At 67.6% G+C, this 55,172-nt stretch carries 60 protein-coding genes; 35 read left to right on the top strand and 25 right to left on the bottom strand.

Annotated features, from left to right (window positions below; translation table 11 throughout):
• Positions 1-153 precede the first annotated feature (153 nt).
• The 15 genes from AC0IXR_RS07525 (at position 154) to folK (ending at position 14,243) form a co-directional block, all read left to right on the top strand.
• Entirely contained in the window at positions 154-1,059 is a 906-nt protein-coding gene (locus tag AC0IXR_RS07525; RefSeq protein ID WP_471760305.1) for a cytochrome b/b6 domain-containing protein, read from the top strand.
• Positions 1,056-1,889 carry a molybdopterin-binding protein gene (locus AC0IXR_RS07520; protein ID WP_471760304.1) on the top strand — a complete coding sequence of 278 codons (834 nt, stop codon included), beginning with the start codon at positions 1,056-1,058 and terminating at the stop codon, positions 1,887-1,889. Before AC0IXR_RS07525 ends, AC0IXR_RS07520 begins: the two co-directional genes overlap by 4 nt.
• 210 nt (positions 1,890-2,099) lie before the next feature.
• On the top strand, positions 2,100-4,868 hold the full coding sequence (gene topA, locus AC0IXR_RS07515) for a type I DNA topoisomerase (protein ID WP_471760303.1): 2,769 nt from the start codon (positions 2,100-2,102) through the stop codon (positions 4,866-4,868).
• Between the two features lie 48 nt (positions 4,869-4,916).
• The gene (locus AC0IXR_RS07510; RefSeq protein ID WP_471760302.1) at positions 4,917-5,291 is read left to right on the top strand and encodes a hypothetical protein; all 375 of its coding nucleotides are present in this window, start codon (positions 4,917-4,919) and stop codon (positions 5,289-5,291) included.
• 92 nt (positions 5,292-5,383) lie between these two features.
• The gene (locus AC0IXR_RS07505) at positions 5,384-6,997 is read left to right on the top strand and encodes a sensor histidine kinase (protein ID WP_311275150.1); all 1,614 of its coding nucleotides are present in this window, start codon (positions 5,384-5,386) and stop codon (positions 6,995-6,997) included.
• Positions 6,994-7,698: a response regulator transcription factor gene (locus tag AC0IXR_RS07500; RefSeq protein ID WP_056424399.1), complete on the top strand. Its 705-nt coding sequence runs from the start codon at positions 6,994-6,996 to the stop codon at positions 7,696-7,698. The genes AC0IXR_RS07505 and AC0IXR_RS07500 overlap by 4 nt, the downstream gene beginning before the upstream one ends.
• Positions 7,699-7,877: 179 nt before the next feature.
• Positions 7,878-7,967, top strand: coding sequence for a pyrroloquinoline quinone precursor peptide PqqA (gene pqqA / locus AC0IXR_RS07495; RefSeq protein WP_018043604.1), 90 nt, complete (start codon positions 7,878-7,880; stop codon positions 7,965-7,967).
• Positions 7,968-8,011: 44 nt separating this feature from the next.
• The gene (gene pqqB / locus AC0IXR_RS07490; protein ID WP_056424402.1) at positions 8,012-8,911 is read left to right on the top strand and encodes a pyrroloquinoline quinone biosynthesis protein PqqB; all 900 of its coding nucleotides are present in this window, start codon (positions 8,012-8,014) and stop codon (positions 8,909-8,911) included.
• A gap of 148 nt (positions 8,912-9,059) precedes the next feature.
• The gene (gene pqqC, locus AC0IXR_RS07485; RefSeq protein ID WP_471760300.1) at positions 9,060-10,136 is read left to right on the top strand and encodes a pyrroloquinoline-quinone synthase PqqC; all 1,077 of its coding nucleotides are present in this window, start codon (positions 9,060-9,062) and stop codon (positions 10,134-10,136) included.
• A complete protein-coding gene (pqqE, locus tag AC0IXR_RS07480) occupies positions 10,133-11,290 on the top strand; it encodes a pyrroloquinoline quinone biosynthesis protein PqqE (RefSeq protein ID WP_056256323.1) in 1,158 nt (385 codons plus the stop codon). The genes pqqC and pqqE overlap by 4 nt, the downstream gene beginning before the upstream one ends.
• Positions 11,287-12,000 carry a hypothetical protein gene (locus AC0IXR_RS07475; RefSeq protein ID WP_471760299.1) on the top strand — a complete coding sequence of 238 codons (714 nt, stop codon included), beginning with the start codon at positions 11,287-11,289 and terminating at the stop codon, positions 11,998-12,000. Before pqqE ends, AC0IXR_RS07475 begins: the two co-directional genes overlap by 4 nt.
• Positions 11,981-12,349 (top strand): hypothetical protein, encoded by a 369-nt coding sequence (locus tag AC0IXR_RS07470; RefSeq protein ID WP_056424410.1) that lies wholly within the window; start codon positions 11,981-11,983, stop codon positions 12,347-12,349. The genes AC0IXR_RS07475 and AC0IXR_RS07470 overlap by 20 nt, the downstream gene beginning before the upstream one ends.
• Positions 12,350-12,562: 213 nt before the next feature.
• Positions 12,563-13,399 carry a dihydropteroate synthase gene (gene folP / locus AC0IXR_RS07465; RefSeq protein ID WP_471760296.1) on the top strand — a complete coding sequence of 279 codons (837 nt, stop codon included), beginning with the start codon at positions 12,563-12,565 and terminating at the stop codon, positions 13,397-13,399.
• Positions 13,396-13,773: a dihydroneopterin aldolase gene (gene folB, locus AC0IXR_RS07460; protein ID WP_056256306.1), complete on the top strand. Its 378-nt coding sequence runs from the start codon at positions 13,396-13,398 to the stop codon at positions 13,771-13,773. Before folP ends, folB begins: the two co-directional genes overlap by 4 nt.
• A complete protein-coding gene (folK, locus tag AC0IXR_RS07455) occupies positions 13,770-14,243 on the top strand; it encodes a 2-amino-4-hydroxy-6-hydroxymethyldihydropteridine diphosphokinase (RefSeq protein ID WP_311275146.1) in 474 nt (157 codons plus the stop codon). Before folB ends, folK begins: the two co-directional genes overlap by 4 nt.
• 11 nt (positions 14,244-14,254) lie before the next feature.
• On the opposite strand, the gene AC0IXR_RS07450 is transcribed toward folK, so the two are convergent.
• From AC0IXR_RS07450 to AC0IXR_RS07420, 7 genes are all read right to left on the bottom strand, one after another.
• Positions 14,255-14,800, bottom strand: a complete 546-nt coding sequence (locus AC0IXR_RS07450) for a L,D-transpeptidase family protein (RefSeq protein ID WP_207413129.1) — start codon at positions 14,798-14,800, stop codon at positions 14,255-14,257.
• A gap of 62 nt (positions 14,801-14,862) precedes the next feature.
• Complete coding sequence (xoxJ, locus tag AC0IXR_RS07445) at positions 14,863-15,717, bottom strand: rare earth element methanol dehydrogenase accessory protein XoxJ (RefSeq protein ID WP_056424422.1); 855 nt, start codon at positions 15,715-15,717, stop codon at positions 14,863-14,865.
• Entirely contained in the window at positions 15,717-16,325 is a 609-nt protein-coding gene (locus tag AC0IXR_RS07440; RefSeq protein ID WP_056424425.1) for a c-type cytochrome, methanol metabolism-related, read from the bottom strand. Before AC0IXR_RS07440 ends, xoxJ begins: the two co-directional genes overlap by 1 nt.
• Positions 16,326-16,459: 134 nt before the next feature.
• Positions 16,460-18,262, bottom strand: coding sequence for a lanthanide-dependent methanol dehydrogenase XoxF1 (xoxF1, locus tag AC0IXR_RS07435; protein WP_419952660.1), 1,803 nt, complete (start codon positions 18,260-18,262; stop codon positions 16,460-16,462).
• A gap of 704 nt (positions 18,263-18,966) precedes the next feature.
• Positions 18,967-19,716 carry an ABC transporter ATP-binding protein gene (locus AC0IXR_RS07430; protein WP_471760294.1) on the bottom strand — a complete coding sequence of 250 codons (750 nt, stop codon included), beginning with the start codon at positions 19,714-19,716 and terminating at the stop codon, positions 18,967-18,969.
• On the bottom strand, positions 19,697-20,434 hold the full coding sequence (locus tag AC0IXR_RS07425) for an ABC transporter permease (RefSeq protein ID WP_419952672.1): 738 nt from the start codon (positions 20,432-20,434) through the stop codon (positions 19,697-19,699). The genes AC0IXR_RS07430 and AC0IXR_RS07425 overlap by 20 nt, the downstream gene beginning before the upstream one ends.
• Before the next feature lie 58 nt (positions 20,435-20,492).
• Positions 20,493-21,473 carry an ABC transporter substrate-binding protein gene (locus AC0IXR_RS07420; RefSeq protein WP_471760293.1) on the bottom strand — a complete coding sequence of 327 codons (981 nt, stop codon included), beginning with the start codon at positions 21,471-21,473 and terminating at the stop codon, positions 20,493-20,495.
• Between the two features lie 343 nt (positions 21,474-21,816).
• Between AC0IXR_RS07420 and AC0IXR_RS07415 the strand changes: the two genes are divergently transcribed.
• On the top strand, positions 21,817-22,194 hold the full coding sequence (locus AC0IXR_RS07415; protein WP_207411184.1) for a 4a-hydroxytetrahydrobiopterin dehydratase: 378 nt from the start codon (positions 21,817-21,819) through the stop codon (positions 22,192-22,194).
• A gap of 3 nt (positions 22,195-22,197) precedes the next feature.
• On the opposite strand, the gene AC0IXR_RS07410 is transcribed toward AC0IXR_RS07415, so the two are convergent.
• The 3 genes from AC0IXR_RS07410 to AC0IXR_RS07400 all read right to left on the bottom strand — a co-directional run bounded on the left by AC0IXR_RS07410 (position 22,198) and on the right by AC0IXR_RS07400 (position 24,065).
• Positions 22,198-22,419, bottom strand: coding sequence for a hypothetical protein (locus tag AC0IXR_RS07410; protein WP_056425532.1), 222 nt, complete (start codon positions 22,417-22,419; stop codon positions 22,198-22,200).
• Positions 22,420-22,537: 118 nt separating this feature from the next.
• A complete protein-coding gene (locus AC0IXR_RS07405; protein ID WP_311274601.1) occupies positions 22,538-23,389 on the bottom strand; it encodes a metallophosphoesterase in 852 nt (283 codons plus the stop codon).
• Positions 23,390-23,453: 64 nt separating this feature from the next.
• On the bottom strand, positions 23,454-24,065 hold the full coding sequence (locus AC0IXR_RS07400; RefSeq protein ID WP_207411186.1) for a cation efflux transmembrane domain-containing protein: 612 nt from the start codon (positions 24,063-24,065) through the stop codon (positions 23,454-23,456).
• Positions 24,066-24,244: 179 nt separating this feature from the next.
• Here AC0IXR_RS07400 and croR point away from each other — a divergent pair, with 179 nt between their 5' ends.
• The 13 genes from croR to AC0IXR_RS07335 all read left to right on the top strand — a co-directional run bounded on the left by croR (position 24,245) and on the right by AC0IXR_RS07335 (position 36,410).
• Positions 24,245-24,724, top strand: a complete 480-nt coding sequence (croR, locus tag AC0IXR_RS07395; RefSeq protein ID WP_056425543.1) for a 3-hydroxybutyryl-CoA dehydratase — start codon at positions 24,245-24,247, stop codon at positions 24,722-24,724.
• Positions 24,725-24,800: 76 nt separating this feature from the next.
• Positions 24,801-25,637 (top strand): TrmH family RNA methyltransferase, encoded by an 837-nt coding sequence (locus AC0IXR_RS07390; RefSeq protein WP_471760291.1) that lies wholly within the window; start codon positions 24,801-24,803, stop codon positions 25,635-25,637.
• 143 nt (positions 25,638-25,780) lie between these two features.
• Positions 25,781-27,388: a phytoene desaturase family protein gene (gene crtI / locus AC0IXR_RS07385; protein WP_056425549.1), complete on the top strand. Its 1,608-nt coding sequence runs from the start codon at positions 25,781-25,783 to the stop codon at positions 27,386-27,388.
• Between the two features lie 38 nt (positions 27,389-27,426).
• Positions 27,427-27,813 (top strand): DUF2141 domain-containing protein, encoded by a 387-nt coding sequence (locus AC0IXR_RS07380; RefSeq protein ID WP_461235750.1) that lies wholly within the window; start codon positions 27,427-27,429, stop codon positions 27,811-27,813.
• A gap of 11 nt (positions 27,814-27,824) precedes the next feature.
• Complete coding sequence (locus tag AC0IXR_RS07375) at positions 27,825-28,802, top strand: ABC transporter ATP-binding protein (RefSeq protein WP_471760290.1); 978 nt, start codon at positions 27,825-27,827, stop codon at positions 28,800-28,802.
• Positions 28,799-30,004: an ABC transporter permease gene (locus AC0IXR_RS07370; protein WP_471760289.1), complete on the top strand. Its 1,206-nt coding sequence runs from the start codon at positions 28,799-28,801 to the stop codon at positions 30,002-30,004. The genes AC0IXR_RS07375 and AC0IXR_RS07370 overlap by 4 nt, the downstream gene beginning before the upstream one ends.
• 180 nt (positions 30,005-30,184) lie before the next feature.
• A complete protein-coding gene (locus AC0IXR_RS07365; RefSeq protein WP_471760288.1) occupies positions 30,185-31,729 on the top strand; it encodes a phytoene desaturase family protein in 1,545 nt (514 codons plus the stop codon).
• Positions 31,730-31,788: 59 nt separating this feature from the next.
• Positions 31,789-32,541 carry a lysophospholipid acyltransferase family protein gene (locus AC0IXR_RS07360; RefSeq protein WP_471760287.1) on the top strand — a complete coding sequence of 251 codons (753 nt, stop codon included), beginning with the start codon at positions 31,789-31,791 and terminating at the stop codon, positions 32,539-32,541.
• Positions 32,538-33,692 carry a glycosyltransferase family 2 protein gene (locus AC0IXR_RS07355; protein ID WP_471760285.1) on the top strand — a complete coding sequence of 385 codons (1,155 nt, stop codon included), beginning with the start codon at positions 32,538-32,540 and terminating at the stop codon, positions 33,690-33,692. The genes AC0IXR_RS07360 and AC0IXR_RS07355 overlap by 4 nt, the downstream gene beginning before the upstream one ends.
• Before the next feature lie 312 nt (positions 33,693-34,004).
• On the top strand, positions 34,005-34,181 hold the full coding sequence (locus AC0IXR_RS07350) for a hypothetical protein (protein ID WP_471760284.1): 177 nt from the start codon (positions 34,005-34,007) through the stop codon (positions 34,179-34,181).
• A gap of 135 nt (positions 34,182-34,316) precedes the next feature.
• Positions 34,317-35,612, top strand: a complete 1,296-nt coding sequence (gene oxlT, locus AC0IXR_RS07345; protein WP_056425573.1) for an oxalate/formate MFS antiporter — start codon at positions 34,317-34,319, stop codon at positions 35,610-35,612.
• 210 nt (positions 35,613-35,822) lie between these two features.
• The gene (locus tag AC0IXR_RS07340) at positions 35,823-36,020 is read left to right on the top strand and encodes a hypothetical protein (RefSeq protein WP_056425576.1); all 198 of its coding nucleotides are present in this window, start codon (positions 35,823-35,825) and stop codon (positions 36,018-36,020) included.
• Between the two features lie 222 nt (positions 36,021-36,242).
• The gene (locus AC0IXR_RS07335) at positions 36,243-36,410 is read left to right on the top strand and encodes a hypothetical protein (protein WP_156467719.1); all 168 of its coding nucleotides are present in this window, start codon (positions 36,243-36,245) and stop codon (positions 36,408-36,410) included.
• Positions 36,411-36,512: 102 nt separating this feature from the next.
• Here the strand turns inward: AC0IXR_RS07335 and cutA are convergent, their stop codons facing one another.
• Entirely contained in the window at positions 36,513-36,833 is a 321-nt protein-coding gene (cutA, locus tag AC0IXR_RS07330; RefSeq protein ID WP_419952651.1) for a divalent-cation tolerance protein CutA, read from the bottom strand.
• An 86-nt stretch (positions 36,834-36,919) separates the two neighbouring features.
• Here cutA and AC0IXR_RS07325 point away from each other — a divergent pair, with 86 nt between their 5' ends.
• Positions 36,920-37,690, top strand: a complete 771-nt coding sequence (locus AC0IXR_RS07325) for an NAD kinase (protein WP_207411194.1) — start codon at positions 36,920-36,922, stop codon at positions 37,688-37,690.
• Positions 37,691-37,887: 197 nt separating this feature from the next.
• On the opposite strand, the gene AC0IXR_RS07320 is transcribed toward AC0IXR_RS07325, so the two are convergent.
• The 4 genes from AC0IXR_RS07320 to AC0IXR_RS07305 all read right to left on the bottom strand — a co-directional run bounded on the left by AC0IXR_RS07320 (position 37,888) and on the right by AC0IXR_RS07305 (position 42,881).
• Complete coding sequence (locus AC0IXR_RS07320) at positions 37,888-38,781, bottom strand: EamA family transporter (protein WP_471760282.1); 894 nt, start codon at positions 38,779-38,781, stop codon at positions 37,888-37,890.
• A gap of 67 nt (positions 38,782-38,848) precedes the next feature.
• Positions 38,849-40,459: a DUF2336 domain-containing protein gene (locus AC0IXR_RS07315; RefSeq protein WP_471760281.1), complete on the bottom strand. Its 1,611-nt coding sequence runs from the start codon at positions 40,457-40,459 to the stop codon at positions 38,849-38,851.
• The gene (locus AC0IXR_RS07310) at positions 40,456-41,595 is read right to left on the bottom strand and encodes a lytic transglycosylase domain-containing protein (protein WP_471760279.1); all 1,140 of its coding nucleotides are present in this window, start codon (positions 41,593-41,595) and stop codon (positions 40,456-40,458) included. Before AC0IXR_RS07310 ends, AC0IXR_RS07315 begins: the two co-directional genes overlap by 4 nt.
• 116 nt (positions 41,596-41,711) lie before the next feature.
• Positions 41,712-42,881, bottom strand: coding sequence for an MFS transporter (locus tag AC0IXR_RS07305; RefSeq protein WP_471760277.1), 1,170 nt, complete (start codon positions 42,879-42,881; stop codon positions 41,712-41,714).
• A 99-nt stretch (positions 42,882-42,980) separates the two neighbouring features.
• On the opposite strand from AC0IXR_RS07305, the gene AC0IXR_RS07300 reads away from it, so the two are divergent.
• Both AC0IXR_RS07300 and AC0IXR_RS07295 read left to right on the top strand, forming a co-directional pair.
• Entirely contained in the window at positions 42,981-43,898 is a 918-nt protein-coding gene (locus AC0IXR_RS07300) for a LysR family transcriptional regulator (RefSeq protein WP_461223434.1), read from the top strand.
• A gap of 52 nt (positions 43,899-43,950) precedes the next feature.
• Positions 43,951-44,631 (top strand): aldolase/citrate lyase family protein, encoded by a 681-nt coding sequence (locus AC0IXR_RS07295; protein ID WP_471760276.1) that lies wholly within the window; start codon positions 43,951-43,953, stop codon positions 44,629-44,631.
• A gap of 48 nt (positions 44,632-44,679) precedes the next feature.
• On the opposite strand, the gene AC0IXR_RS07290 is transcribed toward AC0IXR_RS07295, so the two are convergent.
• The 3 genes from AC0IXR_RS07290 to AC0IXR_RS07280 all read right to left on the bottom strand — a co-directional run bounded on the left by AC0IXR_RS07290 (position 44,680) and on the right by AC0IXR_RS07280 (position 46,526).
• Entirely contained in the window at positions 44,680-45,138 is a 459-nt protein-coding gene (locus AC0IXR_RS07290; RefSeq protein WP_207411200.1) for a hypothetical protein, read from the bottom strand.
• Positions 45,139-45,318: 180 nt separating this feature from the next.
• Complete coding sequence (locus AC0IXR_RS07285; protein WP_461227488.1) at positions 45,319-45,930, bottom strand: flavin reductase family protein; 612 nt, start codon at positions 45,928-45,930, stop codon at positions 45,319-45,321.
• A gap of 8 nt (positions 45,931-45,938) precedes the next feature.
• Complete coding sequence (locus AC0IXR_RS07280; protein WP_056425610.1) at positions 45,939-46,526, bottom strand: nitroreductase family protein; 588 nt, start codon at positions 46,524-46,526, stop codon at positions 45,939-45,941.
• Positions 46,527-46,770: 244 nt separating this feature from the next.
• On the opposite strand from AC0IXR_RS07280, the gene AC0IXR_RS07275 reads away from it, so the two are divergent.
• Together AC0IXR_RS07275 and AC0IXR_RS07270 are read left to right on the top strand one after the other, a co-directional pair.
• Complete coding sequence (locus tag AC0IXR_RS07275; RefSeq protein WP_056453735.1) at positions 46,771-47,688, top strand: hypothetical protein; 918 nt, start codon at positions 46,771-46,773, stop codon at positions 47,686-47,688.
• Positions 47,685-48,068: a hypothetical protein gene (locus AC0IXR_RS07270; RefSeq protein ID WP_056425620.1), complete on the top strand. Its 384-nt coding sequence runs from the start codon at positions 47,685-47,687 to the stop codon at positions 48,066-48,068. Before AC0IXR_RS07275 ends, AC0IXR_RS07270 begins: the two co-directional genes overlap by 4 nt.
• 61 nt (positions 48,069-48,129) lie before the next feature.
• Here AC0IXR_RS07270 and chrA read toward each other — a convergent pair whose 3' ends face one another.
• The 7 genes from chrA to AC0IXR_RS07235 all read right to left on the bottom strand — a co-directional run bounded on the left by chrA (position 48,130) and on the right by AC0IXR_RS07235 (position 54,408).
• Positions 48,130-49,344, bottom strand: coding sequence for a chromate efflux transporter (chrA, locus tag AC0IXR_RS07265; RefSeq protein WP_471760275.1), 1,215 nt, complete (start codon positions 49,342-49,344; stop codon positions 48,130-48,132).
• Between the two features lie 198 nt (positions 49,345-49,542).
• Complete coding sequence (gene ureG, locus AC0IXR_RS07260; protein ID WP_471760274.1) at positions 49,543-50,187, bottom strand: urease accessory protein UreG; 645 nt, start codon at positions 50,185-50,187, stop codon at positions 49,543-49,545.
• A gap of 11 nt (positions 50,188-50,198) precedes the next feature.
• Positions 50,199-50,873 (bottom strand): urease accessory protein UreF, encoded by a 675-nt coding sequence (locus AC0IXR_RS07255; protein WP_471760273.1) that lies wholly within the window; start codon positions 50,871-50,873, stop codon positions 50,199-50,201.
• A 94-nt stretch (positions 50,874-50,967) separates the two neighbouring features.
• The gene (locus AC0IXR_RS07250) at positions 50,968-51,495 is read right to left on the bottom strand and encodes an urease accessory protein UreE (protein WP_461229826.1); all 528 of its coding nucleotides are present in this window, start codon (positions 51,493-51,495) and stop codon (positions 50,968-50,970) included.
• A gap of 8 nt (positions 51,496-51,503) precedes the next feature.
• Positions 51,504-53,231, bottom strand: a complete 1,728-nt coding sequence (gene ureC / locus AC0IXR_RS07245; protein ID WP_471760271.1) for an urease subunit alpha — start codon at positions 53,229-53,231, stop codon at positions 51,504-51,506.
• Complete coding sequence (locus tag AC0IXR_RS07240) at positions 53,231-53,791, bottom strand: HD domain-containing protein (protein ID WP_311274589.1); 561 nt, start codon at positions 53,789-53,791, stop codon at positions 53,231-53,233. The genes ureC and AC0IXR_RS07240 overlap by 1 nt, the downstream gene beginning before the upstream one ends.
• Positions 53,788-54,408: an urease subunit gamma gene (locus tag AC0IXR_RS07235; protein ID WP_056425642.1), complete on the bottom strand. Its 621-nt coding sequence runs from the start codon at positions 54,406-54,408 to the stop codon at positions 53,788-53,790. Before AC0IXR_RS07235 ends, AC0IXR_RS07240 begins: the two co-directional genes overlap by 4 nt.
• Positions 54,409-54,718: 310 nt before the next feature.
• Between AC0IXR_RS07235 and AC0IXR_RS07230 the strand changes: the two genes are divergently transcribed.
• Positions 54,719-55,172: hypothetical protein (locus tag AC0IXR_RS07230; RefSeq protein ID WP_471760269.1), on the top strand; the 454-nt coding region annotated here is incomplete at its 3' end.

The following is a 55,172-nucleotide window of genomic DNA, read 5'->3' as shown; positions in this document are numbered from 1 at the left end:
GCTATAGGGAGGCGGACGGGGAGCGGCAAGGAGCCCGGCAAGAAGTCCGAGACGTGTAACCTTTCCACCCCCTGGCTCGTAGTCTCGCCGAGCATGCGCGCACCCGGCGATTCGGGATGGGCGCGAGACGTGATCGAGGCCGGAGTCCGCCCCTTGGCAGCCAGCACGACGAGACGGCCCGACGAGCGGATCGAGACGATCCACCGCCGCTGGATCTTCCGCCACCCCATGGTGATCCGGGCCGCGCACTGGATCAACCTCGTCTGCCTCGCCGTGCTGCTGATGAGCGGGCTGCAGATCTTCAACGCCCATCCGGCTTTGTACTGGGGCTCGGCCTCGACCTTCGACGCGCCGCTCCTCGCCATCACGAACGACGAGACGGCGGAGGGCGCGGCGCGGGGGATCGTCAGGATCGGCGATCACGCAATCGACACGACCGGCTGGCTCGGCCTCTCCACCGTGCAGGGACAGGCCACGGGCCGGGCCTTCCCCGTCTGGATCACCCTGCCGTCGCAGCAGGACCTCGCCACCGGGCGCCGCTGGCACTTCCTGTTCGCCTGGGCTTTCGTGATCAACGGGCTGATCTATCTCATCTACGGCCTCGAGAGCGGCCAGTTGCGCCGCCGGATCGTGCCTCAGAGAGACCAGTTGCGGAATTTCGGCGGCTCGGTCCGCGAGCACCTCACCCTGACCTTCCCGAAAGGCGACGAGGCCCGGCGCTACAACACGCTGCAGAAACTGAGCTATTTCGTCGTCATCGTCCTCCTCCTGCCGCTGATGCTGCTCACGGGCCTCGCCATGTCGCCGGGTTTCAATGCCGTGCTGCCCCTGCCCGCCCTGTTCGGCGGCCGGCAATCGGCGCGGACAGTCCATTTCATCGTCACGAACCTGCTCGTGCTCTTCACCCTCGTCCATGTGGCGCTGGTGCTGGTCTCGGGGGCCTGGAACAACCTGCGCGGCATGGTCACCGGCTGGTTCGTGATCGAGACCACCAAGACCTCCGATCCGGGCAGGACTTCCTATCCGGGCAAGACCTCCGATCCGAGGAAGGGCCGATGACGCGCGCTCCCAACCGTCGCGGCATCCTCACCGGCGCAGCCGGCCTGCTGGGTGCTGCCCTCCTCGGCGGCTGCGACCGCATCGCCGGCACCGGTTGGGGACGGCGCACGCTGAAGCTCGGGGAGGATGCCAACCTGTTCGTGCAGCGCCTGCTGCTGACGCCCACCTCCCTTGCCCACGAGTTTTACGAAGGTGACATCTCGCCCTGGTTCAAGCCGAACGGGACGATCGACCCTCCGGACGACGACTACAAGACCCTGGCCAAGGCCGGGTTCGCGACCTTCAGGCTGAAAATCGACGGCCTCGTCGAACAACCGCAGGACCTGTCCCTCGCGGATCTGCGCGCCCTGCCCTCCCGGACCCAGATCACCCGGCACGATTGCGTCGAGGGGTGGAGCGCCATCGGCAAGTGGACGGGCGTTCCGCTCGGCGAAGTCCTGACCCGGGCGAGGCTGAAACCGAATGCGCGCTACGTCGTGTTCCATTGCGCCGACACGATGGAGATGGCCGGTGGCGGTCTCGAGGGTGGGGACGTGGCGGAGATAGAGGCCGGCGATGGCGGTCCGAACGGTCGTCCGATCCGGTACTACGAGAGCATCGACCTCACCGACGCCTTCCATCCGCAGACGATCCTGGCCTACGACATGAACGGCAAGGCCCTGCCCGTCTCGAACGGCGCGCCCCTGCGCCTGCGGGTCGAGCGGCAGCTCGGCTACAAACACGCCAAATACGTCATGCGGATCGAGGTCGTGGACAGCCTGTCCGGGATCGGAGACGGCCAGGGCGGTTATTGGGAGGATCGCGGCTACGAATGGTATGCGGGGATCTGACAGGTACCGGATCTTGCAAAGGCCCGGGCTCCTTCCGATTTGACAACCCCGCGCCCTTGACCCACTTGTCCCCCGCCAAGCGCCGGGCCGGCCATGGTGCCAGGCCATGTTTTACGTCTTGCACACAATTTGTGAGTCCCGACGGGTGTGAACCCCGCCGGCTGCGAGCCCCGGCGGCAGCTCGGGCGCTGACGAGAGGCTGATCCGCACATGAAAGTCGTCGTCGTCGAGTCGCCGGCCAAGGCCAAGACGATCAACAAATATCTCGGCCGCGACTACGAGGTGCTCGCCTCGTTCGGCCATATCCGCGACCTTCCGGCGAAAGACGGCTCCGTCGACCCGGAGGCGGATTTCCGCATGCTTTGGGAGCTCGACGACCGCGGCTCGAAGCGCGTTTCGGAGATCGTCAGGGCACTGAAAGGTGCCGACGGCCTGATCCTCGCCACCGATCCGGATCGCGAGGGCGAGGCCATCTCATGGCACGTCGTCGAGGCTCTGAACGCCCGCAAGGCGATCAAGGGCATGCCTATCGAGCGCGTGACCTTCAACGCCATCACCAAGGCGGCGGTGGACACCGCCATGCGCAACCCGCGCCAGATCGACCAGGCCCTGGTCGACGCCTATCTGGCGCGCCGGGCACTGGATTATCTCGTCGGCTTCAACCTCTCGCCGGTCCTGTGGCGTAAGCTGCCCGGAGCCCGTTCGGCCGGCCGCGTCCAGTCCGTGGCCCTGCGCCTCGTCTGCGAGCGCGAGCGTGAAATCGAGACGTTCAAGCCCCGCGAATACTGGTCTCTGGTCGCGACCTTGGTGACCCAGGAGGGCGCGGTGTTCGAGGCGCGTCTCGTCGGTGCCGACGGCAAGCGCATCCAGCGTCTCGACGTCGGCAACGGCGAGGACGCCGCCGCGTTCAAGCGCGACCTCGAACTCGCCACGTTCGAGGTCGGCAGCGTGGAGGCGAAGCCCGCCAAGCGCCACCCCGCCCCGCCCTTCACCACCTCGACGCTCCAGCAGGAGGCCTCGCGCAAGCTCGGCCTCGCTCCCGCCCAGACCATGCGCGCCGCGCAGAAGCTCTACGAGGGTGTCGAGATCGGCGGCGAGACGGTGGGTCTTATCACCTACATGCGGACCGACGGCGTCGACATGGCGCCGGAGGCCATCGCCGATGCCCGTCGCGTCATCGGCAAGGAATACGGCGAGCGCTACCTCCCCACCGCGCCGCGCCGCTACAGCGCCAAGGCGAAGAACGCCCAGGAGGCCCACGAGGCCGTGCGTCCTACGGACATGAGCCGGCTACCGAAGTCGGTAGCCCGCTACGTGGATGCCGAACAGGCCAAGCTCTACGAGTTGATCTGGACCCGCACGGTGGCCAGCCAGATGGAATCGGCCGAGCTCGAACGCACCACGGTGGATATCGTCGCCTCCGTCGGCCCGCGCAGGATCGAGCTGCGGGCCACCGGTCAAGTGGTGAAGTTCGACGGCTTCCTGACCCTCTACCAGGAGGGCAAGGACGACGAGGAGGACGAGGACGGCAAGCGCCTGCCGCCGATGAAGGCGGGCGACGCGCTGAAGCGCGAGCGCATCGTCTCGACTCAGCACTTCACCGAGCCGCCGCCGCGCTATTCCGAGGCCAGCCTCGTCAAGCGCATGGAGGAACTCGGCATCGGCCGGCCCTCGACCTACGCCGCCGTGCTGCAGACCCTGCGCGACCGCGAATACGTGAAGATCGAGAAGAAGCGCCTGGTGGCCGAGGACAAGGGCCGCCTCGTCACCGGCTTCCTCGAGAGCTTCTTCAAGCGCTACGTCGAGTACGATTTCACCGCCGACCTCGAGACCCAGCTCGACCGGGTCTCGAATGCCGAGATCGACTGGCGTGAAGTGCTACGAGACTTCTGGCGGGATTTCTCGGCCGCGATCTCCGGAACCAAGGAGCTCCGCGTCACCGAGGTGCTGGACGCGCTGAACGATCTCCTCGGCGCGCATATCTTCCCCGAAAAGGCGGATGGCTCGAACCCGCGCACCTGCCCGACCTGCGGCTCGGGACAGCTGTCGCTCAAGCTCGGCAAGTTCGGCGCCTTCGTCGGCTGTTCGAACTACCCGGAGTGCAAGTACACCCGCCAGCTCGCCGCCTCCGGCGTCGAGGGCGAGGGCGATGGCTCGTCCGAGAACGGGGGCCAGCCGGGCACCCGCGTACTTGGCAACGATCCCGTCAGCGGCCTGCCGGTAACTTTGCGCGATGGCCGCTTCGGCCCCTTCGTGCAGCTCGGCGAGGCGTCGACGGAGAAGGGCGCGGAGAAGCCGAAGCGCTCCTCTCTGCCCAAGGGGCTCAGCCCCTCCGCGGTGGATCTGGAGAAGGCCCTGCGCCTGCTCTCCCTCCCCCGCGAAGTCGCCAAGCACCCCGAGACCGGTGAGCCGATCCTGGCCAATCTCGGGCGGTTCGGACCTTACGTCCAGCACGGGAAGATGTACGCCAATCTCGGCCGCGACGACGACGTGCTGGAGATCGGCGCCAACCGCGCCATCGATCTCATCGTTGCCAAAGAGCAGGGTGGCGGTCGTCGGGGTCCCGCCTCCGATCCCGGCCGCTCCCTCGGGGCGCATCCCGAGACGGGCAAGGCCATCGTGGTGAAATCGGGCAAGTACGGCCCCTACGTTACCGACGGCACCACCAACGCGACCCTGCCCAAGACCATGGCCGCCGAGGACATCGCCCTGCCCCAGGCGCTTGAACTGATCGCCGCCCGCGAAGCGGCGGGCGGCAGCAAGAAGAAGGCTCCGGCCCGCAAGACCGCGACCAAGACGGCTGCCAAGACCACGACCAAGGCGGGGACGGCGAAGGCTCCCGCCAAGAAGGCGGCGACCAAGGCGACGGCGGCCAAGGAACCGGCCGGGACGGCCGCGAAAAGCACGGCGACGGCAACAAAGACGAGTGCTGCCAAAACCACTACGGCGAAGAAGCCGGCCACGCGCAAGAAGGCCTGATCCATCGGCTCGCCTCTCCTCCCTGGAGGCGAGACCGACGCAACGACGATGCGCATCCCCCCTCTCCCTGCACTCGGCGAGAGGGGGGATGCTCCCGACGGCCCTGTCTTCCGCGACAACCCTACGCGTGCGAACGCCCTCATCCGCTCTTGCGTCCGCCCGCCGGTCTGGCGGACCATTGCCGGATTGTCATTCGCGGCTCGAGGCTTTCGCCCCATGCTGATCCTGCTCTCCATCTGCCTCGCGGCACAGCCCTCCCAGTGCAAGGAGGACAGGATCTCCCTGTCCTACGAGGCGACGAACCCGTTCATCTGCCTGCGCACCGCTCAGAGCGCGCTCGCCACTTGGCAGGAGAGCCACCCCGAATGGCACGTGACGCGGTGGCGCTGCGCGGCGCGGGAGAGCCTGCCGAAAGACCTGTGACCCGGTCCCATCTGTGATGGGTCTGGACGCCCTGGCGGATTGCGCTATCGCTCACCCTCCGGGGAACGGCGAGACACGGGCGGCCATAAGCGATGCGCTCTCTGAAGGTAAGGTTCGCGCTGCTGCTCGGGGGCGCAGCACTTCTGGTCGTCCTGGCGGCATTGGGGGTGCTGGGCTCCATCGGCGCGGCCGAACGCACCATTGATCGGACGCTCGCGGCACAAGGCCGGCTCGAATTACTGGTGGAACTGTCCGGGCGAATGACCCAGTACGGGCTCGCGGCCCTGGAGGCGGTGAGCAATCCCGATGCACAGCCGGAAGGGCTCGCCATCGCCCGGGCCAATGTCGACCGGGCATTGGTGGCCGTCGACGAGGCTCTCGGCAAGAGCATCGCCGTCAGTGACGATCCCCTCGACCGGATGCAATATGCGGCGCGCACACGTCCCCTCGCTCAGCTCCGTTCTGCCCGGGCCATCCTCGACCGGCAGGTCTCCCAGGTCCTGCGCCAGTCGGAGGAAGAGCAGCGGCGCAACACCATTCGCGGCGCGCTGAACGGATTCGGCGCCATGACCGGCCAGCCGCTCTCGTTTCTCATCGAAGTCGAGCGCCGCTCGATGATCGCGGGTTCGGACGAGGCCCGCCACCTGTCCTCGACCCTGCGGATCGCGTCGCTTGCCGCCGTCGTCCTGGCGCTGGCCCTCGTCTTCGTCCTGTACCGGGCCGTGACCCGGCCGACCCTGGCACGGATCGAAGCGGTGCGGCGGGCGGCGGGCGCCGTCGGGCGCGGCGAGCTCGATACGCGGCTGTCGGTGGCGACGCGGGACGAGCTCGGCCTGCTGGTGGCGAACTTCAACCGCATGGCCGCACGCCTCGCCCGGCGCGAGGGGCGGCTCGCCGCCGACCGCGCTGCCCTCGAGGATACGGTGGAGGCGAGGACCACCGACCTGCGGGCGGCCAACGAGCGCCTGGAGGCGGTGGACCGGTCGCGCCGGCGCTTCTTCGCCGATGTCAGCCATGAGCTGCGCACGCCGCTCACGGTCATCCTCGGCGAATGCGACATCGCCGCCCGCTCGGCCGGCAGGCCGGGGGTCGATTACGCGCCGGTCTTCGCCACCATCCGCAAGCGGGCACTCCGCCTGCAGCGCCGCGTCGAGGATCTCCTGCGGGTCGCGCGCTCCGAATCCGGCCAGATCGAGCTCGACCGGCGCGCCACCAGCGCCGTGGCCATCCTCACCGATGCGGTGGACAGCGCGGCCTCTGAGGCGGCGCGCCGGCGGGTGGCCCTGACCCTCGAACCGGGCCGCCGCGACGTCACGCTCCTGGCGGACAGGGAATGGCTGCGGCAGGTGGTGGAGAGCCTCATCGACAACGCCTTGCGGCACGCGACGGGCCTGACGCGCGTGGTCGTGGGACTCACCGTGGACGAGGCGCGTTCCGCCACGATCACGGTGACGGATGACGGCGCGGGCTTCCCGGCGGCGGGTGCGGATCTGTTCGAGCGCTTCCGGCGGGAGGGCCATTCCGGGGAATCGGGCTTTGGCATCGGCTTGGCACTGGCGCGCTGGGTGACAGAGCGCCATGATGGGGCGATCAGCCTCGGTGCGGGCGAGGACGGGAAGGGTGCGCGCGTGACGCTCGTCCTGCCCATCCTCGACCTCGATCCCGGGGACGGACAGGAAACGAAGCGGAAGGACAGCGCCGCATGACGCGAGTGCTCATCGTCGAGGACGACAGCGACATCAGGGCCATGCTGGCGCGGGGCCTGGAGGCCGAAGGGTTCTCCGTGGGCGTAGCCGGTTGCGTGGACGACGCCCTCACCTCCGCCCGTGACGAGGCGCCCGGCGCCGTCGTCCTCGACATCACCCTGCCCGACGGGTCCGGCCACGATGTCTGCCGCTCCCTGCGCGAAGGCGGCTATCCCGGCCCGATCCTGTTCCTCTCGGCGCGCGACGAGGTCCGTGACCGGGCGGAAGGATTGGCGCTCGGGGCCGACGACTACATCGTCAAGCCCTTCGTCTTCGACGAACTCCTCGCCCGGTTGCAGACGCATCTCCTGCGCCGCAAGGAATCGGACCAGCCGCGCACCATCGTCACCGCAGGCAAGCTCGTCCTCGATCTCAACATTCGTCAGGTCTCCCTCGGGGATGCGACGGCGCGCCTCACGCCGCGCGAGGCGGAGCTCCTCGCTCTCCTCATGGACAAGGCCAACCAGCCGGTGTCGCGCGGCGACATCTTCGACAAATTATGGGCGGGCCAGGGCGGCCTGTCGCTGAATGTCGTCGATGTCTACGTGGGTTACCTACGTACCAAGCTGTCCGATTTCGTGCGCTTCGGCGGGCCGGTCATCGTCACCGTGCGGGGCCGGGGCTTCATGCTCGACCTGCGGGGCCAGGATTTCCGCCACTGAGCACGATGCGCTTTCTCGGCCTGTTCCGGGACGATCCGGCAATTTATCGCTTGAAGAGTCCGGCGGAATTGTCGATATAGCTCCCGCGACAGAAATGACTGCGCCGTCAGTGTCTTAGGATCTTCTTAAGCGAGATCTGGACGCTGCTGACGTTCAAGAAACCATCTAGGAGAAACACCATGACCTGGGCTGCCCCCGTCGTTTCCGAGATCTGTGTCGGCATGGAAGTCACCAGCTACGAGTCGGCTGAGATCGACACCTTCAACTAAGACATCATGTCGTGCTTGAGGATCGAGGCAGCGCCGGTTCAGCCATGCATGTCGTGATCCTCGGCTCGGCCGCGGGCGGCGGCCTTCCCCAGTGGAATTGCCGCTGCCCCATCTGCTCGCTCGCCCGCGAGGATTCCTCGAAGGTGCGCCCTCGAACCCAGTCGAGCATCGCCGTGTCGCCCGATGGCGAGCGCTGGCTCCTGGTGAACGCCTCGCCGGACATCCGGCAGCAACTCTTCGACAATCCGGCCATGCATCCGCGCGAAGGCCTGCGCCATTCGCCGATCCATGCCGTGCTTCTGACGAATGGCGATGTCGACCACGTGGCGGGGTTGCTCACCCTGCGCGAAGGCCAGCCCTACACGCTCTACGCCACCTCCGGCATCCTCGATTCGGTCAACGCCAACCGGGTCTTCGACGTGATGGCCGCCGACGTGGTGTCGCGCGAGAAGATCGCCCTCGACCATGCCTTCGAGCCAGTTCCCGGCCTGACCGTCACACTGTTCTCGGTGCCGGGAAAGGTGCCGCTCTGGCTCGAGGACGAGACCATGGAGATCGGCGCAGAGACCGAGACCACCGTGGGTGCAATGATCGAGTCCGGTGGGCGTCGCCTCGCCTATATTCCCGGCTGCGCCCGCGTCACGGATGGGCTGAAGCGACGCATATCGGGTGTCGACGCGCTTCTGTTCGACGGGACCGTGCTGCTCGACGACGACATGATCCGCGCCGGGGTCGGCGTGAAGACCGGATGGCGCATGGGCCACGTGCCGATGACGGGACAGGGCGGATCGATCGCCGCGCTCGCCGATGTGGAAATCGGTCGCCGCGTCTTCGTTCACATCAACAACACCAATCCTGTGCTGGTGGAAGAATCGGACGAACGCCGATCGGTGGAGGCGGAAGGCTGGACCGTCGCCCATGACGGGCTGACCCTGGCGCTCTAGATCGGCGCCCGGCTGGCATTTTAATGCCGCCACCTTATATTGTGTCCAATGGGATTGTGCGGTCCATGTCCGTGGCCTTCACGGAAATCGGCGCCATCTATAAGAAAAGTTCTCCTCGCCGCCCTTCGTCGAAACGCCGAGCTACGCCATGACCGCGCCTTTCCCCACGCCCAAGACCGACGAGTCCCTGCGCCTGCTCAGCCCCGAAGAACTCGAAGCGGCGCTTCGGGACATCGGCGCGAGGCGCTATCACAACCTGCATCCGTTCCACCGCCTGCTTCACGACGGCAAGCTGAACAAGGACCAGGTCCGGGCCTGGGCCCTCAACCGCTACTATTACCAGGCCATGATCCCGGTGAAGGACGCCGCCGTGCTCGCCCGCATGGAGGATGCGAGCCTGCGTCGCGTCTGGCGTCAGCGCATCGTCGATCATGATGGCGACGCACCCGGCGATGGCGGCATCGAGCGCTGGCTCAAGCTGGCCGAGGGCGTCGGCTTCCGTCGCGACTACGTGGAATCCACGCAAGGTATCCTGTCGGCGACGCGCTTCTCGGTGGATGCCTACGTGCATTTCGTGAAGGAGCGCTCGCTGCTGGAGGCCATCGCCTCCTCGCTCACCGAGATGTTCTCGCCGACGATCATCTCCGAGCGCGTGGCCGGGATGCTGAAGAACTACGATTTCATCACCAAGGACACGCTGGCCTATTTCGACAAGCGCCTGACCCAGGCCCCGCGCGATGCGGAATTCGCCATCGATTACGTCAAGCAGCACGCCACAACGCCCGAGCTGCAGCGTCAGGCCATGGCCGCGCTGACCTTCAAGTGCAACGTGCTCTGGACGCAGCTCGACGCGCTCCACTTCTCCTATGTGGCTCCGGGCATGACCCCGCCGGATGCCTGGACGCCCGGCACCGGCCTCGTGCCCGAGGTGGCGCAGGCGGCCGGCACCGGCACGATCCGGTCGGGCGACGTGCCTCGTCTGCCTCGCGGCGTCCGCCTGCGCCATGACGAAGTGCGCGGCCAGCACGTCTTGCTGGCGCCCGAGCGCACCTTCGACCTCGACGCCAATGCCGTGGCGGTCCTGTCCCTCGTGGATGGGCAGCGCAGCGTGCGAGACATTGCGGTGAAGCTCGCCGAGACCTTCACCGCCGACCCGGACGTGATCGAGGTCGACGTCCTGGCCATGCTCAACGACCTCGCCACGAAACGGGTTCTGGAGCGATGAACGCCATCACGCCGAATACCCCTTCCCTGCCGGCTCCGGTCGGGCTCCTCGCGGAGCTGACCCATCGCTGTCCCCTGCGCTGTCCCTATTGCTCGAACCCGCTCGAACTCGACCGGCGCTCGGGCGAGCTCGATACGGCGACATGGCAGCGCGTGCTGACGGAGGCGGCGGGTCTCGGCGTGCTGCATGTCCACCTCTCCGGCGGCGAGCCCACGGCCCGCAGCGACATCGTCGAGATCACCCAGACCTGCGCCAAGCTGGGCCTGTATTCCAATCTCATCACGTCGGGCGTCGGCGGTGCTCTGGCCAAGCTCGACGCCCTCTACGACGCGGGCCTCGACCATGTGCAGCTGTCGGTGCAAGGCGTCGACGCGGCCAACGCGGAGAAAATCGGCGGCCTGAAGAACGCTCAGCCGCAGAAATTCGCCTTTGCCGAACGCGTGACGCAGCTCGGCCTTCCGCTGACGCTGAATTCCGTGATCCATCGGGGCAACATCCACGAGGTCGAGGGCTTCATCGACTTGGCCGTCAAGCTCGGCGCCAAGCGCCTGGAGGTCGCCCACACCCAGTATTACGGCTGGGCCTATGTGAACCGCGCCGCTCTGATGCCGGACAAGGCCCAGGTCGATCAGTCGATCCGTATCGTCGAGGCGGCGCGCGAGCGGCTGAAGGGCCAGCTCGTCATCGATCTGGTCGTGCCCGATTACTACGCGAAGTACCCCAAGGCCTGCGCCGGCGGCTGGGGCCGCAAGCTGATGAACGTCACGCCCGCTGGCAAGGTGCTCCCCTGCCACGCCGCCGAGACCATCAAGCATCTCGAATTCTGGTACGTCTCCGACCATTCGCTCGCCGATATCTGGGCGAATTCCCCGGCCTTCACCGCCTATCGCGGGACGGATTGGATGAAGGAGCCGTGCCGCTCCTGCGACCGGCGTGAGAAGGATTGGGGCGGCTGCCGCTGTCAGGCGCTGGCTCTGGCCGGCGATGCCGCCGCCACCGACCCAGCCTGCTCGCTCTCCCCCCTCCATTCGAAGGTGCGGGAACTCGCCAAGGAAGAGGCGGCCGAGACACCGCCCGACTATGTCTACCGGACGATCGGCAGCAACGTGGACCGTGTTGCGCCGCCGCCCCTGAAAGAGGATGCTCCCCTGTGAAGCCCGTTCTCGTCGCGTTCGCTCTTTCGTTTGCCGGCCTGCCCGCCCTGGCGCAGGGTACGCCCCCGGCCGATGCGCCCGCTGTCACCAAGGCCAGCACCGCCACCCCGCCCAACGCCTCGGACCTGCTCTTCGAAGAGCCGCAGATGAAGAACGTGCCGCCGGGCTCGACCCTCACCTACGCCTATCTCCGGCGCAGCGGCATCTCCAAGGGTCCGTTCGGCCCGACCATGGACGACCAGATCAAGCTCACCATCGAGCCCGGTGCGGCGCCGGAAAACCGGACGATCCGCGTACAGATGTTTTCGGGCGCGAACCGCTTCCCCGCCGGCCCGTTCAACGACATGCCCGGCAACCCGGTGATGACCCTTTTTCTGGAACATCACCTCATCGACCTCGCCAAGGTGCTCTCGGCCAACCCACGCTACATCAAGAACGGGATCCGCAAGGCCCTGCGAGACAACGCGACGGTGACCGCGACGACGGCGACCGTGAAGGGGCAGACCGTGGATGCCTGGCGCGTTGAGGTGCAGCCCTTCATCGACGACAAGATGAAGGACCGCATGCGCGGCCTCGAGAACCTGAAATACACCTTCGTGACGTCGTCTGCCGTGCCCGGCGAGCTGCTCTCCATCGAAGCGCAGTCGAAGTCCAAGGATGGCGGCGAGCTTCTCCAGGAGAACCTGACTTATGATCCGAATGCTGGCTAAAGGCGGCCTTATCGCGCTCGCGCTCGGCGTCGCCGCCGCACCGGCCCAGGCCGTGGAGAGCGAGAACGACTACCCTACCGAGGCACGGGCCGATTACGTGTTCGGCTGCATGGCGGCCAACGGACAATCGCGGGAAGCGCTCTCTCGCTGCTCCTGCTCCATCGACGCCCTCGCGTCGATCCTGACCTATGACAAATACGTCCAGGCGAGCACGGTCCTGTCCATGCGCCAGGGCATCGGCGCCCGCTCGAACGAATTCAAATCGACCAAAGTGTTCGACGACAAGGTCGCGGATCTTCGCCGCGCCCAGGCCGAAGCCGAGATCCGCTGCTATCGCGGCGGAGTGTAACCGGCGGGATCCACCCCAGATTCGGTGCCCCTATCCACCCACCTCATCCTGAGGCTCCGCGAAGTGGCCTCGAAGGCGCCCTCCAATGCTCGCGACGCGACCTGGAGGCCTCCTTCGAGGCCTTCGCTTTGCTTCGGCACCTCAGGATGAGGTGGAAGAATGGGACCATCCTGGTCTACAGCATAGAGATCGATCCCTCGTCGAAGAGCTCCCGTGACGTCTTCTCCTCCGATCCTGAAAACCCTTCTGCCCGGTCTCGGAGAGCGCGTGCTCGTCATGGGTATCCTCAACGTCACCCCGGACTCCTTCTCCGATGGCGGACGTTTCGAGGGTGTCGAGGCGGCACGCTCCCAGGCTGGCGCGCTCGTGGCGGAAGGGGCGGCCCTGGTCGATATCGGCGGAGAATCGACGCGGCCGGGCCATACGCCCGTGTCGGCCGAGGAGGAGCAGGCCCGCATCCTGCCCGTCATCCGCGATCTCGCCCCGCGCCTTGCGGTCCCCATCTCGGTGGACACCTACAAGGCTTCTACCGCCGACGTGGCGCTGGCGGCCGGTGCGCGCATCGTCAACGATGTCTGGGGCCTGCAGCGCGAGCCCGACATCGCCCGCGTGGCGGCTGCCCATGGCGCGCCCGTCATGGTAATGCACAATCGAGAGACCATCGATCCCGCGATCGACATCATCGCCGACATGCTGCGCTTCTTCGAGCGATCCCTCGACATCGCCCGCCGCGCCGGCATCTCGGATAGGGACATCGTACTCGATCCGGGGATCGGTTTCGGCAAGAGCTGGGCCCAGCATCTCGAAGCCATGCGGCGCCTGCCCGAGATCAAGGCGCTGGGCTTTCCCGTCCTCGTCGGCGTCTCGCGCAAGTCGATGCTCGGGCGCCTGCACAATGCCGAGACGAAGCCGGTGGATCGCCTGTTCGGCTCGCTCTCGAGCCACGTCCTCGCCGCCACGCTGGGGGCCGACATCGTCCGCGTCCACGATGTGGCGCCCCATGTCGACGCCCTTCGCGTGGTCGACGCCGTGATGCGGACAGCTCCATGACCGACCGCATCCTGGTCGAACGCATCGCCGTCTTCGCCTATCACGGCCTCCTCGAGGAGGAAGCGCGGATCGGCCAGCGCTTCTACATTTCCCTCGACTGCCGGATCGACCTGCGGCCGGCCGGTCTGTCGGACGACGTGGCGAAGACCGTGAGCTATGCCGACCTCACCGAGATCGTCGTGCGCATCGCCACCACCCGGCGCTTCGCCCTCATCGAAGCTCTGGCCGAGGCCATCGCCGCCGAGATCCTCGAGCGGTTCGAGGGCGTGGACAGCATCGTCGTGCGCGTCGACAAGCCGAGCGCGCCGGTACCGGCGGTGATCGACGGCGTCGCCATCTCGATCCTGCGCAGCCGGGCCGGACTCCCGCGATGAGTGCCGCCTATCTCGGTCTCGGCAGCAATATCGGCGACAAGGCCGCGACCATCGCCGAAGCCATCCGGCGGCTCGAAGCCAGCCCGGGCATCCGTCTCACGGCACGGTCAAGCGATTACCGCACGCCCCCCTGGGGCGATACCGATCAGGACTGGTTCCTCAACGCGGCCATCGCCGTCGAGACCGACCTGACTCCCCACGACCTGCTGGAGACAGGTCTCACCATCGAGACCGCCATGGGTCGCGTGCGCGAGCGGCGCTGGGGGCCACGCGTCATCGATATCGATGTGCTCTCGTATGAGGGGGCGGCGATCTCCGACGAGCGTCTCGTCCTACCGCATCGTTTCGTGCGGGAGCGCGCCTTCGTCCTCGTTCCGCTCGCCGAGATCGCGCCGGATCTGGTCATCGGGCCGGAGACCGTGAGCCAAGCCCTGTCGAAGCTCGACACCACCGGTATCGTGCGGGACTGAGATCCACCCGCTCAGGGACGCAGTTCGACGGGCGTTCCCACATCCACCCGCGCGTAGATGGCCGCCATCTCGTCATTGGCCACGCCGACGCAGCCGCTGGTCCAGTCCTTCAGCCGGTGGAGCCGGCCGAGCCAGGAGAAGCCGTTCATGATCCCGTGGATCATGATGTCGCCGCCCGGCTCGTAGCCGCCGTCATGGGCGGCCAGCGTATCGGCCTCGTTCGGATAGGACACTTTCAGGGAAAGATGGGCGACGCTGAGCGGGTTGCGGTAGGCGATGGAATACAGCCCCTCAGGCGTACGCCCGTCGCCCTCCCGCTGCTTGTGACCGATGGGCGAGAATCCGAGAGAGACGGGATAGGTCGCCAGAACGCGGCCCTCACGCAGAAGAGTCAGGCGGCGGGCCGACTTCTCGACGAGAACACGGTCGGCCCGTTCAGGCTCTGCGACGAGCTCGGGTGCGACGCGGCCGATCTGGGCGCGATCGACCGCGACGATCCCCACCGCACCCAAGGCGAAGAGAGCTCCGACCGCAAGGCCGATCCGCCATCGTCGCATTGCCACTCTCTCCGCTCGAACCTGGGGGGCTCATACCAAACCCCGCGAGTCCTGACGACCTGTCAGGGCGCGGCCGGTTCGAGCAGCTTGTTGCCTTCGTCCTCCAGCAACGGCACGTCGTAGTCGCGCAGAACCTTCTCGATATCGGCCCGGCGCTTGCGCAGGATCGTGTTGAGGCTGCGCTTCCAATCGTTCTCCTCCATCCGCACGCCCATGGCGATGCGGAAGGTGAGAGCAGGACGATCAGGCTCCTGCAGCAGCGGCACGACCTTCATGGCGACACCGCTCTGCTTGGCGAGCCAACCCGCGGCCGGCCCCCACAGGATCGCGGCGTCGATTGTCTTCTCGGCGAGATCACCGATGACCTCGGCGGAGACCGTCTGGTACTTGCGCGAGGGATCGAGCTGGTAGGGAGCGTAGGCCTTCATCGACGCGATCAAGCCGAGCTCACCCATCCGGTTCACGGGTGGCGTCCCCCCGATGACACCGATGGACTTGCCCTTGAGCTTCGGATCGTCGAGCCGGGTCACGTCGTCGAACTCGCCGCTGCGGACGACCAGGGCATAACTGGAGCGGTAGTAGGGATTGGTGTGCTGGACCAGCTCACCGCCGGCAGCCGAGCCGATGATCAGGTCGCACAACCCGGTCCCGAGCGTATTACGAACGAATCCGGGCCCCTGCGTCAGCCAGTAATAGCGGAGCTTGACCTTGAGCTCGTCGGCGAGGATCGCCGCGATCTTATTCTCGAATCCGTTCTCCTTGCGTTCGGAGAACGGCATGTTGCCCGGGTCGCCGCAGACGCGCAGGACATCCGTGGTGACGAGGTCGGGAAGCGACTGCGCCAACGCGGGACGCGCCCCTGCCGAGATCAGCAGGAGCGCGCAAACCGTCGTGGTAAAGGAGCCAAAGCGTGCCATTAGCCGCCCAGGCACTCCTTCTCGGCCTTCTTGGCCGCTTCCGGCTTGTCTTCCTTGTCGGTCGGACGCACGCGCGGCATGGCACCGGAGGCGCGGGCCTTCAGGTAGACGTAGAGGTCGTCGGCGTAGCACATCACGTTCTTGTTATCGCCGAAGGCGGGCATCACGTTGGTGCCGCTCGAACTGATGTCCTGCTTGCCACCGGCGATGATGCCGACGAACTCCTCATAAGACAGGCGCTTCAGCGAGTCCTTGAGGGCGGGCGCGTAGGTCGAACCCATGGCGTCGGGGCCGTGGCAGACGTGGCACTCGGCATGGTAGCGGCGGTAGCCGGAATAGGCGTACCAGTCGAACTTCTTGCCGTCGTTGGTGATGTGGTAGGTCGGGGCGCCATCCCCGTCGGAATACTTTCCGTCTTCGACCTTCACCGCCTGATACTTGTCGATCAGCTTGGCGTCCTTTTCAGGAGCATTCGGATCGAGCTGGTTCGCAACGGCAGGATCAGCGGCGGGCTTGGCATCCTGGGCCTGAACGGCGCCGGCGGAAGCGAATGCGAAAACGAGGGCGGCCACGAGCGGACGGATGGCGGCTTTGCTTTGATACTGCAACGACGTTTCTCCCAGGAGCAACCGTCGGCCCGTTCGACCGACGTTCGAAGTGTTCTTAATAACGATCTAATCATAAAGGTGCCGGCGCGGAAACCCGCGCCGGCACCCTATTGTCTCAGACTTCGTGCGACCGATTAGTTCGGCAGCGAGAAGACGGTCAGCTGACCACCGAGGTTGGTGTAGTTTGAGAGGGCAGCGTAACCACCCACCGCGCCGAGACCGGCGTTCGGGTCGGTCAGGCCGGCCGCGAGGCCGATGCCGGCCCAGCCACCGACACCCGACAGGATGCCGACGAACTGCTTGCCCTTGTGCTGGTAGGTCATCACGTTACCGATGATGCCCGACGGGGTCTTGAACTTGTAGAGTTCCTTGCCGGTCTTGGAGTCAACGGCCTTCAGGTAACCCTCGAGGGTACCGTAGAACACGATGTCGCCAGCGGTGGCGAGGGCGCCCGACCACACCGAGAACTGCTCTTGGTTCGACCACTTGATCTTACCAGCGACGCCGTCCCAGGCGATGAAGTTACCCATGCCGCCGTGGCTGTTGGGGGCCGGGTACATGGCCAGCGTCGCGCCGACATAGGGCTGACCCGGGGTGTAGGAGACCCGGAACGGCTCGTAGTCCATGCAGACGTGGTTGGTGGGCACGTAGAACAGGTTGGTCTTCGGCGAGAACGCAGCAGGCTGCTGGTCCTTGGTGCCGAGGGCCGCGGGGCAGATACCCTTGGAGTTGGTATCTTCGCCGTTCTGCTCGGTGGAGTACTTGGCCTGGACCAGGGGGCGACCGTAGGTCTTGGAGCCCTTGTCCATGTCGACCTTGGAAGCCCAGTTCACCACCGGATCGAACTTCTCGGCGACCAGGAGCTCGCCGGTGGCGCGATCGAGGGTGTAGCCGAAGCCGTTACGATCGAAGTGGGTGAGGAGCGGACGATCCTTACCGTCGATCTTCTGATCCGTGAGGATCATCTCGTTGATGCCGTCGTAATCCCACTCGTCGTGCGGGGTCATCTGGTAGACCCACTTGGCCGCACCCGTGTCGGGGTTACGTGCCCAGATGGTCATCGACCACTTGTTGTCGCCCGGACGCTGCTTGGGGTTCCAGGTCGAGGGGTTACCCGAGCCGTAGTACATCAGGTCGAGCTTGGGGTCGTAGGAGAACCAGCCCCAGGTGCAGCCGCCGCCCGTCTTCCACTGATCGCCTTCCCAGGTCTTCAGCGAGGAATCCTTGCCGACCGGCTTGCCGAGAGACGTCGTCTTCTCCGGGTCCATGATCATGTCGGCATCGGGGCCCTGCGAGTAGCCGCGCCACACCTTCTTGCCCGACTTCGAGTCGTAGGCGGTGACGTGGCAGTTCACGCCGAACTCGCCGCCGGAAATGCCGACGATGATCTTGTCCTTGACCGGCAGAACCGTCGCGGTGTTGGTCTCACCCTTCTTCGGGTCGCCGTTGACGACGGACCAGTTCACCTTGCCGGACTTGGCGTCGAGCGAGACGACGGTGGTGTCAGCCTGGTGCAGGATGATCGCGCCGTCGGCATAGGCCAGACCACGGTTGACCGTGTCACAGCACATCACCGGGATGACGCTCGGGTCCTGTTTGGGCTCGTACTTCCAGACGATCACGCCGTCCTTGTCGAGGTCCAGGGCGTAGACGATGTTCGGGAAGGGGGTGTGCACGTACATCATGTTGCCGATGACGAGCGGCGAGCCTTCGTGGCCGCGCAGGACGCCGGTCGAGAACGTCCAGGCCACCTGCAGCTGCTTCACGTTGCTGGCATTGATCTGGTCGAGCTTCGAATAGCGCGTGTTGGCGTAATCGACCGTCTGCAGAACCTGCTGGGCCGGATCGGCCGAGCGCTTCAGGACGTCGTCGTTGGCGAAGGCGGGGGCCGAAGCCACCAGACCAGCGCCGAGTGCGAGAAGATGGACCGCTCTCATGCATTCCTCCGACAAGTCTTTGACACAACTGGAGAGCAGTTCGACCTGCTTCCGTTTGCGCGACCTGTTATTTGCGACAGGGATAGTTCACTTCGATAGAGTCTCCTAAGCGGTTGTTTCCGCGAAACTTTCGCCTCAACCACCGCCTGCTCTCCCGGTCGCCGCTACCCCTTTGCGGCGCCCCTCCGAACCGAAGCTTGAATGAACTCTAAGAAAAATCTCGGCGGCGTCAACTCGATTGAGCAAGCTTGAGCATGGTCTGCATCAAGTTCTGGTGAACGAATGTCTTCCCCGGCAGGCATTCCATGCACCTGCACAAGGAAATGCTGCGTTGCAAAATCGCCAAGTTCAAAGACAAAAGCATTTGTAAGACTCAGGTGCTTCTTATGCACTCCATGCATGCGATCAGCCTGGCATGCCAGATTCTCTCTGTTGCAGCAGAGAACACTGGTGGAAACGACCGCTTCGTCCCACGGAAGGGCAAGTTTCATCACTCGGAATAAGCATTATTTTGCTTGCTTGCAAAATAGATCGAGTGCCCCCTGCATGTGCGGAAACATCGATTGGGCGCCATTGGATCGGGCGCTGCGTTGTCTCGCCGCATGAGTACGTAGCGCGCCGCGCATGCGCCTTACGTCTTGTGCGCATGTGCATAATGTTGCGTCGGCGATATCTTGCGCCTCATGCAGGACGGTAAACGCCGCTCAAGCGGCGATGACGCCCGGAAAGCGATTCGCCAAATCCTCGCGCATGGCCTCCGACCATGCCCGGTCGCGTCTGTTGCGCGGCCGGTCGAGGGTCACGTCGGCGAGCAGGCTCGCTGGGCGCGCGGAGACGAGCAGGAGCCGGTCGGCGATCTCGATCGCCTCCGCGACGTTATGGGTGACCATGAGCACGCTCATCCCCTCGCGCCCCACCGTCTCCACCACGATCTCCCGAAGGGACGCGGCGGCCCTGTCATCCAGGGACACGAAGGGCTCGTCGAGCACCAGGATGCGGGGACGTAGGGCCAGGGCGCGGGCGAGGGCCACTCGACGCGCCATGCCCAAGGAGAGCTTTCCCGGATAGCGGCTGCGCCACGGCGTCAGCCCGAGGGATTCGAACAGGCCGTCGAGATCACGCCCCCGCTCCGGGCGGGGCAGGCCGAGGCGGACGTTCTGCTCGACGCTGCGCCAGGGGAGGAGGCGAGGCTCCTGGAAGACCATGGCGATCCCCGCCTCGCGCGGATCGGGGGTCACCGCGCCCTCGTATGCGTCGTCGAGGCCGAGCAGGATGCGCAGGGTGGTGGTCTTGCCCGCCCCGGAGGGGCCGATGAGGCAGGCGATCTCCGAGCGGCGGATGGTGAAGGAGAGGTCGCGCACCGCCTCCACCGGCTCCGGCCCATTGGCGCCGTAGACTTTGCGGAGGATGGAGACGGAGAGAGCGTCCGCCATCTCAGCGCCAGCGCCGGACATACGCTTCGAGGCGCTGGAGGATGAGGATGTCGATGGCGATCATGACACTCATGAAGACGACGCTGTAGCCGATGATGGCCGCCACGTTCAGGCTCTGAACGAAGTAGAAGTTGATGGCAAAACCGACGCCGTTCGGCCGCCCGAGCAGCTCGATCACCAGCACGATCTTCCAGGCCAGCGACAGGCCGGACCGGGCCGCGGCCACGACGAACGGCTGCAGTTGCGGCACCAGGACGTGGGCGATCCAGGTGCGGCGATCGAACCGGTAGGTCCGCGCCATTTCCTCGAGCCCCGGATCGAGGCCCCGCGCGCCCTCCCGCACGATCACCGCCACGTTGGGCAGCTTGTTGAGCACTACGGCCAGCACCGCGGCCCCTTCGTTGAGGCCGACCCAGATATAGGCCAGCACGGTGATGACGAGGGCGGGGGTGTTGAGCAGGATGAGAAGCGGTGTGTCGAGGGCGAGGTTCAAGCCCTTGAGGCGTCCGAGGGCGATCCCGAGGAGCACGCCGAGCCCCATGGCGATCATGAAGGAGACGCCCACCCGCGTGAGGGTGATGCCGACATTGCGCCAGAGGTCGCCGCTGGCCGATTCACTGACGATGAAATCGAGGATCGCGAGCGGTGCGGGCAGGAGCCGCGATCCCGCCAGGCTTGCCGCCGCCTGCCAAGCCGCCAGCAGCAGCAGGACGGAGACGAGCCGGGTCGCCACCCCCATGGCGTTGGAGCCGGGCCGGATCAATGTCCGCCGTGCCGATCGGAGAGGCCGCAGCGGCTCAACCGTTTCCGGCCCCGTCGAAATACAGGCCGGGGGGCAGGGTCGTCCCCGCCCCGACGAGGCGCTCGCCGCCGAGCTTGGACAGAACGCCGAACAGGCGCTCGCCGTCGCCGCGCTCGGTGGCGATGGGCCGGCGCGGAATGCCGGCGAGGAAGTCCCGCTTCAGGGCCTCGAAGGTCGGCTCGTCATCGACCGACATCAGCGGTCGCACCACCTCCCAGGCGGACGGGTCGTTGGCGAGCATCTCCTTGGCGGTGCGCGAGGCGCGGGCGAAGCCGGCGATCGCCTCGGCCTTGCCCGAGACCGTGCTCCCTTCGAACAGGTAGCCGATGAGGGCGATGGAGCCGGTGGCGCCGAAGGCGCGCATGATGTCGTCGGAGCCGATGATGCGACGAAACCCCTTGGGCTCGAGCCGTGCGCAATAGGTCCAGTAGAGCAGGGCTGCGTCGAGTTCTCCCTGTTCCAGCTTCAGTGCCAGGAGGGGCGGCGCGCCATAGGCGATCTGCGCCTGAGATTCGAGATCGATCCCGGCGGCATCCTTGGCCTGAGCCTTGAGCAGCAGCCAGTTCTTGTCGAGGGGCCCTCCGGCGATTCCGAGGCGTTTCCCGACGAGATCCTTTAGGCCTGCGATGGAACTGCCGGGCGGCACCATCAGGGATCCCTCGGTGGTGGAATAGGGGATGAAGCGCATCGCCCTGCCCTCGTTGCCGAGGCGGGCGGCCCAGAGCAGGTCCCCCACGATGGTGTCGACCTGACCGCCGAGAAAGGCGATGCGGGCGGCGTCGTTACCGGCGAGCTTGACCACGTCGAGGGTGAAGCCGTTGGCCGTGTCGAGGCCGCGCGCCTTGATGATGGCGGCCTCCCAGGACACGGTGCCGAAGGGCAGGCTGCCGACGCGCACGCTCGCCGATGCGGCCGCCACCGCGCCGGCCATGGGCCAGAGCGCCGCCGTCGCGAGCAATCCGCGCCGTGACAGCATGAGCATCGTCTCCCTGGAACCGGATTTTGAAAGCCCGGATTTTGGAACCGGATTTTGAAAGCCCGGATTTTGCCGTTCGACGGCCTCATCACTGAGACTGCCCGGCGGTTCTTATATTTAATAGGGTCTCACATCTCCGTCGTCCACCGACGCGCGCCATGGTCGAGTGGCCGCAGGTGACGAGCTCAGACGACCGGGGGCGAGAAATCCGAAAAACCCGAGCTCCGGAAAACTTGCCGGACTACGCTGCTCGGGGCAGGGTCCGGACCCGGAATGCCTCCGGTACCAATCACGACATCCAGTCGTCGGATGACATCCACCTCACCCAACAGGAATGCAGGCCATGGCCGGATCACGCGAAGACGTTATCGACGACGCCACCATCGCGGAGCGTTTGAGCGCCGAGCTGCCCGCCTGGACCTACGAGGATGGCTGGATCCGGCGGACCTACAAGACAGCGAGCTGGAAGAGCACGCTGATGGTCATCAACACGGTGGGACACCTCGCCGAGGCCGCCTGGCACCATCCGGATCTCACCGCTTCCTATGCCTGGGTCGAAGTGCGGCTGATGAACCATGCCGCCAAGGGCATCACCGACAAGGATTTTGCCCTGGCGAAGAAGATCGAGGAGGTCGTGGGCTGGCAGCCTGGAACGGAAGGCCAAGGCCTGGAGGGCACGCCCGGCGACGCGCGCTTCGCTTATATCAAGTACGACAAGTAGGGCTCACCGCGCCTCCTTCACTCTCCGGCACTCGGTCTTGAGATAGGCGGTCTTACCGATCTCCTCGTTGAGATCCGTACGGGAGATGATCTCCTGCCAGCCGTTGGTGCAGCCGAGTTCGTTGGAAACGCGGACCTTGCGCACCTCGCTCGCCTTGTCGTCCGAACAGGCCTCGATCGGGATCGCGTTGGCGCAGACGAGCACGACGGCGATGAAAGTGTTCATGACAGGCTCCGGTGCGAGGCGGGGCCGTGCCCCCCTCGGCCCTCTACGTCGGACGGAGGGCTTCGGTTTCGCGTGAGCCCGCTCTCTCGAAGACGATCGGAGAGTCGAGGCCTGCCCTTCACCCCAGATCGACGAACCTCTCGGCCGAGTAAGTCGCCCCCTCCACCGGGTTGGCGACCCAGCGGGTACGGCCGACGCGCAGGTCGTGGCCGGAGTGGAAATGGCCGGAGACCCAGAGATCGGGCCGGCTCGCCTCGGGGAGATCGTCGAGAGCGGTGGTGGCGTAGAAGGCCGGCACCCACCAGGGCACGCCGGGCGTGGTCCGGAACGCGTCGGCCGCCAGTGGACTGGCCGGATGGTGGGTGACGACCACGGTAGGGCCGGGATGCGGCACGGCGAGGGCGCCGGTCAGCTCGGCCTTCTGGGCCAGATGCGCCGCCATGGCGTCGGCGGGTGACCAGACCGTGCCGTCACCCTTGCGGATCGAACCGCGAAACTCTCGCGAACCGGTCACCGGATCGGTCATCCGCGCGGCGGCGAAGGCGACGGGGTCGGCCGGGTGGCCGGCGATGGTCTCGTCGAGCCAGCGACCGGCCAGCGACCAGTCACTCCAGAGCGTAGTGCCGACGAAGCGGATTCCATAGAGGACGACGCTGGCACCGTGGTTGAGGAGGTGGACCGGACCGCCCTCCCCCGACGTGTTGATCCGCGCCACCTCGGCCTCCAGGGCGGCGATCAGTTCGGGCGCGGTGCGCGGGTCACCCGTCGGCGCATAATGTTCGTGGTTGCCCGGCACGAGCACGATGGGACGGCCCTGCGCGATCTGTCGCAGGGCGGCGAGGCCGAGTTCGGGCCGGCCCTCGTAAAGATCGCCGGGACAGACCAGCACGTCGAACGCTTCTGCCGGCCGCGCGATCGTCTCCGGACGCCGGCGCTCGAGATGCAGGTCGGAGATCGGGAACAGGCGCATCTTTCAGAACCTCATCGTCTTGGCGATGCCGGGCATCGGCGCGGCCGGGCGGCGGGGCACGCTCTCACGCGACGGGATGCGCCGCGCGCCATTCGGCACGGGCGGCCTTGAGGATGTCCACGGCCGAATCCGCGTTGAGCACGGCGATGCCGGCCGCCGCCACGAGATCGGGCCAGGGCGAGAGGGTGAGCGCCGTGACGAGGCCTGCGCCGATGATGGCGAGATTGGCAAAGGCATCGTTGCGGGCCGAGAGATAGGCTGCCCGGGTCAGGCTTCCCCCGCCCTCGCGGTGACGCGCCAGCATCATGGCGCAGACGAGGTTCACGCCGAGGGCACCGAGGCCGGCAAGGGTGAGCGGCAGCGGCGCGGGGGGCGCCATGTCGGAGACCTTCTCCAAGGCGGCATAGGCGGTGGCGAGTGCTGGCAGCAGCAGGATGCCGGCCAGCGCCATGCCGAGCCGCGCCCGGTTTCGCAGGCTCCAGCCGATCCCGGCGAAGATCAGCAGGTTGAGCGCCGCATCCTCCAGGAAATCCAGGCTGTCGGCGATGAGCGCAAGGGAGCCGATCGCCAAAGCCACGGCGATCTCGATGCTGAAATAGGCGAGGTTCAGTCCCGCCACCCGCAGGACGACCGGGCGCAGGGTGGCGTGACCTGCCGGGGTGGATGCGTCGGTCATCGGCTCTCAGGATCGGCTCTCGAAAAAGTCTTTGCCTCTTGGACCGACGACGACAGGCCTGTCGAGCCGCGATTTTCGGCGTGCTTGCGCTGGATTTGCAGCAGCGCTTGTGCGACGCGACACGTCGGATGCGGGGCCAAGTCCCGTGAGTACGACGTGAGACGGGGGGAGACCGACCGATGATGCCAGAGCTGCGCGTCCTGTATTTCGAGGATCTCGAGGTCGGATTGTCCGAAACCTTGAACAAGGTCATCGCCTCCTCCGACGTGGTGGGCTTCGCCGAGATCACCGGCGATCGCAACCCGATCCACCTGTCCGAGCACTTCGCGGCCCGCACACCTTTCGGCACCCGCATCGCCCACGGCCTGTATACGGCCGGGCTGATCTCGGCCGTGCTCGGCACCCGCCTGCCCGGCCCTGGCGCCATCTACATCAGCCAGACCCTGAACTTTCGCGCGCCGGTCCGCATCGGCGACACCGTCCAGGTGACGGTGGAAGTGGCTGAGCTCGTCCCCGAGCGCCGCCGCGCCCGGCTCAAATGCACCTGCTCGGTGGCGGGTGAAGTCGTCCTCGACGGAGAGGCCCTGGTGAAGGTCCCGACCAAGGAGGAGGCCGACCCGCTCGCCATCCGCATGGGCGGCCGCCCCGCGAACGCGTAGCGCCACGCATACCCCTCTTTCCGCATGCGGGAAGAGGGGCAGCCCCAGCCATGCGCATCATCTGCCAGGGCATAGGATGCGGCCAGCGGTGACACCCATCCCCATCGACGACCCCTCCGACCCCCGCATCGCGGCCTATGCCGCCATGCGGGAGCGCGATCTGATCGGCCGCGAGGGCCGGTTCATCGTGGAGGGGGAGGTGACCCTGCGGGTCCTGCTCTCGGGTGCCGCGCGTTTCCCGGCCGAATCACTGCTCCTCAGCCACGAGCGCCTGGCGCCCCTCTCCGATGCGCTCGCCGCCCTGCCCGCTTCGCTGCCGGTCTATACGGCCTCGAAGGCGGTGATGAGCGCCATCGCCGGCTTCCCGATCCACCGGGGCGTGATGGCGGTGGCCTCGTGCGGAGAGCCCCCACCTCTCGTCCTGCCTCCGTCCCCGGCGCCCGTCACGATGGTCGGGCTCGTCGGCTTGACCAACCATGACAATGTCGGCGGCCTGTTCCGCAACGCCGCCGCGTTTGGAGCCACCGGCATCCTTCTCGATTCCGCCACCTGCGACCCGCTCTATCGCAAGGCGATCCGGGTTTCGGCGGGCGCGGCGCTGATCGTGCCGTTCGCGCGGCTGGAGGCGGAGGCCATGCTGCACTTCGCGCAGGCCAACGACCTCGTCCCCCTGGCATTCAGCCCGCGCGGGGAGGCGGTGCTCGCGGACCTGCCGCCCTCGCCGCGCACGCTTCTGCTCCTCGGCACCGAGGGGCCGGGGCTGTCGCACGGCCTGATGGCGCGCGCCCGAACAGTGCGCATTCCCATGGCACCGGGATTCGACTCGCTGAACGTGGCGACAGCGGGAGCATTGGCGCTCCACCATCTGGCGATGCAGGCACGCGACAATCCGCACCCATTGTCCCGCTGGTGATGCCGGTCGAGATTAGGCGGCAAGCTAGGCCGGTGCATCGGGGATTCCGGACGCCGCGACCTTGAGCTTGGAATGAATCTCGATACCCCTTACGGGAGGAACGATCCGCCGTAGGGGGCCTGTCGCCGAAGGAGTTCAACGCGTTGCTTCAGTCTCGGGATGGCATGCGGACCTTGTCCGGACGCCGCGTCATCATCGTCGGCGCCGGCCCCGGGGGATTGGCGACGGCGCTGCTCCTCGCACGAGCGGGCATCCACGTCACGGTGGTCGAGAAGGACCCTGCGGTCGGCGGCCGGACCAAGACGGTGGAGGCGCCCGGCGGCTACCGCTTCGATATCGGCCCGACCTTCTTCCTCTATCCACAGATCCTCGCCGACATCTTCGAGACATGCGGCGAGCGTCTCGAGGATCACGTCAAGCTGGAGCGGCTCGATCCGCAATATCACCTCGTGTTCGAGGGCAAGGATGCGGAGGGCAGGAACGGGGTCTCGGGCGAGATCCGTGCCACCGGTGACATGGAGCGCCTCGAGGCGGAGATCGCCCGCATCGCCCCGGATGACGCCAAGAACGTCCGGAAGTTCTTCGCCGACAACCGGGTGAAGCTGAAATTCTTCAAGCCCGTGCTGGAACAGGCCTTCCACACCCTGCGCGCCATGGCCTCCCCGGCCATGATCGCCGCCCTGCCCCATCTCCATCCCGGCCGCAGCGTCGACAAGGACCTGCAGCGCTACTTCAAGGATCCGCGGGTCCGCCTCGCCTTCGCGTTCCAGACCAAATATCTCGGGATGTCGCCGTTCCGGTGCCCGAGCCTGTTCACGATCCTGTCGTTCCTCGAATACGAACACGGGGTCTACCATCCCGTCGGCGGCTGCGGCGCGGTGTCGGAGGCGATGGCCGGGCTCGCCCGCCGCATGGGCGTGGACATCCGCCTCGACACTTCGGTCGACCGGGTGATCTTCGATGGCAAGAAGGCCACCGGGGTGGTCTGCGGGACAGAGACCCTGAAGGCCGACGCGGTGGTCATCAACGGCGATTTCGCCAAGGTCATCAAGGATCTGGTGCCGCAGACGCATCGCCCACGCTGGCGCGACGCCAAGATCGGCAAGGCCCGCCTCTCCTGCTCGACCTTCATGATGTATCTCGGGATCGAGGGGAAAGTGCCGGCGGCGCTGGGCCACCACACGATCTTCCTGTCGGAGGAATACGCCCGCAACATCCGGGAAATCACCGAGGGCACCCTGCCGATGCAGCCCTCCCTCTATGTCCAGCACGCGGGCTACACCGATGGCGGCATGGCGCCGGCCGGCCATACCAGCCTCTACGTCCTCGTGCCGGTGCCGAACCTGAAATCGGGGATCGACTGGCCCTCCACCCGTGAGAGCTACCGCCGCCTCGTCCTCGACCGGCTGAAGCTGCTCGGCCTCGACGATATCGAGGATCGCATCCGCTACGAGCGTATCGTCGACCCGTCGCAATGGCGGGACGATTTCTTCGTGTATGAGGGCGCCACCTTCAACCTCGCCCACGACCTGATGCAGATGTTGTATTTCCGCCCTCACAACCGCTTCGGGCCAGGGCTCTACCTCGTGGGCGGCGGCACGCATCCGGGTTCGGGCCTGCCGGTGATCTACGAGGGCGCGCGCATCACCGCCCGTCTCCTCATCGAGGAGCTCTCAGCCGGGCGCGTCGGCGCGGAGGCCGCCGGCATCCCCACCACCCAGCCGCTCGCCACGTCGGGCGAAGCTTCGTGAGGCGTTTCTTCGCGACCGCTTTGGCGCTGGCCTTCGTCATGCCTCTCGATCCCGCGCGGGCAGCCACCGTCGAGGTCGTGGTGGAGGGAATCGAGCCGGGGGCCGGCACGGTCTACGTCGCCCTTTGCCAGGGCGGCCTGTCGGAGACCGAGTGTCGCAATGGGCAGGACGTTCCCGCCGACGGCAGGAGCCAGCGGGTGATCCTCACGGGGATCGAACCCGGCGCCTACGCGGTGGCGGCCTATCAGGATCTCAACGGCAATCGTCGCCTCGACCGGACGGGCCTTGGCCTTCCCCTCGAACCCTATGGCTTTTCCGGCGAGGCGGCGCGCGCGCGACCGGATTTCGCCCGTGCGCGCGTCGTCGTGCGCGAACCGGGTCTCGCCCTGCGGGTGCGCCTCGTCCGCGCCCTGCCACCCCGCTGAACCCGCCCAGGATGAGTCCGGGACAGGAGCCCCTGGTCATGGTCCGGGGCGCCGTCCTCGCCTATCGCGGGCATCGGGTCCTGCGGGGCGTCGATTGCCGGATCGAGGCCGGCGAGACCCTCGCCCTGCTCGGCCCGAACGGCGCCGGCAAGAGCTCGCTCATGCGCATCGTGGCCGGACGATTGCCGCCGGAGAGCGGCACCGTGCGGATCGCTGGTGCCGATCCGTTCCGTGAGCGCGAGGCACGGCGCGCCATCGGCTGGGTTCCTCAGGAAATCGCCCTCTATCCACGCCTCACCGTGGCAGAGAACCTTTCCGTCTTCGCGCAGCTCTCGGGGATCGGCCGGCGTGAACGCAAGGCGGCGGTCCAGGCCGCCCTCGATCTGGCCGATCTCGGCGAGGTGGCGCGGCGTCCGGTGGGCCACCTGTCCGGCGGCTACCAGCGCCGGGCCAATATCGCCGCGAGCCTGATGGCGCGGCCGCGCCTCGTCCTCCTCGACGAGCCGACCCAGGGAGTGGACCTGCACGCGCGCGCCGCGATCCATGCGGTGCTCGCCCGCCTGCGGGAGCAGGGCGCCGCGATCCTCATCGCCACCCATGATTTCGCCGAGGCCGAACGCCTCGCCGACCGGGTCGCCATCCTGGCGGACGGGCGGCTCATCCATGAAGGCCGGCTCGCCCTCCTCCTCGAACGCATCCGCGCGGAAGTGCCCGAGCACGAGGTGGCGCTCACCAATCCTGCCGGCCCGGACGCCGTGGCCGCCCTGCGCCGGGCGGGATTCACCCCTATCGATACCGGACTGACCTGGAGGGCGAGCCACAGGGCCGGGCTCGACGGGACCGCGCTCCTCGGCAGCCTGCGGGCGGAAGGCGTGCCGGTGGGGGAAATCCGCATCCGCGCACCGGGCCTGGACGCGATCTATCGCGAGGCCCTCGACCGGGCCGGGCCGGGCCGGGCCATGCCCCTTCACGCGGGACACGAGGCATGATCACCGCCGCCTTCCGGGTGATGCTGATCAGCCTGCGGCGCGACCGCGCCGCCCTGGTCATGGCCTTCGTCCTGCCGACCGTGATCTTCATGATCTTCGCCGCGATCTTCTCGGGCGCCATCGGCGACCGGATCCGCATCCATCTCGGTCTCGTCGACCTCGCCCGCACGGCAACCACCGAGCGGCTGATGGCGGCCCTGGAGGCCGACACCTCCCTGCGCATCGAGCGTTTGAAGGCCACCGATCTCGCCGGGGCGACGAGCGCGGTCCGGCGCGGGGACGTGGACGCCGCCCTGGTCCTTCGGGGCGACCTCGACGCACCCGTGGCCGGAGCCCCGCCCGAGGCCGCCCAGCCGGTGATCCTCATCGAGAACCCCGCCCGGGCACTGGCCACGCCGATCGCGCTCGGCCAGTTGCAGCGCATCCTCAACGAGGCCCTGCCTGACGTGGTCCTCGCCCGGATCGTCGCCGACGTGGAACGGTCGGGCAAGATCGGGCCGGACGAGCGCGCCTTCCTCAACTCGGCCTTCGCCGAGCAGCGCGCCCGCAAGGAGCCGTTCTCCTTCGCCTCCCTGGTAGAACGCCAGAGCACCGCCTCGGGCCGCACCAACGAGCGGGTGAGCTATTATGCCGGCGCCATCACCGCCGTGTTCCTGCTGTTCGCGGCCATGCAGGGAGCGATGTCCCTGGTGGAGGAGCGGCAATCGGGCCTCGCCGACAGGCTCATGGCCGGGCCCGGAGGGCTCGCCGTGGTGGTGGTGGGGAAGTTCCTGTTCCTGGTGATCCAGGGCGTGGTCCAGGCCGGGCTGATCTTCGCCGCCGCCGCCCTGGTCTACGGGGTCGAGATCGGCCCGCACTGGCCGGCCTGGATCGTCACCTCGTTCCTCGTCTCGGCCATGGCGGCGGGGTTGGCGCTCGCCGCCTGCGCGGCGGCCAATACCCGCCAGCAGGCACATCTCGCCTCCACCTTCGGCGTTCTGCTGCTCTCGGCGGTGGGCGGCAGCATGGTCCCACGCTTCCTGATGCCGCCCTGGCTGCAGCAGGTCGGCTGGCTCACCCCGAACGCCTGGGCGATCGAAGCCTATCAGACGGCGCTCGGCGAAGGCATGGCCGCGGCCATGCCGGCCTGGGGGGTGATGATCACCGTGGCGGCCTTGGGCCTCGTGGCCGCCGTGGGGTTGGTGGCGCGCCGGGTGGTGTAAGCCTGCGGACGTCACTCCAGCCTAGAACTGGCCGACCCGGACCTGCAATCCCCGCTCTCGGCCTTGAAATGGGCGATAACTCCGGCGGCGCGACCGGTTAGCGCGTTGACCGCGCGGCGATCCGGTCTAGCTTCACCCGTGAGGCACGGCATCGGCCGGGCCCAGGGAGTGACGATGAACATGCGGGTCGGGTCTTCGGTCGCCGTGGTCGGCGCAGGGTTGGGCGGCCTCGCGGCGGCCTGCGTCAGCGCTGCGCGCGGCCACACGGTCACTCTCTACGACAAGAACGATTGGCTCGGCGGCAAAGCGGCGGTGCTGCACGAAGGCGGATTCCGCTTCGACATGGGCCCGACCATCCTCACGGTGCCGAAGGTGCTGGAGCGCATCTTCCAGGAGGCCGGCCGCAACATCCACGACTATCTCGACCTGCGCCGGCTCGATCCGCAATGGCGCTGCTTCTTCGACGACAACACCCATCTCGACCTCATGGCCGACGTGCCCACCATGGCCGCCGACATGGAGCGTTTCGCGCCCAATACCGGCGCGGGTGAGGGCTACAAGAAGTTCCTCGAAATCTCGGAGCACCTGCACGACGTCTCGAACAAGTTCTTCTTCTGGAAGCCGGTGGAGGATCTGTTCGACACGATCAACATCCGCGCCAACATGAATCCCGGCACCCTGCGGGACGTGCTTTCCCTCCGCATGGGCTCGTCGGTTGCCAGCACCATCCGCTCGAAGGTCAAGGATGCGCGCCTCGCGCAGATGCTCGACCATTTCGTGCAATATGTCGGCTCGTCCCCCTACGGCGCGCCGGCCGTGCTCTGCGCCATCGCCCACATGCAGACCGCCGAGGGCGTCTGGTACCCGATGGGCGGCACCCGCGCGGTGGCCGAGGCGCTGACGAAGCTCGCCTCCGAACTCGGCGCGACCCTGCGGCCTGGCGACGAGGTCACCGGGCTCGCCATCGAGAAGGGCACGGTGAAGGGCGTGAAGACCGCCGCCGGCATCACCCCGTTCGACGCGGTGATCTCCAACATGGATTCGGTGCGGACCTACCGCGAGCTCGTCGGCGGCGATGTCGGCAAGGCCTACGAGAAGAAGAGCTTCGAGCCGGCCTGTTCCGGCGTGGTGCTCTATCTCGGCCTGAACAAGCGCTACGAGCACCTGAACCACCACGATTTCGTCTTCTCCCGCGATCCGGAGGAGGAGTTCGACTACATCTACCGCAAGGGTGAGCCGGCCCCGGACCCGACCGCCTATCTCGCCGCCCCCTCCTCCACCGACCCGTCGGTGGCTCCCGAAGGCGGCGAGGCCCTCTACGTCCTCGTCCACACGCCCTACCTGAGGCCGCATCACGACTGGTCCAAGATGTTCCCGGCCTACCGCCAGGTCATCCTCGACAAGCTCAAGCGCACGGGCAACATGCCGGATCTCGAAGAGCGCATCGTCGTCGAGCGCCATCTGACGCCGCAGGACATCCACGAGCGCTACAAGGTGCTCAACGGGGCGATCTACGGCCTCGCTTCGCACGGCAAGTTCATGGGCGCGTTCAAGCCGGGCAACCGCTCGCGGCAGGTGCGCGGCCTGTATCTCGCCGGCGGCGCGGCCCATCCCGGCCCCGGCATGCCCATGGTGATGATGTCGGGTTGGATCGCCGCCGACGCGCTCGATTCCGACGCTCGGCAGGGTGGGGCGACCGGTAGCGAGGTACGGCAGAGCGCGTGAGGCCACCGGCGTCCCCGGCCCGACCGGCTCCCCGCCATTCGCCGCTGATCTGGCGGTTCATGGTCGGATATTTCGACCGCTTCCTGCGCCGGCACATGAACGCGCTCCGGCTCGCCCGCTGGGGCGCGCCGGATTGTGCCGGTCATGCCGGCCCCATCGTCGTCGTCCTCAACCATCCGTCCTGGTGGGACGCGGCCGTGGTGATCCTCCTGGCCGGCCGCCTGTTTCCCGAGCGGACGAGCCACGCCCCGTTCGATGCGGCGGCGCTGGAGAAATACGCGGTCTTCGGGCGAATCGGCGCGTTTCCGGTGGATCTCGAGTCACTGCGTGGAGCGGCGCAGTTCCTTGCCCATTCCCGCGTGATCCTCGGCGCGCCTGGACAGATGCTCTGGATCACGGCGCAGGGACGCTTCGTCGATGTCCGCGCCCGCCCGCTCGACCTGCGCGCGGGAGTCGCGAGACTCCCCGAGATCGCCCCGGACGCGCTGTTCGTGCCCCTGGCCCTGGACTACGCCTTCTGGGAAGAACGAGGCGCTGAAGCCTTCGCCGCCTTCGGGACGCCGGTGCGGGGTGCCGACCTCCTCGCCCTGCCCCGGCCGGAGCGGCTGGCCCGGATGGAGGCAGACCTGACCGCCACCCTCGACCGGCTCTCCGCGGACGTCGTCGCCCGCGAGCCCGACCGCTTCACGACCCTGACCTCCGGCGGCAAGGGTATCGGTGGAATCTATGACGGCTGGCGCCGGATGCGGGCTATCCTCACCGGTCGCCGCTTCGACCCCGCCCATCGCCCCGAGGGAGACAGAGCCCCGTGACCCTCGTCCTGGCGCTCGTCGCCCTCGCCTTCGCCCTCCTCCCCGCCATTCTGGCCTGCGCGAACCTCATCGCCCTGCGCACGCCGGAGCCGGAAGCGGCGCAGGACGGGCTGGTCTCGATCCTGATCCCCGCTCGCGACGAGGAAGGCACCATCGTCGACACGGTGCGGGCCGCCCTGGCGAGCACCGGCATCGCCGTGGAAGTGCTGGTGGGGGACGACCATTCCACCGATGCCACGGCGGGCCTCGTCCGCGCCCTGGCGCAGACCGATCCACGACTCCGGCTGGTCCCGGTTCCCGCCCTGCCCGAGGGCTGGACGGGGAAGAACCACGCCTGCGCCGCCCTCGCGGCCGAGGCGAAGGGCGCGCACCTCCTCTTCATCGACGCGGACGTCTCCCTCGCGCCCAGTGCCGCGGCAGGGCTCGTCGCCCATGCCCGCGCCACCGGGGCCGCCCTGGTGAGCGCCGTGCCGCGTCAGATCATGCGCAGCCTGGGCGAGCGGCTCACCGTGCCGATGATCAATTTCCTCCTCGTCGGCTACCTCCCCGTGCCGATGATGCGCGCCTCGCTCCGTCCGGCACTCGGCGCCGCCTGCGGCCAGCTCGTCCTCATCGACCGCTCCGTCTACGGTGAGACCGGCGGCCACGGCGCCATCCGCGGACTCCTGCATGACGGCGTGTTCCTGCCCCGGATCCTGCGCCATGCCGGGCATCGGACCGACCTCGTGGCCGGGCACGCGCTCGCCACCTGCCGGATGTACCGGAACCTCGCCGAATCCTGGGCCGGCTTCTCGAAGAACGCCCATGAGGGTATGGCCACGCCCCGTGCCCTCCCCGTCTGGACGCTGCTCCTGCTCGCGGGTCATGTCCTGCCGCTGCTGCTCGTTCTCGCCGCCGCCTTCGGCCTCGCGACTCCGACGGCCGGGCTGGTGGCGCTCGCTGCCCTCGTCGTGTCGCTCGCCACCCGCGCGGCGATCACCCTCATCACCCACGAGCCGGCCGCGACCATCCTCCTCCACCCGCTCGGGGTGGTGGTGGCCCTGGCGATCCAGTGGAACGTGCTGCTGCACCCCAAGCGCGCCGGAGCGGCGGTGTGGAAGGGGCGGAGCTATCCGGTGAAGGGGACGAAGACGCCCCATTCCCAGCCGTAGGCGAGGCCGGGTTTTCAAGCGGTACCGTCGCCTGCCGGCTGTTCCCCAGCTGACCGGCCGCGCACAGGATTTCTATCCCCGCGACCACAAGGATCGGCTCGGCATCACGACGACGCGTCGGCTGAACCGGAGACCGCCGGAGCGTGGAACGAAGTATACCAAGTGTTTGTTTTTTTTGACGTAAATATCAAAAAACTCTTGGTTTTATAATTTATGCAGATCGAATACTCGGATCTACGCGGCACGACATTGTCTACCCCGACAGGGATCCGATCATAGCCTGCCCGTGCCGGTCAAACAGCTCGGAATGCGATGGCTTCGATCTTCTGCCTTCCCGTCATCGTCGCGGCCAAGCCGGTGAAATTATTTTTCCCGACTGTGGTGGATGAAAAATCCTGCTCATCCGTGAGGCGTTTCGGAGCAAAATTTCGCGAATTCTGGATGAATCCTCTTCGGCTCATGCATTATGCTGCTTGCAAGCCAATCTGATATGCCAAATACTGAATACCAGCCAGCGACCTCTGATCTCGACGATCACTTGCCGCGGCCAAGGAAGCCGATGCGCTGGGGTGCCTCGACCACCAAGCCTTCAAGTATCCATGTCCATGATCAGGGAGAAAGCTCATGGCGACGTCCGTGACCGCGCCCATAGCGGTGCAACCTTCAAAGCGGTGGCTCCAACTTATTCTCGGCGTTGCCTGTATGGTCGCCGCGGCGAACATTCAGTACGCTTGGACTCTGTTCGTCCCGGAAATTCAGAAGACGTTCGGCTGGGACCGCGCCGCGATCCAGGTCGCGTTCACGATCTTCGTCGTGGTGCAGACATGGCTGACCCCGATTGAAGGCTATTTCATCGATAAGTACGGCCCGAGCCGGGTCGTGATGTTCGGTGGTCTGATGACCGGCCTCGCCTGGGTCATCAACTCCTACGCCACCTCGCTCACCGGCTTCTATCTCGGCTCCGTGGCGGGCGGTATCGGTGTGGGCTGTGTCTACGCCACCTGCATCAACAACGCCCTGAAATGGTTCCCGGACAAGCGCGGCCTCGCGGTCGGCCTGACGGCGGGCGGCTACGGCGCCGGCTCGGCCCTCACCATCCTGCCGATCGCCAGCATGATCTCGCACGGCAGCTACGCCCAGGCCTTCTTCATCTTCGGCCTGATCCAGGGCGCGGTCATCATGCTGGCCGCCATCGGCCTGCGCTCCCCGGCCAAGGACCAGGTCATCTTCTCGACCAAGGTCCTGCAGACCCGGCGCGACTACACCCTCGGGGAAGCCCTGCGCACGCCGGTCTTCTACGTGATGCTGCTCATGTTCACCTGCACGGTCACCGGCGGCCTGATGGCCGTGGCCCAGCTCGGCGTCATCGCGCAGGATCTCGGCGTGAAGGAGTTCCAGGTCAACCTGTACTTCTTCGCCATGGCGGCCCTGCCCTTCGCACTGATGCTCGACCGGATCATGAACGGCATTTCGCGGCCGCTCTTCGGCTACATCTCCGACCGGATCGGGCGTGAGAAGACGATGTTCATCGCCTTCACCATGGAGGGCATCGGCATCGTCGCCCTGGGTTACTTCGGCTCGAACCCCTGGGCCTTCGTGATCCTGTCGGGCATCGTGTTCCTGGCCTGGGGCGAGGTCTACTCGCTGTTCAGCGCCACGGCCGCCGACACGTTCGGCTCCAAGCACATCGGCAAGATCTACGGCGTGCTCTACTGCGCCAAGGGTTTCGCCGCCCTGTTCGTCCCGGTGGGCAACCTGCTGATGCAGGCCACCGGCACCTGGGCGACGGTGCTGTACACCGTGGCGGTCATGGATCTCTTCGCCGCCTTCCTGGCCGTGGCCGTCCTTCGGCCGATGCTCAAGCGCCACCACGTCGCCAACGGCTCGGTCACTCCGGCGGGCGCCCTGGCCCACGCCTGATCCCCGGCTCGTCCCGCCCGACCGGCGGGGCGAGCCCGGCACGACTGAAGGAGCCGATGACCGGCTCCTTCAGCGACCGGCCCCGATGGCGCCCCTCCGAGGAGCGCCATCTCCGGCCCGGCACACGGTGCGCCATCCTGTCCGCCGCCCCCGTGTTGCCCCATGCGCCGTCATGTCCAACTCTGCTCGGCTATCGCCGGAGTGCCCGAGATGAACATCGCCGCCATCCTCGCCCTGCAGAGCATTCCGTTCGCGGCCCTGGTGCTCGCCACGGCCGGTGCCAACCGCGACCTCTTCGCGGTGCTGTATGTGGCAGCCCTGGGCCTGACCTTATCGATCATCATCTTCGGCGACGGCTATCATGCACTTCCGCTGATGCCCGGCGTGTCCGGCGGCAACCATCGCTGAGACGCCCTCAGCCAGGTTACCGGCACCGGAACGGCGCCCCCCGTCCCATTCCCGACACTCACGCACCCTTCCGATGACCGGCTGGCCCCTCGTGCGACCGCAGAGTGGACTTCATCCGCAGATCCGCGTCCGGAACATAACCGTCATACGGAATGTGATATACCAAACACCATTGTGCGGTGCGATATAGGCTTCATTGCAGCTGCAAGAGAGGCTCCTTTCATGATCGCTCTGTTCATCCTCGGCCTCGCCGCCGTCGCCGTCGGCCCTGCTTTGGCGCTGCTCACGGACCGCCCCGAATCGGCTGAGCCGGTCTCCAACACGACCTCGGCCGGCATGTTCGTCGCCATCAACGACAACGCCCAGGCTTCCTACCGTCTGGCCGCCTGAGCCGACGCCGATCGATCGGCACCCGTCCAGTACCGTTTCCCCCCGCCAGGCTGAGCCGAGGCGGGGTTTTTCATGCCCGGCGGGAGAGTGACCGCACGCGCCTCAACCGCCGGTCTCGCCCAGGATCCACGCCGCAGTGGCGGCATCCGCCCCGCTCGTCGCCAGATGCAGGATGATCGGCGTCTCGTACGGGTGGCGCTGTTTCAGCGCGGCGGCGAGGTCGTCTGCGAGCCCCTCCCGGGTCTTAAGGATGGCGACGACCTCGTCACCCCGCTCCACCGCGCCCTTCCAGGCATAGACCGACCGCATTCCCGGCAGGACGTTGACGCAGGCGGCGAGCCGCGCGCGCACCAGTTCCTCACCGATGGCGAGCGCCGTCTCGGCATCGGGAAAGGTGGTGTAGACGAGAAGCGGACGCTCCATGCTATGGGTCTCCCGGTCTGCGGCCTGTTCCGAGGGGAATGAGGCGCGCGGTCGAGCCCGGCGTCAACACGAGCGGACGATCACCCATGGCGCGGCGCTTCCAGAGGATCGCCTTCATCGCGAGCCCCACCGCCGATGCGCGCGGTGCGGCGGATACGCTGATGCGGCGCTACGACAGCGTCGCCCCCGAAGAAGCCGACGTGATCGTGGCGCTCGGCGGCGACGGGCTGATGCTGCAGGCGCTGCACCGCTTCATGCTGGCCGGCATACCGATCTACGGCATGAACCGCGGCACCGTCGGCTTCCTGATGAACGAGTACCGTGAGGACAACCTCCTCGAACGGCTGGAGAGCACCAAGCGCAGCACCATCCACCCGCTGCTCATGGAAGCCGTGGACGTGGAAGGGCGCCGGCACACGGCGCGGGCCATCAACGAAGTCTACATGCTGCGCCAGACGCACCAGACCGCCAAGCTCAAGATCTCGGTGGACGGACATGTGCGCCTGCCCGAGCTCATCGCCGACGGCGTGCTCTGCGCGACGCCCGCCGGCTCCACCGCCTACAACCTCTCGGTGGGCGGTCCGATCCTGCCCCTGAATTCGCGGCTTCTGGCGCTGACACCGATCTCGGCCTTTCGCCCCCGGCGCTGGCACGGAGCCCTGCTACCGGATCACGCCCGCATCCATGTGGAAGTGCTCGACGCGGCGCATCGCCCGGTGGCGGCGGTAGCTGACCACACCGAGTTCCGCCGGGTCTGCACCGTGGAGACCTGGCTCGACCTCAAGACCGACCTCACCCTCCTCCACGATCCCGGCCACAGCCTGGACGAGCGGATTCTTCGCGAACAGTTCGGCTGATACGCCGGCGGCATATACAGGAACGCCCGCAAGAGCTCGGGGACGGGACACGGCCTTTCCTGCCGCGATCGGTGCGTCTCGCGTGAGCGTACCTGTCACGACCAGCACCTTTTCCAGTCGTCTCAAGTGTTAGCGCTCATCTCATCAGCCGCGAGAATAAACTCTCGCAAATACCTGCATTACATACGTTTTCTCGTTCATGCCGATCGGTTCGGATCCGCCAGCTTCGCCCGGTAGGCGCCAATCGTACTGCCCACCGAGGCCGTCATGATGCAGGCGATGGCCGCTCCCTGCAGGGGCGTGAGACGCTCCCCGAGGATGAGGTAACCGGCGAGCGCGCCGCAGACCGGCTCGAGACTGAGCAGGATGCCGAAGGTCTGGCGCGGCAGGCCGCGCAGCGCCACCATCTCCAGGGAATACGGGATCGCGCTCGACATGATCGCCACGGCGAGTCCGGCCACGACGATGGAGGGCGAAAGCAGCGCCGTGCCCGCGCCGGCAATGCCGAAGGGCAGGATGACCAGGGCCGCCACGCTCATGCCGAGGGCGACCGCCTGCCCGCCGGGCAGGTGCCCCGCCCTTTGGCCGACGAGGATGTAGAGCGCCCAGCACAGGGCGGCGCCCAGCGCAAAGGCGACGCCGAGGGGATCGAGGCCGGAGCTCGCCCGATCCAGGGGCAGCAACAGGCACAGGCCGAGCAGAGCAAGCGCCACCCAGACCAGATCGACGGCGCGCCGCGACGAGGCCACCGCCACCGTGAGAGGCCCGACGAACTCGATGGCGATGGCGAGCCCCAGCGGGATCGTCCGCAGGGAGAGGTAGAACAGCAGGTTCATGCAGCCGAGCACGAACCCGTAGAGCACCACCACACCGGCATCGCGACGGCTGAGCGACCGGCGCCAGGGCCGCCATACGGCGAGCAGCAGCACCGCCGCCAGGGTGACGCGGTAGGCCGAGGTGCCCTCCGCGCCGATGACCGGGAACAGCTGTTTGGCGAAGGAGGTGCCGATCACGAGGGAGAGTATCGAGCCCACCAGGGCAGCCACGGGGGCGAGGCCGGAAAGAAGGGCTCTGGTGTCGGTGCCTGTCATGCCGCCCTCATAGCCGGATGAGGGCCAAGGAGCGACGGCCGGTGAAGGCCGGTCGCACCCCGTCAGGTCAGGCTGCCAGACGCATTCGGTCGCGGTCGGCGCGGTAGCTGGCGATCAGGGCGCCGGGAATCGCATCCAGGATCGCATCGGCCTCGTGGGTCGGCGATACGCCGATTTCGATCCGCACGGCGTCGGGTACGATGTCGAATTCCGGCTGGGACACGACGATGGAGGGCACGTCGATCGTCACGAGGTCGTGGCCAGTCAGATCGATCGGCGCGGCGGCGAGCGGGCGGACCTGCGCCCTCGCCTCGCGCACACTCGCCCTGAGCCCGTCGGACAGGGCATCGAGCACGGATTCCATCGCCTGCCCCTGCTCGATGGTGACCGCGTCGATGCGGACGGGCTGGAGAACCAGCGGTGTGGGTTGGGCCGGCCGGGGAGAGACGAGCTGCTGCGCCAGGCGCCATTCGGCGTCGAGGATCTGCATCCGTGTCCGGGTCTCCCGGCTCTCCTTCTCTTCCATGGCCTTGGCAGTGACGCGAACCTCCTCGCGGGCGGCCTCGGCTTCGTAGCGGGCGAGAAGAGCCATGACGCTCTGCGCCTCCGCAAGCGGCATGGTCTCGCAGGCGGTGAGCGCGCGCTCGATCATCCGGCGCGACAGGGTGGCATTGCCGGGCTTGGGTTGGCTAGTTTTGGCTTGGCCCGGCTCGGCCTGGAAACCGGCCTCGCGCCAGGCCGAGAGCGCGGCGGCGAAGGCGGGCAGCAGGACGGGCGGCAATCCGGCGCGGCGGTGGAGGGCGGCGAAACCCGAGGCGGAAGGGTCGTGCATCAGCCCAGCCACGCGGTCGGCCTTCAGGCCGGTGAGGTCGGACAGCGCCGCCTCCGCGAAGGCCATGCGGCCCGACAGGATCGCCCGCAGGATCAGGCCGGCATTGAGCTGTCCCCGGATGCGGAGATGGCTCACGAGGCGCGCGAGATCCGCCCCGTCGGCACCGGCGCTCACCTCCAGGGTGCTGCGCTCCAGGGCCTCGCGGCTCGCCCGCTCCCCACGAGCAGGGGTGAGCCAGCCCGAGGCGATGGCGAAGGCCGAGAGCGATGCCGCCACACGGGCGGTGACGGCCTGCCGCACTTCGAGGGGCAGGTCGGCCCGTAGCGTCAGGGCGTTCCTGAGGCCGGCATCGTCGCCGTGCCGCTCCACCATGCGCAGCAGACTGCCGGTGGTGATGCGGGCGCTGCGGTTGCGCACTAGGGTGGTGAGCGAAGGGACGCCGCCGATCTCGGCCATGGCGCCGGCCACCGCGTGGGAGAGGCCGAGCCGGCCGGCGATGGCGGTGCGGGTGGTCTCGCAGCCGACGGCGATGCCGTCGACGAGATCCGCATCGGTCAGGACGGACGAGCGCCGCAGGACCAGGGCGGCGATGTCGGGATGGTCGCCCGCCAAAGCCACGACCAGCGATCGGGGCGCGGTGGCGCAACCGGCGCAGGCTTGCGCCAGGGCCCGACGCACGGCGAGGGCCGGGTCGTCGAGAAGCGCCAGGATCGCCGATTGCGCGTCGCGCGCCGCCCCGGCATCGAGCCCGCCATAGAGATAGGCCCGGGTCAGCGCCGCCGCGGCCTCCGCGCGACGGTCGATGGAAGCGTCACGGGTCCAGGACAGGAATTGGCGGATGATCATTGACCGCTCCGGGTCGCGAAGAGTGAGAGATCGAGAGGTTTGGAGGCGAAGTGTCCGGCCGACCGGGCGGCGGCCGTGAACTCGGCGGGTCGGCGCGGGGGCAGCGGTGCGCCGACGAGGGCGGTGGCCGTGGCGGCGGTGGGCGAGGCCGTCGCCACGACCTTCGCCGGCTCCGCGGGGATTGCGGCCGTCACGGAGGCCGTCTCTCCCGTCCCGTCCGAGCGCGGGAAATAGGTCGGCGCGCTGCGCACCGGCTCCGGCGATGGTGACGTGGCCCTGCCCTGCCAGAGGCGGGCGACCCCCTCGGACATCGCCCCCTGGCGCTTGTCGGTCTGGAACAGGGCCCGCAATCCGCCGCCATCGATGGCCGCATAGGCGGAGACGGGATCGGTGGTGGAGGCCGGCTCGACAGCTGCACCCGTCAGGGCCGTGGGGGCGGGCCGCGACGCGGATTGGCTGGCGGACAGGAGCGCGTAGAGTTCGGCGGCGCCGCGGGGCCGGCCGGTCTTGTCGTAGAACAGGCTCCTATTGGCGGCGGCCGCCTCCGGCATGTCGAGGGCGGCGGCGCGCGCCGGGCTCGCCTGGGCGGTGGCGATCAGCGTCGCCGCCCCCCGTGCGCCGAGAACATGGGCGGCGTAGAGATCGCCGCCGGTCGGCTCGCGCCCGAGGGCGGCGGTGAGCGCCTCGCCGTTGCGCTGGGTCAGGGCGCCCGCCATGGTGGCCGCCACCGCAGGGTCACGGCGCAGATCCAGGATGGTCTGGCGAGTGGTGGCGTCCTCGACCGCATAGGTGCCGTTGGGCCGGGCGGTGATGGCGTCGGCATAGGCCGAGAGGCCGAGCTTTGGCCCCGCATTCTTCATCGTCCCGAGCCAGGTCTGTTCGATGAATTGGAACAGCCCGGTGGCCGAGGACGTGGCGGCCTTGGCCGACGGGTCGAGGGAGGATTCGCGCTTGGCCGTGGCGAGAAGGTAGTCGAATTCGGTGCCGGTGCTGCGCGCGCCGCTGCGGATCGCATCGACCACGCCCGCCGAAGCCGATCCGGCGGCCGTTCCCGTGGCCGCCCCGTTCCGCGTGCCCGCGTCCCGGCCGAGGCCGGTCTCGCGAGTGCTGGCGGGGGGCGTCGTGAAGAGGAACATGACCGTCCGGCTGCAGGCGGACCTGACGATGTCGGCCTAAGCCTTAATCTGTTCCGGCTATGGTAAATAAAGGTTAAAGGAACCGCCACTCGTGCCGTCCCGAACCTGTATAAGTTTCAGGACGATACGGGTTCCGCCACCCCGCGCCGCCCCCGGCGCAGGGCCACCAGCATCGCGAGGCCGGCAGCGGCCATGGCAGCCCCGGCGAGGGGGACGGCCGGATAGCCGAGGCCCGCATCGATCACGCCTCCGCCGAGGGCGGCACCGATGGCGTTGCCGAGGTTGAATGCGCCGACATTCATGGCCGAGGCGAGGTTGGGCGCGTCCTGTGCCCTCTCCATCACCCGCATCTGCAGCGGCGGCACCAGGGCGAAGCTGGCGACGCCCCAGAGGAAGATCAGGATGGCGGCCGGGATCTCCCAGCGCATGCCCCAGGCGAAAAGGACCAACACCGCCACCAAGCCGGCCAGGGAGGCCACTAGTGTGCCGTCCACCGAGCGGTCGGCGAAGCGCCCGCCGGCCCAGTTGCCCACGGTGAGGCCGATTCCGTAGAGCACCAGCATCGCCGTCACGAACGGCGTCGCGGCTCCCGTCTCGATCCGCAGGATCGGCACGATGTAGGTGAACACCGTGAACATCGCGCTCGCACCGAGCACGGTGAGGGCGAGGGCAGCAAGCACCGGCCCCCGCATCAGGACGCGGAGTTCGGCCCGCATGTCGCCACCGGCCTCGGCCTCGAGGGGCGGCAGAGCCAGGCGCAGCGACAGCATGGCCACGGCCCCCACCGCGGCGATACCCCAGAAAGCCGCGCGCCAGCCCAGCATCTCCCCGACCCAGGCCGCCAGCGGCACGCCGCCGATGGTGGCGATGGTGAGCCCCGAGAACATCGCGGCGACGGCAGCGGCGCGGCGCTCGGGCGGCACGATGCCCGCCGCCACCACCGCCCCGACCCCGAAGAACGCGCCATGGTTCAGGGACGTGACGAGGCGGGCGACGATCAACATCGTATAGCTGTCGGCCACCGCCGAGAGGAGGTTGCCGAGAGTGAAGATGCCCATCAATCCGACGAGCAGGCGGCGGCGCTGCATCCGGGCGAAGGCCAACGTCATCAACGGTGCACCGATGAGCACGCCCATCGCATAAGCGCTGACGACGAGACCCGCCGCCGGGATCGAGACCTGCAGGTCGTTCGCAATCAGCGGCAGCATGCCCATCGGCGTGAACTCGGTGACGCCGATGCCGAAGGCACCGGCCGACAGCGCCAGCAGGGGAAGGTTGAGTCTCATGATTCGTGCTTTCCGTCTGTTCCGGAACAGCACATGGCGGATACCGCTTCTCCCTGGTAGTATCGTGCTGGGACCAACATCCGTGCGCCGGAGGCATCAATGCTGCGCGACAAAGTCGACCGGGCCGGAGACATGGCGGTCTTCCTCGCCGTGGCTCAGGAGGGTAGCCTGTCGGCGGCCGCGCGCCGGTTCGGCCTCACCCCCTCGGCCGTGAGCCGGGTGGTGGCACGCATCGAATCCCGGCTCGGCGTCCGGCTCCTCGTGCGTACCACGCGCTCCCTGCACCTCACCGCCGAGGGCGAGACCTATGCCCGGGCGGCGCGGCGGATCCTCGCCGATCTCGACGAGACCGAAGCACAGATCGCCGACCAGGGCTGCCCGCGCGGCCGGGTCCGCGTCAGCGCTTCGATGGCCCATGGCAGGCGTGTGGTGGTCCCCCTCATCGGCGATTTCGTCGCCCGCCATCCGGGGATCGTGGTGGAGATCGACCTCAGCGACGAGATCGCCGATGTGAGCGGCGGGCGGACCGATCTCGCGATCCGGTTCGGGCCGCTGGCCGACAGCCCGCTCACCGCCCGGCGCCTCGGCGAGACCGGGCGAATGGTCGTGGCGTCGCCCGCCTATCTCGCCCGGGCCGGCACGCCACGGGTTCCGGGGGATCTAGCCGGCCATAATTGCCTCGACTTCAACTTCCGCCGGATCGAGCCGGGCTGGCCGTTCCGCGAAGACGGGCGCGACCACCTCCTGGCGGTGCGCGGCAACATCGCGGCGAATAACGGCGAGACCCTGGTGCAACTCGCCCTACAGGGCATCGGCGTCACCCGTGTCGGCACCTTCCATATCTCGGAGGATCTCGCGGCGGGCCGCCTCGTGCCGCTTCTGGAGGCGTACAATCCCCAGGATCGCGAAGCGATCCATGCGGTGTTCGTCGGCGGCCCGGCGATGCCCGCCCGCATCCGGGTCCTGGTGGACTTCCTCGCCGAGCGCATGGGCCGTAGCCAGGGACCGGTTTCATGAAGGTGATCGGCAGCGATCGGACGTCCCGCGCCGGAATACGGGAGAGGCCGTCATGCGCGCATTCCTGATCGTCCCTGGCGACGCACGAGCCGTCGCGGCGGCGATGGCGAGCGACGCGCATGCGCTGATCGTGGACGTGACGGGCCTCGCATCGCCGGCTTTCTTCCCCGAGCGCCGGCAGGGCGCGCCGCTGTTCTACCTGCGCTCATGCGAACTGGAACGCGATCTCTCGGCGATGATGGCCGTGGCACCGGACGGCATCGTGCTGTCCCGCTGCGAAGGCGCCCGAGATGTCACGCGCCTCGGTGCGCGGCTCGCCGTCGAGGAGGCGATACATGGGTTGGCCGACGGGTCGACGCAGATCCTCCCTCTCATCGAGACGTCCCGAGGCGCCCTGACCTTGCATACCCTCGCGGATGCGAGTGGGCGTCTCGCCGGTATCGCCTGGGACGCCGAGGCCATCAGGGCCGAGATCGGGGCGCTCACCACCCGTGATCGCGGCGGCGCGCTGAGACCGCCCCTCGCTCAGGTCCGCTCCCTCATTCGTCTCGTCGCCGCCGCAGCGAGGGTTGCCGCGATCGACGCGGCATGCCCGCCGTGGGGCGACTTCGCAGACGAGGTCGATGCTGCGTGGAGCGATGGATTCGAAGCGAAGCTCGTTCTCGAACCGGATCAGGCCGGATTCGTCACCGCTTTCGGCGGTCGCGCCCCGGCACCGTCCACGGAGAGATGACGGTGCCGGCAAGAAGGCGCTTCATCGTTCAGGCGCGTCGGGGCCAGCCTATTCGGCGGCTTCGCCGTCCTCATCCGCCGGCAGGGTCCGAGCGGTCGGATCACGCTGCGCGTCGGGCGAGACGAGGTCGTGGCTGACGGGGACCGCCGTTACGTCGGGGGTGGAGCGTGAGCCCGTATCCGCCAGCATCATCGAAGCGCCCACCGAGATCAGACCGGCGAGGGAGCGGATGTCGTCCGGCTGGCGCGGGCTCCGGGAGATGACTTCGGCCTCGCGCTGAAGGCGCAAGTTGCAAGCCTTGCTGGGCAGCCCGCCATCCGGCGTGCAGGCGTCGTGCCGGGCACAGGCCGCATCGAGGGCGTCGATGGGCGGGAGTGGGGCATTGTTGCCGGGCCCGCAGTAATTGCCATGGATCAGCATGGTCGGCGGCCGGGTCGTCGTTTGCGCCAGAGCCGGCGTCGCGAGAGTAGCGGCCAGCAGAAGCGGTGCGGTGAACTTGAGGAACATGATATGACTACCTGTGCGAGCGCCCCCTCAGGCGTTTCGCGGAAAGGAGTCGCCGAACGACGGCTCGGCCCATTAAGGCTTTGCCCCTCATCTTGGTTCCCACTTTGACACGAAGCAGACCCCGGCCACTCTCGTCATGGCTCAGCTTGCGCCGTTGGTGAGAGACTGGCCGAACCGAGGCTACTGACCTGCTCCGGGCGGACGCTTCAACTCGAAACGCGCTTCGTCGGTAACGCTGAAATAATCGAAATATCCTCCCCGCATGAGAGGATGCATGGCGCCGGTATCGACCCGGCCGTCCTTGATGAAGGCATCGTCGACATAGATCGACACAACCTGCCCGATCACCAGGAAGTGGTTGGCTTCGCTGCCGTCGAGAGGTGTCAGGGGCACAGTCTGGAGCCACCGGCATTCCAAGGCGGCGGGGGACTCGGCGACCCGTGGCGGACGCACCTTGCGCGATGGCACCGGAGTCAGCCCGGCCGCCACGAACTCGCTGTCGCCCCGGGCGAGGGGGGCCGAGGTGGCATTCATGGCGTCGCGCAGATCGTAGGTGGCGAAGTTGCAGACGAACTCCCCGCCCTCCTCCGCGAAGGTCATCGCATCCTTTCGGCCTGAGGACGAGAACATCACCATATCGGGGCCGGTGGCGACGGCGTTGAAGTAGGAATAGGGGGAGAGGTTGACGTGGCCCTGCTTGTTCATCGCGCTGATCCAGCCGATGGGCCGGGGGGCGACCAGGGCCTTCAGCGGGTTGTGCGGCAGGGTGCGGTTCTCGGAATCGTAATGCATGGCGCGGCTCAGATCCGGGTGACGATGTCGGCCAGGGCCGGTCTCGGGCGATCGCCCGGAACCTCGCGGGCACGGCCGAGATGGATGAAGCCCGCGAGTTTCTCGCGCGGATCGAGGCCGAGGACGTCGAGAATGCGGCGGTCATAGGCGAACCACTCGGTCAGCCAGGCAGTGGCGAAGCCCGCGGCATTGGCCGCGACGACGAGGTTCATGCACACGGCACCGGCCGACAGCACCTGCTCCCATTCCGGGATCTTCACATGGGGGGCGGCGCTGGAGACGACCGCGACCACGAGGGGGGCGTGGGCGAGGCGGTGGCGCTCCAGATCGAGGCGCTTCGGATCGGCCTCCGGGTGGTCCGCCGCATAGGCGTCCGCGATGGTCTCACCCACGCGCAGGCGGGCATCGCCCTCGATCACCAGGAAGCGCCAGGGGCTGAGCTTGCCGTGGTCCGGTACGCGGGACGCGATGGTGAGAATCGCATCGAGCTCCTCGGTGTTCGGACCCGGGCCCTCGAGATTGACCGGCGGAACCGAACGGCGGACGCGAAGGAGGTCGATCGTGTCGTTCCGCGGAATGTCGGATATGGTGTCCATGGAACCTGTTCGGCGCGAATGAGGGACGTGGGGGCACCGCCGGGCGGCTGGTCTGAGGCGAGCCGCTTCGGCGATCGATAGGAAGCTTCGGCCTTGGAGCCGCCACGGTCCGGATACAAAGCGGGATGTCGCATTCGGCACGGTGACGGTCGACAAGCGAAAACATGCCGTGCGGTCCGCAGCTTGGCAATCGCCGACATGCATGGCGGCCCCGTGCATGGTGGCGCCGTGAAGGAGATAGCGGATGGGACCGGTAATGCGCGCGCTCGCGGTGACGGGAGCCATGGCGATGGCGGCGTTTCCGACGCAGGCGCAGGAGCGCGACCCGTTCGGCGGTCGCAACGGTCCAGCCCTGCCCTCCCCCTCGATCACGGGACCGCAATTGCCGAGCCCACCTGTCGAGGGCGAGGCACCGCTCGCCCTCACCGCCCTGTTCGCGGGCAGCAACCAGCCTGTACGGTCCGGCCTCGCCTGGCGCATCTACGAGGACCGGTCCGACGGGGTGCGGCCGAACATCGTCGCGCGGTCCGAGGCGGCGGATCCGAGCTTCACCCTGGCACCCGGCACCTACGTCGCCACCGTCACCTACGGCTTCGCCAGCGCCTCGAAGCGCATCACCATGGCGGGCGCGGCACTCAGCGACCGCCTGACGATCACCGCGGGGGCGCTCAAGCTCTCTGGTGCCATCGGTGACATGAAGATCGCCCCCGCCGAACTCGCCTTTTCGGTCTTCGTGCCCATCGGCACCAATTCGGAAGGGCGCCTCGTGCGCAGCGGCGTGAAGGCGGGCGAGTTGATCCGCCTGCCGGAGGGGACCTACCACGTGGTCTCGAACTATGGGGAATCGAACGCGATCCAGCGCGCCGACCTCAAGGTGGAGAACGGCAAGGTCACCGACGCCACCCTCAACCACCGGGCCGCCACGGTGACCCTCAAGCTCGTGGCCGCGCCCGGGGCAGAGGCTTTCGCCGGCACCGCCTTCAGCGTCCTGACGCCGGGCGGCGACACGATCCGCGAAGCGATCGGCGCCTTCCCGCAGGTGACCCTGGCCGAGGGGGACTACGTCCTCATCGCCCGCCATGACGGGCAGGTCTACACCCGCGAGTTCAAGGTCGAGAGCGGGATGGACCGCGATATCGAAGTGGTGGCGAAGGCGTCATGATCCGGACCGTCTGCGTGTCCGTCGTCCTTCTCGCCGCCGTGCCCGCCACGGCGCAGACCATCACCGACGGGTCCGACGCAACGGTGGGAGCGGAGGTCGCCGCCGCCACGACGGCGCTGCTGGGCAAGGGGCTCAAGAGCCCGGCCGAGGCACGCTATTCCCGGCTGCGACCGGGCAAGGCGGGCGCCGTCTGCGGCGAGGTCGACGTGACCAACCGGATGGGCGTCCATGTCGGCCCGCGCCCCTTCGTCGCCGATACCGGATCGGGATTTGCCGGCATCCTCCCCGATGCGGCTGAAATCCGGCACCCGTCCAGCATGGCGCAGTATCAGGGTTTCCAGCGCATTCTGGCGCTGCTCGCCGCGAATTGCGAGGGATGACTTTTTCCAGGCTCCCTCCTGCGGCCTCATCCCGAATCGACCGGATGGGACTGAGGGGGCCTCAGCCTCCGAGAACCGCGAAGCCGGCCCCCGAGGCGGCCGTGAGCACGACGACGATCCAAGGCGGGGCCGCGCCGATCGTCAGGAGCAGGAACGCGCCGGCTGCGAGGGCGAAATCGCGCGGGCCGAGGACGGCGCCTGTCCAGAGCGGATCGTAGAGGGCAGCGGCGAGGATCCCGACCACTGCCGCGTTGGCGCCCCGCATGGCCGCCTGCGCCAAAGGCTTCGCGCGGAACGCATCCCAGAACGGCAGCGCGCCGTAGACCAGGAGCAGGCCCGGCAGGAAGACCGCAACCAGGGCGATGACGGCCCCGGCCAGACCGTTCGGCTCAGGCCCGAGGGCAGCGCCGAGATAGGCCGCGACGGTGAAAAGCGGCCCCGGCACGGCCTGGGCCGCGCCGTAGCCGGCCAGGAACGCGTCCGGGCCGATCCAGCCGGTCTCGACCAGAGCCGTGCGCAGGAGCGGCAGCACCACATGGCCTCCGCCGAAGACGAGGGCGCCCGCGCGGTAGAACGCATCGAACATGGCGAGCCCCTGCGAGGCCAGACCTTCGGCCAGGAGCGAAGGTAGAACGAGGAACAGGCCGAACAGGAGGAGGGCCACCGTGCCGGCCCGGCGCGAGACCGGGAAGCGGAGCGGCTGGCCCGGCACTCCGGCCGCCTGCCGGCACAGGACGAGGCCGGCCATGGCTCCCGCCGCGATGGCGACGACCTGCCCCGCCGATCCAGCGAGTGCCGTGACGAGGCAGAGGGCGGAAAAGGCGATGGACGCGCGGGTGACATCGGGCGCGAGGCTGCGTCCCATGCCCCAGACCGCCTGCGCCACCACCGCCACGGCGACGAGCTTCAGCCCGTGGACGAGGCCCGATCCGACCGGGCCGCCGAGGGCACCGGCGCCATAGGCGAAGGCCACGAGAAGGAGCGCCGAGGGCAGGGTGAAGGCGGTCCAGGCCGCCAACCCACCGGCCAATCCCCCTCCCCGCATCAGGCCGAGGGAAAACCCGACCTGGCTCGATGCCGGGCCGGGCAGGAACTGGCACAGGGCCACGAGATCCGCATAGGCCGCCTCGTCGAGCCAGCGCCGACGGTGCACGAACTCCTCGCGAAAGTAGCCGAGATGGGCGATCGGGCCGCCAAAGGCGGTGAGCCCGAGCTTGAGGAAGGCGAGGAAGACTTCCCGCACGGAACCCTCGCGGGCGAAAAGGGGTGTCGTCACGTGGGAGGACCTCGAGGGGACGGGGGCGGGCTCGCTCCCGCGAAGTCTTCCTATCTGAATTCCTCATCCTGAAGTGCCGCGAAGCCGCCTCGAAGAAGGGCTCCGGCCTGACTGGCGATCCCTGGACGCCTCCTTCGAGGGCTCCGCTGCGCTGCGCCGCCTCAGGATGAGGTCGTGGGTGGGATGGCTCCCGGAAACCTATCCCAGTCCGCCGGCCTCGACGATGAAGCGGGCGACCGTGTCGGCGCCGTGCCCCTCGCGCAAGGAGGAGAACACGTAGGGCCGCGTGCCCCGCATGCGCCTGGTATCCGCCTCCATCACCCCGAGATCGGCGCCGACCATGGGGGCGAGGTCGGTCTTGTTGACGATGAGGAGATCGGACCGGGTGATGCCGGGGCCGCCCTTGCGTGGGATCTTCTCGCCGCCGGCGACATCGATGACGTAGAGGGTGAGGTCGGCGAGTTCCGGCGAGAAGGTCGCCGCGAGGTTGTCGCCGCCGGATTCGATCAGGATCAGGTCGAGCTTCGGGAAGCGTCGGCGCATCTCGGCCACCGCCGCGAGGTTGATCGAGGCGTCCTCGCGGATCGCCGTATGCGGGCAGCCGCCGGTCTCGACGCCCATGATCCGCTCCTCGGGCAAGGCGCCGGCCACGGTGAGGATACGGGCATCCTCCTTGGTGTAGATGTCGTTGGTGATGGCGCAGATCTCGAAGCGATCGCGGAAGCGCTTACAGAGCTGTTCCATCAGGGCGGTCTTGCCGGAGCCGACAGGGCCGCCGATGCCGACGCGCAAGGGGCCGTTCGGTGAGTGGCCGTTCGGTGAGTGGCCGTTCAGTGAGGTCATGACGGGGTCTTTCACGAGCGGAAGATCCGAGAATACTGGGTCTCGTGCCGGGCCGAGCCGAGATCGAGGCGCAGTGTCGCGTTGCCGATCTCGTCCAGGCTCAGGGGCGGGATGGTTGCGGCCAAACCCGCCACCCGAGGGGTGAGGGACGCGATCACCCGCGTGCCGGCGCTCTGGCCGATGGGCGCGCAGCGCAGCGCCGCCGAGACGAGGTTCTGCAGGAAGGCGAGGCCGAACCCGGCGAGCACCGGGGCGAGCGCCATGCGATGGGCGCCGGCCGAGAGCCCGACCGCCACCGGGTATGACACCTCGCCGGGCAGCGCCTCGCTCAACCGATCGAGTTCCGGCAGCCCCCAGGCGGCGCGGGTGGCGTCAACGAAGCTGCGGCCTTGCTGGGTCGTCTCGAGGTGGAGTTCGCGCGTGGGCGCCAGGGCGACGGCGAGGTCGTTGACCTCCATCAGCGCCGGGACGTCCCCCGCCTCGGCGGCGGCATGGGCATGGGCCAGAAGAATCAGGTCGTTTCGCACAGCGCCCCGTTCGAGCACGTCGCCGAGCCATGCCAGCAGCGAGGCCTCGCCGCCGACATCGCCGCATTCCACGGCCCATTCGAGCCCATGCGAATACGCATAGGCCCCGACCGGATAGCCCGGCGAGAGCCAGGCCATGAGCCGAACGGTGTCGATCATCGAGGGGTCGCCCCTCATCGTACCGGGCGCCCTTCCCTGGAAGCCCGAACCGCCAGCGGCCCATGGGGCAGAGGATGGGGGCAGAGGACGAGGCTCAACCGGACACCGTGCCGTGGCTGTGCGGATGAGGGTGGTCGTGAGCATGATCGTGTTCGTGGGCATGGCCATGCCCGTGGTGGTGCCCGGCAGCCTCGCCGGCATAGGCCCCGCCCTCGGGCCTGAACGGACGCTCCACCGGCTCGGCCGTTCCCCCTAAACCCCGCACCATCTCGGCCAGCACGTGGTCGTAGGCGATATGGACCGCGTCCGCGCCGATCTCGGCCGGGATGTGCCGGTTGCCGATGTGCCAGATCAGGCGCTTGAGGGCGAGGTCGTCGGCGGCCCGGATCTCGAGCAAGCGCTCGGGCGCGGCCTCGACCCAGACGAGGCGGCCATCCTGCAGCACCAGGGCGTCGCCGTCGTCGAGGACCGTAGGCTCGGGCAGGTCGAGCAGGAAGGACAGTCCGCCGATCCCGCGCATGGCCATGCGGCGGCGATGCCGGTCACCATGGTCGAGGACGATGCGGTCGACGATCTCGCCGGAGAGCGCGTCTCGGCGGATCACTTTCGTGGCGCGGATCAGGGAAGAGCTCAAAACAGGAAATACCGCTGGGCCATCGGCAGCACCTCGGCCGGCTCGCAGACCAGGAGCTCGCCATCGGCGCGCACGTCGTAGGTCTCCGCGTCGATCTCGATGTTCGGCGTGGCGTCGTTGAGGATCATGCTCTTCTTCGAAATGCCGCCGCGCACGTTCTCCACGGCGACGAAGAGCTTCTGCGCGCCGAGCCGTTCGCGAAGACCGTCCTCGATGGCGGCCTTCGAAACGAAGGTGAGCGCGGTGGCGAAGGGCGACCGGCCGATCGCCCCGAACATCGGGCGGTAATGCACCGGCTGGGGCGTGGGAATCGAGGCGTTGGGGTCGCCCATCGGCGCGGTGGCGATCATGCCGCCCTTGATGACGAGGTCGGGCTTCACCCCGAAGAAGGCCGGGGTCCACAGTACGAGATCGGCGAGCTTGCCCGCCTCCACCGAGCCGACATGGGCCGAGACGCCATGCGCGATGGCCGGATTGATCGTGTATTTCGCGATGTAGCGGCGGGCGCGCAGGTTGTCGTTGCCGGAAGCGTCGCCCGGCAGGCTCCCGCGCTGGCGCTTCATCTTGTCCGCCGTCTGCCAGGTCCGGATGACGACCTCGCCGACCCGGCCCATGGCCTGGCTGTCCGACGACATCATCGAGAGCGCACCGATATCGTGCAGGATGTCCTCGGCCGCGATGGTCTCCTTGCGGATGCGGCTCTCGGCGAAGGCGAGATCCTCGGGAATCGCCGGGTCGAGGTGGTGGCAGACCATGAGCATGTCGAGATGCTCGTCGATGGTGTTTTTCGTATACGGGCGCGTCGGGTTGGTGGAGGACGGGAGCACGTTCATCAGCCCCGCCACCTTCATGATGTCCGGCGCGTGGCCGCCCCCCGCCCCTTCCGTGTGGAAGGCATGGATGGTCCGCCCCGCGAAGGCGCGGATCGTGTCCTCGACGAAGCCGGATTCGTTGAGCGTGTCGGAATGGATCATCACCTGCACGTCATGCAGGTCGGCCACCGTGAGGCAGGTGTCGATGGCCTGGGGCGTGGTGCCCCAATCCTCGTGGAGTTTCAGGGCGCAGGCGCCGGCGCGGACCATCTCGACGAGGCTCTCGGGCCGCGAGGTGTTTCCCTTGCCGGCGAAGGCGAGGTTCATGGGGAAGCTATCCGCCGCCTCGATCATCCGGGCGAGATGCCAGGGGCCGGGGGTGCAGGTGGTGGCGAAGGTGCCGTGCGCCGGGCCGGTGCCGCCACCGAGCATGGTGGTGACGCCCGAGCACAGGGCCTCCTCGATCTGCTGCGGGCAGATGTAGTGGATGTGGCTGTCGAACCCGCCGGCCGTGAGGATCTTGCCTTCGCCGGCGATCACTTCGGTGCCGGGGCCGACGATGATGTCGACGCCGGGCTGGATGTCCGGGTTGCCGGCCTTGCCGAGCTTGAAGATCCGCCCCTTCACGATGCCGACATCGCATTTCACCACGCCCCAATGGTCGAGGACCACGGCATTGGTGATGACGGTGTCCACCGCGCCATCGGCATTCGTCACCTGCGACTGCCCCATCCCGTCGCGGATGACCTTGCCGCCGCCGAACTTCACCTCCTCGCCATAGGTGGTGTGGTCGCGCTCCACCTCGATGACGAGGGAGGTATCGGCGAGGCGGATGCGATCGCCCGTGGTGGGGCCGAACATGTCGGCATAGGCCGAGCGGGCGAGGGAGGCGGGGCGGGGTGTGTTGGACATCAGGCGGCCTCTCGTGCCTCTGCGACGGCGCGGTCGAACAGAGCGTCCAGCGCCGCGTTGACGCCGCGACAGCCGGCAACGACTTCTTTCGCCCAATCGATGTAGTTCGCCACGCGCTCCGCGCCCCAATCGTCCGGGGGGCTCGCCACGAGCGAATGCAGGTTGCTGATCTTGTCCGCGATCTTGAGGGTGCGGGCGCCGCGCGACTTGTGCGGCGCCTGCTCGACCTGGAGCCGCTTGCGCTCGGCCTTGGGCAGAGATTTGTCGTCCGTGACCTCGGCCACGAGTTCGGCGACGCGCCGACCGAACAATTGCTCGATCTCCTCGCGGCTCGTCCCGGTATCCTCCACCGTGTCGTGGAGCCAGCCCGCCGCCACCAGATCGGCATCGGGCGCTTCGGCCGTCGCGGCCAGGAGCGAGGCCACCTCGGCGAGGTGGTTCACGTAAGGCTCGCGCGCCGCGCCCTTCCGGGTCTGTCCCACGTGACGCCGCGCGGCGAACTCGGCGGCACGGGTGACGAGGAGGATGCCATCGCGCAGGCGGGATGTCTCGTCGGTCATAGGGACCCCATCACGTCACCGCGGAATCCGTAGACCGTCCGGGCACCGAGCAGCGGCACCAGCGAGACCTCCCGTGTGGCGCCCGGCTCGAACCGCACCGCCGTGCCCGGCGCGATGTCGAGGCGCTGCCCCCTCGCCTTCTCGCGCTCGAAGGTCAGGCCCGGATTCACCTCGTAGAAATGGTAATGCGAGCCCACCTGGATCGGACGGTCCCCCACATTGGCCACGGTGAGCAGGGTGCGCGGTGCGCCGTCGTTGAAGACGATCTCGCCCGGAAGCGTCGTCACAATGCCCGGCACATCCGACGAGGGCGCGCCGCGGATCGGGTGGTGGACGGTGACGAGCTTGGTCCCGTCGGGGAACGTCGCCTCCACCTGGATGTCGTGGATCATCTCGGCGATGCCCTCCATCACTTGGTCGGCGGTGAGGACATGGGCGCCCGCCTGCATCAGTTCGGAGACCGAGCGGCCATCCCGCGCGCCCTCCACCACGGCATCGGTGATGAGCGCGATCGCTTCGGGATAGTTCAGCTTGACGCCGCGGGCGAGCCGGTTGCGGGCGACCTGGGCGGCCATGGCGACCAGGAGCTTGTCCTTTTCGCGCGGGGTCAGGAGCACGGGAAACCTCGGGTGTTGGCCAATCGAGCGGAGACTTGGACACGTTGGCCCTCAAGGCAAGGACCGTGCGCGACGAATGCAAGCGGTATCGATGCATCTCTGCGCAAACAACGCGACCCCGGCAGTCCGAGCGCCTTCGTGGCGTAGGGCTGGTTTCTGGCGGGATGTGCCAAATTCGTCTTTCCACTTGATTGGACAAATCACGTTCGGAGAACAGCTGAGACGATAGGGATTTTTCAATCCAAAGATGTCATTCCCGATCCTACTCTCGCGCCAATATAAGTATAGAGCCGACTTTAGGATCCGAGTCATGACAGAATCCAGCAAATTGCCTGCCGAATTGGACATGACGAATGCGGCGGATGTCGAATGGGTGAGATCGCGAAACGATCCCGCGATTTGGCATGAAGCGGCGATAGCGGCAGTTGCTTATCGTGGCGACAAGCATGGCTTTCTGCCATGGCTCATACAACAGCCAAACATGGACCGCGCAACGGCAGGATGGTTGCTTTTCTGGCTTCAAGGCTCAAAATATTTACAAGGTCAAAAAGACTCGTTCTGGGCAAAAATTTACGACAATGATGCCGTCTCTCTACTGGATAGTCTTTGTCAGAGAAGTGAGAAGATCGGCTTCATCGAAGATAGCATCGGTCTGGACGGTGGCTTCGAGAAGGAGCGCCAAGCGTGCCTAGAGCGGTGTCCGATCGGCTTGAATCGACCGGGGTTTCGGGGGCGGCGCAGATGTGATTCGATGCGCGGCTTTC

This window comes from Methylobacterium sp. AC832 (genome assembly GCF_979256025.1).
Note: the sequence above shows the minus strand (reverse complement) of the source record. Positions and strands in the feature narration are given on the sequence as shown.

Coding starts and splice junctions, on each gene's coding strand:
- AC0IXR_RS07520 (WP_471760304.1), top strand. CDS start 1,056: ATGACGCGCGCTCCCAACCGTCGCGGCATCCTCACCGGCGCAGCCGGC.
- topA (WP_471760303.1), top strand. CDS start 2,100: ATGAAAGTCGTCGTCGTCGAGTCGCCGGCCAAGGCCAAGACGATCAAC.
- AC0IXR_RS07510 (WP_471760302.1), top strand. CDS start 4,917: ATGCGCATCCCCCCTCTCCCTGCACTCGGCGAGAGGGGGGATGCTCCC.
- AC0IXR_RS07505 (WP_311275150.1), top strand. CDS start 5,384: ATGCGCTCTCTGAAGGTAAGGTTCGCGCTGCTGCTCGGGGGCGCAGCA.
- AC0IXR_RS07500 (WP_056424399.1), top strand. CDS start 6,994: ATGACGCGAGTGCTCATCGTCGAGGACGACAGCGACATCAGGGCCATG.
- pqqA (WP_018043604.1), top strand. CDS start 7,878: ATGACCTGGGCTGCCCCCGTCGTTTCCGAGATCTGTGTCGGCATGGAA.
- pqqB (WP_056424402.1), top strand. CDS start 8,012: ATGCATGTCGTGATCCTCGGCTCGGCCGCGGGCGGCGGCCTTCCCCAG.
- pqqC (WP_471760300.1), top strand. CDS start 9,060: ATGACCGCGCCTTTCCCCACGCCCAAGACCGACGAGTCCCTGCGCCTG.
- pqqE (WP_056256323.1), top strand. CDS start 10,133: ATGAACGCCATCACGCCGAATACCCCTTCCCTGCCGGCTCCGGTCGGG.
- AC0IXR_RS07470 (WP_056424410.1), top strand. CDS start 11,981: ATGATCCGAATGCTGGCTAAAGGCGGCCTTATCGCGCTCGCGCTCGGC.
- folB (WP_056256306.1), top strand. CDS start 13,396: ATGACCGACCGCATCCTGGTCGAACGCATCGCCGTCTTCGCCTATCAC.
- folK (WP_311275146.1), top strand. CDS start 13,770: ATGAGTGCCGCCTATCTCGGTCTCGGCAGCAATATCGGCGACAAGGCC.
- AC0IXR_RS07450 (WP_207413129.1), bottom strand. CDS start 14,800: ATGCGACGATGGCGGATCGGCCTTGCGGTCGGAGCTCTCTTCGCCTTG.
- xoxJ (WP_056424422.1), bottom strand. CDS start 15,717: ATGGCACGCTTTGGCTCCTTTACCACGACGGTTTGCGCGCTCCTGCTG.
- xoxF1 (WP_419952660.1), bottom strand. CDS start 18,262: ATGAGAGCGGTCCATCTTCTCGCACTCGGCGCTGGTCTGGTGGCTTCG.
- AC0IXR_RS07430 (WP_471760294.1), bottom strand. CDS start 19,716: ATGTCCGGCGCTGGCGCTGAGATGGCGGACGCTCTCTCCGTCTCCATC.
- AC0IXR_RS07425 (WP_419952672.1), bottom strand. CDS start 20,434: ATGGGGGTGGCGACCCGGCTCGTCTCCGTCCTGCTGCTGCTGGCGGCT.
- AC0IXR_RS07420 (WP_471760293.1), bottom strand. CDS start 21,473: ATGCTGTCACGGCGCGGATTGCTCGCGACGGCGGCGCTCTGGCCCATG.
- AC0IXR_RS07415 (WP_207411184.1), top strand. CDS start 21,817: ATGGCCGGATCACGCGAAGACGTTATCGACGACGCCACCATCGCGGAG.
- AC0IXR_RS07410 (WP_056425532.1), bottom strand. CDS start 22,419: ATGAACACTTTCATCGCCGTCGTGCTCGTCTGCGCCAACGCGATCCCG.
- AC0IXR_RS07405 (WP_311274601.1), bottom strand. CDS start 23,389: ATGCGCCTGTTCCCGATCTCCGACCTGCATCTCGAGCGCCGGCGTCCG.
- AC0IXR_RS07400 (WP_207411186.1), bottom strand. CDS start 24,065: ATGACCGACGCATCCACCCCGGCAGGTCACGCCACCCTGCGCCCGGTC.
- croR (WP_056425543.1), top strand. CDS start 24,245: ATGATGCCAGAGCTGCGCGTCCTGTATTTCGAGGATCTCGAGGTCGGA.
- AC0IXR_RS07390 (WP_471760291.1), top strand. CDS start 24,801: ATGCGGCCAGCGGTGACACCCATCCCCATCGACGACCCCTCCGACCCC.
- AC0IXR_RS07380 (WP_461235750.1), top strand. CDS start 27,427: ATGCCTCTCGATCCCGCGCGGGCAGCCACCGTCGAGGTCGTGGTGGAG.
- AC0IXR_RS07375 (WP_471760290.1), top strand. CDS start 27,825: ATGAGTCCGGGACAGGAGCCCCTGGTCATGGTCCGGGGCGCCGTCCTC.
- AC0IXR_RS07370 (WP_471760289.1), top strand. CDS start 28,799: ATGATCACCGCCGCCTTCCGGGTGATGCTGATCAGCCTGCGGCGCGAC.
- AC0IXR_RS07365 (WP_471760288.1), top strand. CDS start 30,185: ATGCGGGTCGGGTCTTCGGTCGCCGTGGTCGGCGCAGGGTTGGGCGGC.
- AC0IXR_RS07360 (WP_471760287.1), top strand. CDS start 31,789: ATGGTCGGATATTTCGACCGCTTCCTGCGCCGGCACATGAACGCGCTC.
- AC0IXR_RS07350 (WP_471760284.1), top strand. CDS start 34,005: ATGGCTTCGATCTTCTGCCTTCCCGTCATCGTCGCGGCCAAGCCGGTG.
- oxlT (WP_056425573.1), top strand. CDS start 34,317: ATGGCGACGTCCGTGACCGCGCCCATAGCGGTGCAACCTTCAAAGCGG.
- AC0IXR_RS07340 (WP_056425576.1), top strand. CDS start 35,823: ATGAACATCGCCGCCATCCTCGCCCTGCAGAGCATTCCGTTCGCGGCC.
- AC0IXR_RS07335 (WP_156467719.1), top strand. CDS start 36,243: ATGATCGCTCTGTTCATCCTCGGCCTCGCCGCCGTCGCCGTCGGCCCT.
- cutA (WP_419952651.1), bottom strand. CDS start 36,833: ATGGAGCGTCCGCTTCTCGTCTACACCACCTTTCCCGATGCCGAGACG.
- AC0IXR_RS07325 (WP_207411194.1), top strand. CDS start 36,920: ATGGCGCGGCGCTTCCAGAGGATCGCCTTCATCGCGAGCCCCACCGCC.
- AC0IXR_RS07320 (WP_471760282.1), bottom strand. CDS start 38,781: ATGACAGGCACCGACACCAGAGCCCTTCTTTCCGGCCTCGCCCCCGTG.
- AC0IXR_RS07315 (WP_471760281.1), bottom strand. CDS start 40,459: ATGATCATCCGCCAATTCCTGTCCTGGACCCGTGACGCTTCCATCGAC.
- AC0IXR_RS07310 (WP_471760279.1), bottom strand. CDS start 41,595: ATGTTCCTCTTCACGACGCCCCCCGCCAGCACTCGCGAGACCGGCCTC.
- AC0IXR_RS07305 (WP_471760277.1), bottom strand. CDS start 42,881: ATGAGACTCAACCTTCCCCTGCTGGCGCTGTCGGCCGGTGCCTTCGGC.
- AC0IXR_RS07300 (WP_461223434.1), top strand. CDS start 42,981: ATGCTGCGCGACAAAGTCGACCGGGCCGGAGACATGGCGGTCTTCCTC.
- AC0IXR_RS07295 (WP_471760276.1), top strand. CDS start 43,951: ATGCGCGCATTCCTGATCGTCCCTGGCGACGCACGAGCCGTCGCGGCG.
- AC0IXR_RS07290 (WP_207411200.1), bottom strand. CDS start 45,138: ATGTTCCTCAAGTTCACCGCACCGCTTCTGCTGGCCGCTACTCTCGCG.
- AC0IXR_RS07285 (WP_461227488.1), bottom strand. CDS start 45,930: ATGCATTACGATTCCGAGAACCGCACCCTGCCGCACAACCCGCTGAAG.
- AC0IXR_RS07280 (WP_056425610.1), bottom strand. CDS start 46,526: ATGGACACCATATCCGACATTCCGCGGAACGACACGATCGACCTCCTT.
- AC0IXR_RS07275 (WP_056453735.1), top strand. CDS start 46,771: ATGGGACCGGTAATGCGCGCGCTCGCGGTGACGGGAGCCATGGCGATG.
- AC0IXR_RS07270 (WP_056425620.1), top strand. CDS start 47,685: ATGATCCGGACCGTCTGCGTGTCCGTCGTCCTTCTCGCCGCCGTGCCC.
- ureG (WP_471760274.1), bottom strand. CDS start 50,187: ATGACCTCACTGAACGGCCACTCACCGAACGGCCACTCACCGAACGGC.
- AC0IXR_RS07255 (WP_471760273.1), bottom strand. CDS start 50,873: ATGATCGACACCGTTCGGCTCATGGCCTGGCTCTCGCCGGGCTATCCG.
- ureC (WP_471760271.1), bottom strand. CDS start 53,231: ATGTCCAACACACCCCGCCCCGCCTCCCTCGCCCGCTCGGCCTATGCC.
- AC0IXR_RS07240 (WP_311274589.1), bottom strand. CDS start 53,791: ATGACCGACGAGACATCCCGCCTGCGCGATGGCATCCTCCTCGTCACC.